This is a genomic window from Thiofilum flexile DSM 14609 (genome assembly GCF_000380185.1).
Classification (GTDB): Bacteria; Pseudomonadota; Gammaproteobacteria; order Thiotrichales; family Thiotrichaceae; genus Thiofilum; species Thiofilum flexile.
Map to the genome: position 1 here is coordinate 57,672 of NZ_KB904816.1, position 57,671 is coordinate 115,342.

At 43.5% G+C, this 57,671-nt stretch carries 53 protein-coding genes (2 of these 53 cut by a window edge); 27 read left to right on the forward strand and 26 right to left on the reverse strand.

Annotated elements, in window-relative coordinates; translation table 11 throughout:
* Positions 1-205, reverse strand: the start of a protein-coding gene (purH, locus tag A3IK_RS0116995) for a bifunctional phosphoribosylaminoimidazolecarboxamide formyltransferase/IMP cyclohydrolase (RefSeq protein ID WP_020561173.1). It extends 1,379 nt beyond the left edge of the window; only the first 205 of its 1,584 coding nucleotides appear in the window; the start codon lies at positions 203-205; the stop codon falls past the left edge of the window.
* Between the two features lie 224 nt (positions 206-429).
* On the opposite strand from purH, the gene A3IK_RS0117000 reads away from it, so the two are divergent.
* Complete coding sequence (locus A3IK_RS0117000) at positions 430-1,206, forward strand: META domain-containing protein (RefSeq protein ID WP_083915768.1); 777 nt, start codon at positions 430-432, stop codon at positions 1,204-1,206.
* A 113-nt stretch (positions 1,207-1,319) separates the two neighbouring features.
* Here A3IK_RS0117000 and A3IK_RS19895 read toward each other — a convergent pair whose 3' ends face one another.
* Positions 1,320-1,601 (reverse strand): hypothetical protein, encoded by a 282-nt coding sequence (locus A3IK_RS19895; protein ID WP_020561175.1) that lies wholly within the window; start codon positions 1,599-1,601, stop codon positions 1,320-1,322.
* A gap of 40 nt (positions 1,602-1,641) precedes the next feature.
* Here A3IK_RS19895 and A3IK_RS0117010 point away from each other — a divergent pair, with 40 nt between their 5' ends.
* The 4 genes from A3IK_RS0117010 to A3IK_RS0117025 are packed head-to-tail and all read left to right on the forward strand — an operon-like array spanning position 1,642 to position 7,174.
* On the forward strand, positions 1,642-2,889 hold the full coding sequence (locus A3IK_RS0117010; RefSeq protein WP_020561176.1) for a lipoprotein-releasing ABC transporter permease subunit: 1,248 nt from the start codon (positions 1,642-1,644) through the stop codon (positions 2,887-2,889).
* Positions 2,882-4,147 carry a lipoprotein-releasing ABC transporter permease subunit gene (locus A3IK_RS0117015; protein ID WP_020561177.1) on the forward strand — a complete coding sequence of 422 codons (1,266 nt, stop codon included), beginning with the start codon at positions 2,882-2,884 and terminating at the stop codon, positions 4,145-4,147. The genes A3IK_RS0117010 and A3IK_RS0117015 overlap by 8 nt, the downstream gene beginning before the upstream one ends.
* A complete protein-coding gene (lolD, locus tag A3IK_RS0117020; protein WP_020561178.1) occupies positions 4,140-4,826 on the forward strand; it encodes a lipoprotein-releasing ABC transporter ATP-binding protein LolD in 687 nt (228 codons plus the stop codon). The genes A3IK_RS0117015 and lolD overlap by 8 nt, the downstream gene beginning before the upstream one ends.
* Before the next feature lie 14 nt (positions 4,827-4,840).
* Positions 4,841-7,174: a DNA internalization-related competence protein ComEC/Rec2 gene (locus tag A3IK_RS0117025; protein WP_020561179.1), complete on the forward strand. Its 2,334-nt coding sequence runs from the start codon at positions 4,841-4,843 to the stop codon at positions 7,172-7,174.
* A 7-nt stretch (positions 7,175-7,181) separates the two neighbouring features.
* Here A3IK_RS0117025 and A3IK_RS0117030 read toward each other — a convergent pair whose 3' ends face one another.
* Entirely contained in the window at positions 7,182-8,555 is a 1,374-nt protein-coding gene (locus A3IK_RS0117030) for a Fic family protein (RefSeq protein ID WP_020561180.1), read from the reverse strand.
* 142 nt (positions 8,556-8,697) lie between these two features.
* Between A3IK_RS0117030 and A3IK_RS0117035 the strand changes: the two genes are divergently transcribed.
* From A3IK_RS0117035 to A3IK_RS0117045, 3 genes are all read left to right on the forward strand, one after another.
* Entirely contained in the window at positions 8,698-9,051 is a 354-nt protein-coding gene (locus A3IK_RS0117035; protein WP_020561181.1) for a hypothetical protein, read from the forward strand.
* A 93-nt stretch (positions 9,052-9,144) separates the two neighbouring features.
* A complete protein-coding gene (gene miaB / locus A3IK_RS19900) occupies positions 9,145-10,512 on the forward strand; it encodes a tRNA (N6-isopentenyl adenosine(37)-C2)-methylthiotransferase MiaB (RefSeq protein ID WP_040849527.1) in 1,368 nt (455 codons plus the stop codon).
* Complete coding sequence (locus A3IK_RS0117045; protein WP_020561183.1) at positions 10,509-11,585, forward strand: FAD-dependent oxidoreductase; 1,077 nt, start codon at positions 10,509-10,511, stop codon at positions 11,583-11,585. Before miaB ends, A3IK_RS0117045 begins: the two co-directional genes overlap by 4 nt.
* A 23-nt stretch (positions 11,586-11,608) precedes the next feature.
* Here the strand turns inward: A3IK_RS0117045 and A3IK_RS0117050 are convergent, their stop codons facing one another.
* The gene (locus A3IK_RS0117050) at positions 11,609-11,995 is read right to left on the reverse strand and encodes a YchJ family protein (RefSeq protein ID WP_026221039.1); all 387 of its coding nucleotides are present in this window, start codon (positions 11,993-11,995) and stop codon (positions 11,609-11,611) included.
* A 319-nt stretch (positions 11,996-12,314) separates the two neighbouring features.
* Between A3IK_RS0117050 and A3IK_RS20590 the strand changes: the two genes are divergently transcribed.
* A complete protein-coding gene (locus tag A3IK_RS20590) occupies positions 12,315-13,346 on the forward strand; it encodes a transglycosylase SLT domain-containing protein (protein ID WP_020561185.1) in 1,032 nt (343 codons plus the stop codon).
* 80 nt (positions 13,347-13,426) lie between these two features.
* Here the strand turns inward: A3IK_RS20590 and A3IK_RS0117060 are convergent, their stop codons facing one another.
* A complete protein-coding gene (locus A3IK_RS0117060) occupies positions 13,427-14,026 on the reverse strand; it encodes an NAD(P)H-dependent oxidoreductase (protein ID WP_020561186.1) in 600 nt (199 codons plus the stop codon).
* Positions 14,027-14,182: 156 nt separating this feature from the next.
* Here A3IK_RS0117060 and A3IK_RS0117065 point away from each other — a divergent pair, with 156 nt between their 5' ends.
* The 4 genes from A3IK_RS0117065 to A3IK_RS0117080 all read left to right on the forward strand — a co-directional run bounded on the left by A3IK_RS0117065 (position 14,183) and on the right by A3IK_RS0117080 (position 21,688).
* Positions 14,183-16,477: a YgiQ family radical SAM protein gene (locus A3IK_RS0117065; protein ID WP_051081585.1), complete on the forward strand. Its 2,295-nt coding sequence runs from the start codon at positions 14,183-14,185 to the stop codon at positions 16,475-16,477.
* Between the two features lie 104 nt (positions 16,478-16,581).
* A complete protein-coding gene (locus tag A3IK_RS0117070; protein WP_020561188.1) occupies positions 16,582-18,258 on the forward strand; it encodes a site-specific DNA-methyltransferase in 1,677 nt (558 codons plus the stop codon).
* Complete coding sequence (locus tag A3IK_RS19910) at positions 18,255-18,995, forward strand: DUF1016 N-terminal domain-containing protein (protein WP_020561189.1); 741 nt, start codon at positions 18,255-18,257, stop codon at positions 18,993-18,995. Before A3IK_RS0117070 ends, A3IK_RS19910 begins: the two co-directional genes overlap by 4 nt.
* Positions 18,992-21,688: a DEAD/DEAH box helicase family protein gene (locus A3IK_RS0117080; RefSeq protein WP_020561190.1), complete on the forward strand. Its 2,697-nt coding sequence runs from the start codon at positions 18,992-18,994 to the stop codon at positions 21,686-21,688. The genes A3IK_RS19910 and A3IK_RS0117080 overlap by 4 nt, the downstream gene beginning before the upstream one ends.
* A 22-nt stretch (positions 21,689-21,710) precedes the next feature.
* Here A3IK_RS0117080 and A3IK_RS0117085 read toward each other — a convergent pair whose 3' ends face one another.
* The 6 genes from A3IK_RS0117085 to A3IK_RS20600 form a co-directional block, all read right to left on the reverse strand.
* Complete coding sequence (locus tag A3IK_RS0117085; protein WP_020561191.1) at positions 21,711-22,085, reverse strand: response regulator; 375 nt, start codon at positions 22,083-22,085, stop codon at positions 21,711-21,713.
* Positions 22,082-22,447: an Hpt domain-containing protein gene (locus A3IK_RS0117090; RefSeq protein ID WP_020561192.1), complete on the reverse strand. Its 366-nt coding sequence runs from the start codon at positions 22,445-22,447 to the stop codon at positions 22,082-22,084. Before A3IK_RS0117090 ends, A3IK_RS0117085 begins: the two co-directional genes overlap by 4 nt.
* Positions 22,448-22,458: 11 nt before the next feature.
* The gene (locus tag A3IK_RS0117095; protein ID WP_020561193.1) at positions 22,459-24,636 is read right to left on the reverse strand and encodes an EAL domain-containing response regulator; all 2,178 of its coding nucleotides are present in this window, start codon (positions 24,634-24,636) and stop codon (positions 22,459-22,461) included.
* Positions 24,637-24,744: 108 nt separating this feature from the next.
* Positions 24,745-25,686: a hypothetical protein gene (locus A3IK_RS20595; protein ID WP_020561194.1), complete on the reverse strand. Its 942-nt coding sequence runs from the start codon at positions 25,684-25,686 to the stop codon at positions 24,745-24,747.
* Positions 25,676-26,626, reverse strand: coding sequence for a type 2 periplasmic-binding domain-containing protein (locus tag A3IK_RS0117105; RefSeq protein WP_020561195.1), 951 nt, complete (start codon positions 26,624-26,626; stop codon positions 25,676-25,678). The genes A3IK_RS20595 and A3IK_RS0117105 overlap by 11 nt, the downstream gene beginning before the upstream one ends.
* A 49-nt stretch (positions 26,627-26,675) precedes the next feature.
* Complete coding sequence (locus A3IK_RS20600) at positions 26,676-28,565, reverse strand: ATP-binding protein (protein ID WP_020561196.1); 1,890 nt, start codon at positions 28,563-28,565, stop codon at positions 26,676-26,678.
* Positions 28,566-28,901: 336 nt separating this feature from the next.
* Between A3IK_RS20600 and A3IK_RS0117115 the strand changes: the two genes are divergently transcribed.
* The 3 genes from A3IK_RS0117115 to A3IK_RS20605 all read left to right on the forward strand — a co-directional run bounded on the left by A3IK_RS0117115 (position 28,902) and on the right by A3IK_RS20605 (position 31,467).
* Positions 28,902-29,981 (forward strand): calcium:cation antiporter, encoded by a 1,080-nt coding sequence (locus A3IK_RS0117115; RefSeq protein ID WP_020561197.1) that lies wholly within the window; start codon positions 28,902-28,904, stop codon positions 29,979-29,981.
* A gap of 72 nt (positions 29,982-30,053) precedes the next feature.
* On the forward strand, positions 30,054-30,806 hold the full coding sequence (locus A3IK_RS0117120) for a hypothetical protein (RefSeq protein WP_020561198.1): 753 nt from the start codon (positions 30,054-30,056) through the stop codon (positions 30,804-30,806).
* 106 nt (positions 30,807-30,912) lie between these two features.
* The gene (locus A3IK_RS20605; protein WP_020561199.1) at positions 30,913-31,467 is read left to right on the forward strand and encodes a hemerythrin domain-containing protein; all 555 of its coding nucleotides are present in this window, start codon (positions 30,913-30,915) and stop codon (positions 31,465-31,467) included.
* 61 nt (positions 31,468-31,528) lie between these two features.
* Here A3IK_RS20605 and A3IK_RS0117130 read toward each other — a convergent pair whose 3' ends face one another.
* The 4 genes from A3IK_RS0117130 to A3IK_RS21430 all read right to left on the reverse strand — a co-directional run bounded on the left by A3IK_RS0117130 (position 31,529) and on the right by A3IK_RS21430 (position 33,978).
* Positions 31,529-32,056 (reverse strand): DUF4360 domain-containing protein, encoded by a 528-nt coding sequence (locus A3IK_RS0117130; protein ID WP_020561200.1) that lies wholly within the window; start codon positions 32,054-32,056, stop codon positions 31,529-31,531.
* A 120-nt stretch (positions 32,057-32,176) separates the two neighbouring features.
* A complete protein-coding gene (locus A3IK_RS0117135; RefSeq protein ID WP_020561201.1) occupies positions 32,177-32,743 on the reverse strand; it encodes a hypothetical protein in 567 nt (188 codons plus the stop codon).
* Positions 32,744-33,022: 279 nt separating this feature from the next.
* The gene (locus A3IK_RS0117140; RefSeq protein ID WP_020561202.1) at positions 33,023-33,727 is read right to left on the reverse strand and encodes a hypothetical protein; all 705 of its coding nucleotides are present in this window, start codon (positions 33,725-33,727) and stop codon (positions 33,023-33,025) included.
* An 83-nt stretch (positions 33,728-33,810) separates the two neighbouring features.
* Positions 33,811-33,978, reverse strand: coding sequence for a hypothetical protein (locus A3IK_RS21430; RefSeq protein WP_020561203.1), 168 nt, complete (start codon positions 33,976-33,978; stop codon positions 33,811-33,813).
* Positions 33,979-34,281: 303 nt separating this feature from the next.
* On the opposite strand from A3IK_RS21430, the gene A3IK_RS19930 reads away from it, so the two are divergent.
* Both A3IK_RS19930 and A3IK_RS0117155 read left to right on the forward strand, forming a co-directional pair.
* Positions 34,282-36,102: an endonuclease gene (locus A3IK_RS19930; RefSeq protein WP_020561204.1), complete on the forward strand. Its 1,821-nt coding sequence runs from the start codon at positions 34,282-34,284 to the stop codon at positions 36,100-36,102.
* 1 nt (position 36,103) lies between these two features.
* Positions 36,104-36,826 (forward strand): glycerophosphodiester phosphodiesterase family protein, encoded by a 723-nt coding sequence (locus A3IK_RS0117155; protein ID WP_020561205.1) that lies wholly within the window; start codon positions 36,104-36,106, stop codon positions 36,824-36,826.
* Positions 36,827-36,959: 133 nt separating this feature from the next.
* Here A3IK_RS0117155 and A3IK_RS0117160 read toward each other — a convergent pair whose 3' ends face one another.
* Positions 36,960-37,919, reverse strand: a complete 960-nt coding sequence (locus tag A3IK_RS0117160; RefSeq protein ID WP_020561206.1) for a DMT family transporter — start codon at positions 37,917-37,919, stop codon at positions 36,960-36,962.
* Between the two features lie 189 nt (positions 37,920-38,108).
* Between A3IK_RS0117160 and A3IK_RS0117165 the strand changes: the two genes are divergently transcribed.
* The 3 genes from A3IK_RS0117165 to A3IK_RS0117175 all read left to right on the forward strand — a co-directional run bounded on the left by A3IK_RS0117165 (position 38,109) and on the right by A3IK_RS0117175 (position 41,274).
* The gene (locus A3IK_RS0117165; RefSeq protein WP_020561207.1) at positions 38,109-39,557 is read left to right on the forward strand and encodes a TrkH family potassium uptake protein; all 1,449 of its coding nucleotides are present in this window, start codon (positions 38,109-38,111) and stop codon (positions 39,555-39,557) included.
* Positions 39,558-39,658: 101 nt separating this feature from the next.
* Complete coding sequence (locus A3IK_RS0117170) at positions 39,659-40,135, forward strand: peroxiredoxin (RefSeq protein ID WP_020561208.1); 477 nt, start codon at positions 39,659-39,661, stop codon at positions 40,133-40,135.
* A 128-nt stretch (positions 40,136-40,263) separates the two neighbouring features.
* Positions 40,264-41,274, forward strand: coding sequence for a ribonuclease Z (locus A3IK_RS0117175; protein ID WP_020561209.1), 1,011 nt, complete (start codon positions 40,264-40,266; stop codon positions 41,272-41,274).
* Between the two features lie 16 nt (positions 41,275-41,290).
* Here the strand turns inward: A3IK_RS0117175 and A3IK_RS0117180 are convergent, their stop codons facing one another.
* The 8 genes from A3IK_RS0117180 to A3IK_RS0117215 all read right to left on the reverse strand — a co-directional run bounded on the left by A3IK_RS0117180 (position 41,291) and on the right by A3IK_RS0117215 (position 48,819).
* Positions 41,291-42,157, reverse strand: a complete 867-nt coding sequence (locus tag A3IK_RS0117180) for an AEC family transporter (protein ID WP_020561210.1) — start codon at positions 42,155-42,157, stop codon at positions 41,291-41,293.
* A gap of 230 nt (positions 42,158-42,387) precedes the next feature.
* Positions 42,388-43,341, reverse strand: coding sequence for a DMT family transporter (locus A3IK_RS19935; RefSeq protein WP_020561211.1), 954 nt, complete (start codon positions 43,339-43,341; stop codon positions 42,388-42,390).
* A 60-nt stretch (positions 43,342-43,401) separates the two neighbouring features.
* Complete coding sequence (locus tag A3IK_RS0117190) at positions 43,402-44,037, reverse strand: glutathione S-transferase (RefSeq protein ID WP_020561212.1); 636 nt, start codon at positions 44,035-44,037, stop codon at positions 43,402-43,404.
* 23 nt (positions 44,038-44,060) lie between these two features.
* Positions 44,061-44,660 carry an aminotransferase class III-fold pyridoxal phosphate-dependent enzyme gene (locus tag A3IK_RS19940; protein WP_020561213.1) on the reverse strand — a complete coding sequence of 200 codons (600 nt, stop codon included), beginning with the start codon at positions 44,658-44,660 and terminating at the stop codon, positions 44,061-44,063.
* Between the two features lie 78 nt (positions 44,661-44,738).
* Entirely contained in the window at positions 44,739-45,161 is a 423-nt protein-coding gene (locus A3IK_RS0117200; RefSeq protein ID WP_020561214.1) for a MarR family winged helix-turn-helix transcriptional regulator, read from the reverse strand.
* Between the two features lie 346 nt (positions 45,162-45,507).
* Positions 45,508-46,278 (reverse strand): inositol monophosphatase family protein, encoded by a 771-nt coding sequence (locus A3IK_RS0117205; protein WP_020561215.1) that lies wholly within the window; start codon positions 46,276-46,278, stop codon positions 45,508-45,510.
* Between the two features lie 87 nt (positions 46,279-46,365).
* Positions 46,366-48,048, reverse strand: coding sequence for an SWIM zinc finger family protein (locus A3IK_RS0117210; protein WP_020561216.1), 1,683 nt, complete (start codon positions 48,046-48,048; stop codon positions 46,366-46,368).
* A gap of 141 nt (positions 48,049-48,189) precedes the next feature.
* Entirely contained in the window at positions 48,190-48,819 is a 630-nt protein-coding gene (locus A3IK_RS0117215; RefSeq protein ID WP_020561217.1) for a uracil-DNA glycosylase family protein, read from the reverse strand.
* 153 nt (positions 48,820-48,972) lie between these two features.
* Between A3IK_RS0117215 and A3IK_RS0117220 the strand changes: the two genes are divergently transcribed.
* The 5 genes from A3IK_RS0117220 (at position 48,973) to xylB (ending at position 55,404) form a co-directional block, all read left to right on the forward strand.
* Complete coding sequence (locus A3IK_RS0117220; RefSeq protein ID WP_020561218.1) at positions 48,973-50,637, forward strand: CTP synthase; 1,665 nt, start codon at positions 48,973-48,975, stop codon at positions 50,635-50,637.
* A 269-nt stretch (positions 50,638-50,906) separates the two neighbouring features.
* Positions 50,907-51,740 carry a 3-deoxy-8-phosphooctulonate synthase gene (kdsA, locus tag A3IK_RS0117225; RefSeq protein ID WP_026221042.1) on the forward strand — a complete coding sequence of 278 codons (834 nt, stop codon included), beginning with the start codon at positions 50,907-50,909 and terminating at the stop codon, positions 51,738-51,740.
* 63 nt (positions 51,741-51,803) lie between these two features.
* Positions 51,804-53,084 (forward strand): phosphopyruvate hydratase, encoded by a 1,281-nt coding sequence (gene eno / locus A3IK_RS0117230; RefSeq protein ID WP_020561220.1) that lies wholly within the window; start codon positions 51,804-51,806, stop codon positions 53,082-53,084.
* A gap of 83 nt (positions 53,085-53,167) precedes the next feature.
* Entirely contained in the window at positions 53,168-53,842 is a 675-nt protein-coding gene (locus A3IK_RS0117235) for a hypothetical protein (RefSeq protein WP_020561221.1), read from the forward strand.
* 110 nt (positions 53,843-53,952) lie between these two features.
* On the forward strand, positions 53,953-55,404 hold the full coding sequence (gene xylB, locus A3IK_RS0117240; protein WP_020561222.1) for a xylulokinase: 1,452 nt from the start codon (positions 53,953-53,955) through the stop codon (positions 55,402-55,404).
* Between the two features lie 130 nt (positions 55,405-55,534).
* Here xylB and A3IK_RS0117245 read toward each other — a convergent pair whose 3' ends face one another.
* Positions 55,535-56,422 (reverse strand): DMT family transporter, encoded by an 888-nt coding sequence (locus A3IK_RS0117245; RefSeq protein ID WP_020561223.1) that lies wholly within the window; start codon positions 56,420-56,422, stop codon positions 55,535-55,537.
* 94 nt (positions 56,423-56,516) lie between these two features.
* Here A3IK_RS0117245 and A3IK_RS0117250 point away from each other — a divergent pair, with 94 nt between their 5' ends.
* Positions 56,517-57,212: a thermonuclease family protein gene (locus A3IK_RS0117250; protein WP_020561224.1), complete on the forward strand. Its 696-nt coding sequence runs from the start codon at positions 56,517-56,519 to the stop codon at positions 57,210-57,212.
* A gap of 70 nt (positions 57,213-57,282) precedes the next feature.
* Here the strand turns inward: A3IK_RS0117250 and A3IK_RS0117255 are convergent, their stop codons facing one another.
* Positions 57,283-57,671, reverse strand: partial view of a YadA C-terminal domain-containing protein gene (locus tag A3IK_RS0117255; RefSeq protein WP_020561225.1) — the final stretch only. 433 nt of this gene lie beyond the right edge of the window; the window shows 389 of its 822 coding nt (coding positions 434-822); the start codon falls outside the window, past its right edge — the gene reads right to left on this strand; its stop codon occupies positions 57,283-57,285.

Below are 57,671 nucleotides of genomic sequence, written 5' to 3' on the forward strand. Positions count from 1 at the left end.
GACCATCCATCATTTCAGGAAAGCCGGTATAGTTTGAAACTTCAATGACGGGGAGCTTATGTTCAGCCAATAATTTTGCTGTACCCCCCGTGGAGAGTATTTCAACGCCCCGCGCATGGAGTTGTTGCGCGAGTTCTAACACACCCGATTTATCTGAGACACTAATAAGCGCTCGTGTCACCTTGCAAGCACTAACAGAGGACATGCTAACTCTATTCCCAAAAACGCGGAATTTTAGCCGGTTTATGGTTGGGATGGTAGGGTTACTTTTGCTCAGGTGCTGATATTGCATTTGTCACGCGGATAAGGTGAATTTGTTACAAATGATATTGCCTAGCGTGGCGTACTATGATCGGTATTGCAGCTTGGCTTATTAAGTAAGCACAACGCTGCCACTAGATTTGAATTAAATACATACCATGAGGGTTAATGATGAAAGTTGGATTATTGGCTGCAGCACTAGTAGCTGCTTTAAGTAGTGCCGTAGTGAGTGCTAATAGCGTCACCTTAAATGCTGCACCTAGAATGGTCGCACCAACACCACAGAATAGTGTCACGCTAAATAAAGCAAATTTTACCACCATGACGTGGCAATTAGTTTCTATTCAAGCACCTAAACAAAAGGCCTCTACCACGCTCACTAGTGGTGTGCCTGCCAAAACCTATACGCTCACACTAGATAAAAATGGATCTTTAGGGACTAAGGGCTGTAACTCGTTATCCTTTAATTATCAAGTTCTGGGTGCTTCACAGCTTAAGATAAACTCCGGCGTGAGTACTTTAATGGGCTGTCAGGGTAAACTCGGTAAGGCCGATCAAGAAATGCAGGGTTATTTAAAAGGGGTATTAAATTATCAGTTTGTGAATAAAAAAACCTTGCAACTTGTAACACCAAATAAAGTAGTGATGACGCTGAAAGGCACGCCAACACCCGAAGCTAAATACCAAGGCGAGGGTAAAATTAAATTTATTGAAGTCGAACCCAATGGCAAGTCTTATAAATGGCGCGAAGTGACCTTTGATAAGGATTTTGTGAAAAAAACTTATGGTGCGTGGAGTAACACTTTCCCCGGTATTGAGGGTTATACCCCAAAGCCTACGATTAAAAATCTGGTACGGGTGAAAGAGTTTGTCAGCACGAAAAATAAAAACAAAGTGTGGGTGCTGGATATGGTGACCTCTAGTGAACAGCTAAATATCAAGTAGTTTTATTAAGTACTTATAGTTTACAACCGATTAGGCGCTAGGGCTTGAGCGCCTAATCGAGGTGAGGGTATGGGGTAAAATGAGTGTTGAATGGGAGGCTTTTTAAGCGTTCTTTAACGAATTACGGTATGTAATACGGTTTTTCGCTCGAAAAATACTGCAAATGTGCCATAATCCCACACGGTTATTTTAGGCCATTGGGGTTTGACTGCACCTTCTGAGTACCAAATCGAAGGGGGCTTGCCATAATGAGCTTTGACCCACTGCATACTTTTGCCCGCCAATTGGGTTGAGTGAAGCGGGATCGTGGGCTTAGTAGCCGAGTGAGCTTGTACACTCAGTAGACTAAGACTTGTAACAATAAGAGCATAAAAAAATCGCTGTAACACCAACATGATTAATCTCCTCAGTACTCGATAGTGAGTCTTGCCATCCATGTTTAAACCATTAGAACTCTTCATCGGTCAGCGTTATACCCATTCTAGGCGGCGTAACCGTTTTATTTCATTCATCTCGTTTGCGTCTATGCTCGGTATTATGCTGGGTGTGATGGTATTAATTACTATCCTGTCAGTGATGAACGGCTTTGAAAAGGAGCTGCGTGATCGTATCCTCGGCGTTGTCGCGCATGTGACGGTATCAGGTGCTGATAATCAGCTCAGCCCGTGGTCGGATACCCTAAAAACCCTTAAGGCAAATCCCGAAGTGCTAGGCGCTGCCCCCTATACCCAAAAACAAGTGATGCTGATTAATGGTAATCGCCTACGTGGTGTCATTATTCAGGGCATTGATCCTGCTCTTCAGCCCGAAGTCAGTGAAGTGAATTTTCGCCTTTTAGAGGGCAGTATGGAGGCACTCGTACCACGTGAATATGGCATTGTGCTAGGGGTGGAGGTTGCCAATAATCTAGGCGTGGGGCTAGGGGATAAAGTGACCGCTATTGTGCCACAAGTCCAAGTCACACCTGCTGGCATTATGCCACGCGTACGCCGTTTTACCGTAGTCGGGGTGCATCGTGTCGGAATGCAGGAATACGATGGTTTAACCGCCTTTATTCATCTCGATGACTCTCAACGCCTGTTTCGTATGCCGGATAGTGTCAGTGGTATTCGTTTAAAATTAAATGATTTATTTGAAGCACCTGCGCTCACAAAACAATTACAGGCTCAATTAGGTAAAGATTATAAAGTAAGCGATTGGTCAAAAGAGCATGGCAATATTTTCCGTGCTGTCAAAACCGAACGTATTGCTATGACGGTGATTTTATCCTTAGTGGTCGGGGTCGCGCTCTTTAACCTCATTGCCTCGCTTATGATGGCGGTGAATGATAAACAAGCCGATATTGCTATCTTACGTACCTTAGGCATGCCGCCGGGTCAAGTCATGCGCATTTTTATGGTACAGGGCAGCATTATAGGCATTATAGGCACTATTTTCGGGGTCATTTTAGGGGTCTTATTCGCCTTAAATGTGGGCAGTATTGTGCCTTTTATTGAAAACACCTTTGGCTTTAAAATTTTCCCGCCTAATTTATTTTATGTTAGTGAAGTACCTTCGCAAATGTATGTTTCCGATGTGGTTAAAATCGCTATTTTAGCGTTAATTTGCTCGGTATTAGTGACCATTTACCCGGCATGGCGTGCGGCTAAGATTCAACCTGCGGAGTCCTTACGTTATGAGTAATTTATTCCAGCCCTTGGTTGCATCCATTGGCCTGCGCTATACCCAATCACGGCGTAAGAGTCATTTTATCTCCTTTATTTCACTCGCCTCCATTATCGGTATTGCTATTGGGGTATTAGTGCTGATCACAGTTCTCTCGGTCATGAATGGCTTTGAGACCGCCATGCGTGATCGTATTTTAGGGATGCTCGCGCATGTGACCGTGTCAGAAAATGATGCGCTGGTGGATGATTGGAAACCGATGTTAGAGGATGTCAAACGCTTTCAACATGTCAAAGCCGCCGCTCCTTTTATTGAAAAACCTGTGATGCTCAATCATGGCGATGAAGCGCGTGGGGTGATGCTACAGGGCGTATTACCTGACTATGAGTCGCAAGTCGCCGATGTGTTTAAGCATATTAAAAAAGGCGATGCTAATACGCTTAAAGCCGGTAGCCACCATATTATAATTGGCTCGAAATTAGCAGAAGACTTAAAAGTCGATGTGGGCGATAAAGTCACATTGATTAGCCCCTCTGGAGATGCCTTAGAAAATGGTGAGTTACCTAGTTTAGAGCGCTTTACTATAGGGGCTATTTTTCGCATTGATATGCAAAACTATGACTCTGCGTTTGTCTATGTCCACCAAGCCGATGCCCAAGAAATATTTGATATGGGTAGCCGTGTGACGGGGGTGCGTTTAAAACTCGATGATGTTTATCAAGCTCCGACCGTCGATACGGAGATTATGAATCGTATGGGGCTGAATTATCCTGATCTTTGGGTCAATAACTGGACGCGGCAGAATGAAAACTTCTTTAAAGCCATACAAATGCAAAAGTCAGTGATGTTTATTATTTTATTGCTGATTGTGGCAGTGGCGGCGTTTAATTTAGTTTCTACTTTAGTGATGGTCGTGACGGATAAAGAATCGGATATTGCCATTTTACGTACCTTAGGCATGTCTCCGGCGAAAGTGATGCAAGTGTTTATGGTACAAGGCACACTCATTGGCATTATTGGTACGGTCATTGGGGTCGGTTTAGGGATTTTATTGGCTATGAATGTAGGGACATTAGTCGGTTGGTTAGAAGTATTATTTGATACACATTTTATTTCGGGAGATGTGTATTTTATTAGTGAATTAGAATCTAAAGTCAATCCGCGCGATGTCATTTTAATTATTAGTGCATCCATTATCTTATCATTAATTGCCACGATTTATCCGGCGTGGCGTGCATCTAAAGTTCAACCCGCTGAGGCGTTACGTTATGAATAATAATCCCGTGGTGATTCGCTGTAGCCAACTCACGAAATCCTTTGCGGATGGGCGTTTAAATGTGGATGTATTGCGCTCAGTCGATCTCGAGGTTCACGCTGGGGAGCGGGTGGCGATTGTGGGTAGTTCCGGTAGTGGTAAGAGTACCTTACTGCATATTTTGGGCGGTTTAGATTTACCCAGCTCCGGTCATGTCGAGGTATTGGGCAAACGTTTAGACCAACTCTCCGATGTGGCACGGGGTAATCTACGCAATGAAAGCTTAGGGTTTATCTATCAGTTTCACCATCTTTTGCCGGAGTTTACCGCGCTAGAAAATGTATCTATGCCGCTGTTAATTCGTGGGATGGATGTGAAAAGCGCCAGTCATACCGCCAGTTCCTTACTCAAACATGTCGGTTTAGGCGAGCGCTTGGATCATAAGCCCGCCCAACTCTCCGGGGGTGAGCGTCAGCGGGCTGCAATTGCTCGTGCCTTGGTGACACGCCCTAAAGCGGTACTAGCCGATGAGCCAACGGGTAATCTAGATCAGCAAACGGCTGAGCAAGTCTTTGAGCTCATGCAGGGCTTAAATCAGCAATTACAAACTGCATTTGTGATTGTGACCCATGATATGAAATTAGCGAGTCGTATGGATACGATGTATCGCCTCATGGATGGGGAATTAAAGCGCATTTAGATCATGTTTAAATCATGCGGCGCTTAGCATTTGGCTTATTATTAGGATGCCTAAGCGCCTTATTGTTGCCGACTCTGCCTCTCAAGGGGTGGAGTATTGTCTGTGTAGTCCTAGGCTGTTTAGGTGTTATCTACAGCCTAATACTGTCACGCTTTCAACCTCTATTCCTCATACTGAGTACGGCCTGTATCGGCTGGGGCTATAGTACTGTCAGTGCTCATCACCTACTCGAACAACGGATTCCTAATAGTTGGGAGGGACAGGATATTACCGTGACGGGGCAGGTGATTGATCTACCGAGTTTTGACGGACAGAATACGCGCTTTACCTTTGCGGTGCAGAGTGCCAAACCCATAGACCCTAAGCTTCCTGCTCACGATTTGGGACGGATTAAACTTACCTGGTATCAGACTAAAGCGCTGGCTGTGCAAGCAGGCGAGGTATGGCAATTACGTATTCGTGCTAAACGTCCGACGGGGTTTATCAACCAGCATGGCTTTGACTATGAGCGTTGGCTAGTGACTGAGCGTATTAGTGCCACGGGCTATGTACGTGACAGTGATTTTAATCAACGTTTAACGGCTCCTAGTCTTGTCAATATTGATGCACTACGGGCGCGGATTAAAGCAGCCCTCGCACAGGTTTTACCGGACTCCAAGGTGTTGGGTTTACTACAAGGTTTAGCCATTGCCGATCAAGACGCGATTAGCACCGCGCAGTGGGATCTATTGCGTAATACCGGAACCATTCACCTGCTTGCGATTTCAGGGTTACATATTGCGATGGTGGCAGGGTTAGGTTGGGTTTTGGTGTGGCTGATCGGCTGGGTTTACCCTAAGCTTTGGGAGCGTATTCCAGCACAAATAGTGGCGAGCTTAGTCGGAGCCGTGTTTGCTACCGGCTATAGTTTATTAGCAGGGTTTAATATTCCCACCCAGCGCACTTTGATTATGATTGTCGTGGTGGTGTGGTTATTAACAAGGCGCACCCGTTGGCCTTGGTCAATGATGTTAGCGGCGGCTTTAATGGCGGTCTTGCTGTTTGACCCGCTAGCACCCTTGACGGTGGGGTTTTGGCTGTCATTTGGGGCGGTGACTTTATTAGTGTTACTAGCCCAGCGTGAATCGAGCCGCCCTGAGCTGAAAGAGCATTGGATTATAGTGTGGCTTAAGCTGCAATTAGGTATTGCGCTGTGCATGCTGCCTTTAACCGCAGGCTTTTTTGGTATGGTGTCGTGGGTGTCGCCACTAGCTAATTTAATTGCGGTGCCCGTGGTGACGATGTTAGTCGTCCCCCTACTATTGCTGGGCTTACTCATAAATCCGCTGTGGTCGGATGCGAGTGTTTATCTGTGGCTGATGGCAGAGGTGGCCTTACAGTACCTCATGCAGGGTTTGGAATATCTAAGCACTTTGCCCTATGCAGTACAGTTTTTAGCGGTAGTACCTTGGTATGGGTTAGCAAGTGCAGGCGCAGGCGTATTATTGCTCATTATGCCGCGAGGCATGGTGGGGCGCTGGTTAGGTGTTATTTTATTACTGCCACTATTTACTTATCAGCCTGAGCGTCCGGCTTGGGGAGAGGTACGTTTAAGTGTATTAGATGTGGGGCAGGGGGCGGCTCAGGTCATTCAAACCCAATCGCATACTATGGTAGTGGATGCAGGGGCGCGACTGGATGAGTTTGATTTAGGTAAAGTAGTCGTGTTGCCGTGGTTACAAGCACAGGGTATTCAGTACTTAGATAAACTATTGATAACACACGCTGATAATGATCATAGCGGTGGAGCCGCAGCGCTATTGACGGCCTATCCTGAAACGCTGGTACAAACCAATGCCGCTGAATTATTCCCTCGTCGCGTGTTGGAGTCTTGTTTTATGGGGCATAGTTGGCAGTGGGACGGGGTGAAGTTTGAGGTGCTGTCGCCCGCTGCTCAGGATACGGCTGCAAAGGATAATGACTTATCCTGTGTGCTCAGAATATCGAATGAGTACCATAGTATTCTGCTAGCCGCCGATGCAGAAAAGGCGGCTGAGCAGCATCTGCTGGAGCGCTTCGGAGCGACCTTAAACAGTGAGATCTTAGTGCTGGGGCATCATGGGAGTAAGTCATCCACGAGTGCTGAATTTCTAACAGCGGTACAGCCTCAAATAGCCTTGATTAGTAGTGGCTATCGTAATCGTTATCAGCATCCACACCCCTCTGTATTAATGCGTTTGAAGGAGCGCGGCATCCCCTATTTTAATACCGCTAGCGGAGGTGAGTTGCATTTAAGTTTGCCGAATAGGGAGTCTAGGGTGCGAGTGATTCAGGAGCGTGAAGAGCAAAAGGCGTGGTGGCGGCGTTAATAAGTACTTACCTAAACTGAGTTTTCCAAGCCTGATACTCCGAAGGTCGTAGCCGATACCGTGCAATATTTCCTTCATGTAAGCTCATTAACTCAATTTCCACTACCTCGATAAAACGGCGTTGCTCTCCATTACTCAACTGTGTTCGAGCTACTGTTTGTACATAGTTAGTAGATTTTATTTTGTCCCATTGTTCCATTACAATGTGCCGAACCGTTTGCTTAATCAAATCTCGATATTTCATTTGAAAGGGATCAGGCTCACCTAAACTTTGCCTGACTGCTGCATAGCGAGCACTAGAGCGTTGATAAGCCCATACAAATACATCACGTAATAGTTCCCAATGATTTAATTCATATACTGCCAATATCGCATCAATATAGGCTCGCTCTGGTACATCAATAAATGATAATGGTGCTAAGTTACATCGAATTAAAGGAATATTAGCTGCTAAACGTGAAACTCGCTTATTAACATCCTCAAAAGGCTGTAAATAAGGCAAATGTACCATAACAAAAAAAGATTGCTCAAAGGGATCTTTAATAGCGGCTGCCGTATCCAGAATCTGATCAAAACACTCTTCAATTAATTGAGGTACTTCTAAAGGAAGGTAGGTCGTCTGTCCTATGCCGACTGGAATAAATCGTAAACGCCCGCAGGCTAAAGGATCAGCCAATAAGCCCTCAGATAGCAAGCCATGTAAATTTAAAATGGTATAACGATTAAATCCTAAGTCTGTATGACTATCTAATAAGAATTCAATAGCCGCTTTGTGATTCAAAATCATTTGTGTTTCAAATAAGGTTTTGCCCTCCGTACTTTGACCCAGTTGTAATAAACGCTCTGTTTCTAATAGTGAATAAGTATTGCCCTCTAAACGACTGGAGTTCCATGATAAATCAACTAATAAGCGATTGAATACTTGCCGCGCATACGTGCCTGCGGGTTGTTCTAGTACTTGAGTTTGTCCGATTTGCTTTAAGTAGTGCCGAGTATTATCTGGTAAGTAAAACGTTTCATTAGGACGATATTGATCTAGAAAATGCCGTTGATAGCCTATGGGTTGACGCAAGGTTTGGGGTTGACGCATGGCTTGCTTCAACCTTTCTCCTTCCTTAGAGAGGGGTAATAGGTAATCATCTGTTACTGTATCCTTAGCGTGAGATACAGGGACCATGGTTTGATAGTGTCGAGTACGCTTATTACCAATGCTCTGAATAGCGCCTATAGCCTCTAGGTTTTCTAGGCGGCGTTGTAGTGTACGAGTGTGCAGGGTAAAGGGTAGCTGCTGTTGGATTTGCGTCAGTGTTAGGCTGGTGGTATTAGCTTTTAATAATTCTAAAATGAGCTTATTTTGTGCGGCAATATCTATTTGAGTCATCTTCGTAAAGAAAAGTGTCGTAATGAGGCCATTATAGCTCAATTACGACACTTTTTGTCGTGATTGTGTCGTAACCATATGCAAAAATGAAGTTCTACTTGAACTTTGCATAGAATATTAAGCTATATTTAAAGGACAGTTTATGGCGCAAGAAAAGCCAACAGAGATAGCAACCGATGCACTAGAAAAGATAGATACTGCAACACTTATTCAATTGGTTTTGGCGGAGCATCGCACTGCATTAGCCACTTTGCGCACAGGGATTGCAATTTTAGTCTTGCCTATGAGTGTGGTGAGCTTTTTAATTGCGACTTCGCGTTATTACACCAGTGCGAATGAGCTGCACCTATTACTCCCCCTATTATTGTTGAGTGTAGCGATTATGTTATTAGGCTGTTATTTGGTGCTGAGGTCGGTGAAGCGCATGCATCAACATGAAAAACTGATTGCTAAGATTAAGTGTGAGCATCCTGCGATACAGCGCTATTTGGATTAGGGCGCTATTCAATCCCTGATTGTAAGGCAAGTTGAATCCTTGCTTTGCAGCCCGCATACTATGCGCCCTAATGAAACGCGACGGTGCAGTGCAATGGCAGGCAAGATTTATATTGAAACCCACGGATGCCAAATGAATGAGTACGACTCCGCCAAGATGCACGATGTACTCAAACAAGCAGACGGCATGGAATTAACCAATGATCCGACTCAAGCAGATGTATTATTGCTCAATACCTGCTCAATCCGTGAAAAAGCTCAAGAAAAAGTATTTTCTCAAGTCGGACGTTGGCGTTCGATTAAAGAGGCTAACCCTAATGTCATTATTGGCGTAGGCGGCTGTGTCGCTAGCCAAGAGGGTGAGGCTTTGCGTCAACGTGCACCTTTAGTGGATGTGGTATTTGGCCCGCAAACGCTCCATCGTTTGCCGGAGCTGATTAAGCAAGTGCGCACTACCCATAAGCCCGTGGTCGATATCTCTTTCCCCGAAATTGAAAAATTTGACCACCTACCAGAGCCACGCGCTGAAGGGCCTACGGCTTTCGTATCCATCATGGAAGGGTGCAGCAAATACTGTACTTTCTGCGTAGTGCCCTATACCCGTGGTGAAGAGATTTCCCGCCCCTTTGATGATGTGATTAGCGAAATTGTGCAACTTGCCGCGCAAGGGGTACGTGAGGTAAATCTCTTGGGGCAAAACGTGAATGCCTATCGTGGGCGTATGCACGATGGTGAGATTGCCGATTTAGCCCTTCTTATTCACTATGTAGCCGCGATTGATGGCATTGAACGCATTCGCTATACCACCTCGCATCCGAATGAATTTTCCGAGAGCTTAATTCAAGCCTATGCCGATGTGCCGCAATTAGTGAATCATTTACACTTGCCAGTGCAATCCGGTTCGGATCGCATTTTAGCGGCCATGAAGCGTAACCATATGGCGCTAGAATACAAATCTAAAATCCGTAAATTACGCCAAATTCGCCCCACTATCAGCCTCTCCTCAGACTTCATTATTGGTTTTCCGGGGGAAACTGAGGCTGATTTTGAGCAAACCATGAAGCTGATTGAGGATATTGGTTTTGACCATAGTTTCAGCTTTATCTATAGCGCTCGTCCGGGTACACCGGCTGCGAGTTTGCCCGATGATGTTTCGCAAGAGACTAAAAAAGCTCGTTTACAGCGCTTACAAAGTCGTATTTTAGAGCAAGCTCATGCAATTAGCGCGGCTATGGTCGGTACAACACAGCGGATTCTGATTGAGCGCACCTCGCGTAAAGATGAGCAACAAATCGCTGGGCGTACCGAAAATAATCGCGTGGTCAATGTCGATGGCCCCGCGCGTTTAATTGGGCGCTTTGTGGACGTGATTATTACCGAAGCCTTACCGAACTCATTACGGGGGCGTATTGTGGCGGTGGAGACAGACGAATTGAATATGCAAATGATGCCGGTGGCATGAGACGTGTATCTCGTTTAGTCTTAGTAGGAGCAGGGCACGGACACCTCAGTGTGTTGCGTGCTTTGTCCGAAATAACCCTCTCGCCTGCCACGGAAGTGGTGTTAATCAATCCCGATTTATATCAAACCTATTCCGGTATGCTGCCGGGCTGGATGATGGGGTATTATACCCTAGAGCAATGCCAGATTCGCTTAGAGCCTTGGATAAAACGTGCAAAGCTCTATTTTATTCAAGATCAGGTCATAGGCTTGGATGCTAATCATCAAATACTGAAATTAAAAAACCACTCTGACCTAGATTACGACTGGCTATCGATTAATACAGGTAGTCAAACCCAATTAGGGAGCTGGGCTAATGATTCAGTGATACCGATTCGCCCACTCAATGATTTTATTCACGCTTGGCAAGCCATACGTGAAAAACAACCTCCAGTTTTAACCATTATTGGTGGGGGGGCTGCGGGCATTGAATTAGCATTTGCAGCAAGAGAAGCCTTACCTGAGACGCGTATTTGTTTGGTGGCGAGCCATTTATTAACTGGGCACTCAGAGGGTGTGATTAATAAAACTAAATCCCTTTTAGAACAGCTTAATATTCAATGGTATCAGAGTAAGGTCGAGCGTTTAGTGGGTAATCGTGTAGAGCTAGAGAATCAAACCCAGTGGAATAGTGATGCCACTATTGCCGCGACAGGTGCTAAAGCGCCGGACTGGTTGCAGAACACAGGCTTGGCATTAGCACCCGATGGTTTTATTCAAGTTAATGCCTATCAGCAAAGCGTTTCTCATCCTACGGTGTGGGCAGTGGGGGATATTAGTTCAAGACCTGATACTCAGCGCTCTGGGGTGCATGCAGTAAAAGGTGGGGAGGTATTAGCCCATAACCTAGTGCAATTGCTCACTCGATACCCCGCCCGTTTCCAGCCCTATCGACCGCGTAAGCGCTCTTTATATTTATTAGCCTGCGGTCAACATAAAGCCATTTTATCATGGGGGCGTTTTTGCCTACAGGGACATTGGGTATGGCGCTGGAAAAATAAGATTGATACGGGGTTTATGCGGACTTGGTTGTAGTCTTTAATATCCGCTACTTTGGCTTAAGTACTGAGTGAATAATCCCCATTTAAGTAAAACCACTTACCCTTTTCTCGAATAAAGTGACTAGTCTCCTGTAATTGCTGAATTTTACCTTGCTGAGCAAATTTAGCGATAAACTCTACTAATCCCTGTTCATCCTGTTCCTTACCCAGTTCGGTACGAATAATGTCTAAACCTAGCCACTCAACTGCATCAAATGAGCGTAATTGTTTGAGAGTAGGGCGAGTACTGTTATGCCAAGTTTTGTGTAAATAATCAGCATTTTGTTGGACGTAAGCACTATAGCGTGAGCGCATTAATTGTTCAGCCGTTGTGGCTATTTTTCCATCATGAAAGGGGCGGCAACAGAGATTATAACTAAGACCGGACTGGCAAAAGCATTGCATATTTTTTCATCAATCTAAAAAATAATTAATTGAGTGTAGCGCTAGAGTGGTGATTTGCCTAGAGGTCTAGAAGCGAGTGCTAGCAAGGCTTTGGTGGGCATTAAAGTTTAATCCCTATAGTTTTTAATCAATAAAAATAATAGAGGATTAATAAATTTAGTTTGAATAAAGTTGCAAGCCTAACTAAAAGGCAAGCTTGAAAGTCAATGACTTACATAAAATTTAGTAGCGATGCGTTAAGCCAAAATGTTTGTAATTTAACCCATCCATCTATACGTAGGTCATATTTGTCAACCACAATGGAAGAAGTCTCAGTCTTATGGACAGGATTAATGTTTGGGCGCTAGCCTCCGTGCTAGCTGTTGCTATTACTTTTATTCCGGTACTTAGTACACCTACGCAGGCAGCTAGTAAAAAAAATGCTCAGCGTACAAACCATCAAGTAGCTAAAGTTCATAAAAAATCTCGATACACGAAACGGGTAAAAAACAAAAAAAGAACACAAAGAAGAGCACAAGGGGGCGGCGGAGGCGGCTGTCAAACACTAAACCATGCTACCTTACGTAATAAGGCAGAGAATTATTCTAGCAGTATTGCTAGTGCCTCGCGTAAGTATGGCGTCAATCCTAATTTAATTGGTGCCGTGATCACGATTGAAAGTTGTTTTAATAGCCGTGCGGTAGGCACCTCTGGTGAAAAAGGGTTAATGCAATTAATGCCGGCTACGGCGCGACGGTTTAATGTCACGAATGGCTTTAATGTTTGGCAAAATGTCCACGGCGGCACCAAATATTTAGGCTATTTATTAGATCGTTATGATGGACGTACACCGCGTGCAGTCGCCGCTTATAATGCGGGTGAGGGCAATGTGAAACACCATGGCCCGATTCGTAACCAAGCCTATGTTAATAAGGTCATGACGGCGTATAACAAATTCGCCGGGAGTGGTTTTGCATCCAATCTACGCGGTGTAAATCATTTGGCTAAAGAAGAGGATACCCCTAATAGAGCCACTAAGGGCATGCAAAAAGCCACCTTATTGGCAGATTTAGGGGTGCGTGCTAGACGTACAGGGCGAGGAAGCCGTTTAGTGCGTCAACGGTCTTCAGCGCTGCAAGCTCGCAATAATACCGCTTTACCTTGGGCAGATATGGAAGAGGTAAGGGATAGAGCGCGGGGTAATCGTCGGGCGTTTCGTGGTGCAACACAGGGTACTCATGCTGTAAAAGAAGGCGATACCGCCTACAGCATTGCACGAGCTAATGGTTTATCTGTATTGCAATTAGCGCGTTTAAATGGTTTACGTGATCCGCATGAAATTATGCATGGACAGGTATTGCGTTTACGCTAAGCGCTTTGTTTTAGTTCGCTGAGTTTTTATTGTATTCTCATTCATAATGGATGGGAGTACTTTCGAGTTTAGTAGATAATTTAAATCTCAAGCCATTTAGTAAGCGCTTTTTGAATACGTTTACGAAATAGATCAACCTTTTCAGTAGACAGCCGTTCAGCTTTGTAAAGTGATAGCATCTTAAATCGACAGGTTGGTGCGCAAGTATGCAAAAGTGCTATTTTCAAAACTCGGTATACAGGTTTTCGTAATACCAGATAGTCTACCCACCAAGGCGATCCTAAAGATGTGATGGCCAGTGTATATCGCAGGTTATAAAGTTTAGGCTTTATTGCACCTAAATCCCTTGCATGATCATAGGCGATGCTAGGGGCCCATACACGGTCAAACCATCCCTTTAAAATAGCAGGGAAGCCAAACCACCATGTAGGAAAGACTAAAACCAGTACTTGTGCTGAGAGTAGACGCTCTATCTGAGCCTGAAGCTGTGAAGCATCAAATACTGGGGCATAGTAAGTTTGGCGTTCCGTAATGGTAAGCTCAGACGAAAACCCATGCTGATAAAGATCTTCAACCTCAACCTCATGACCTGCATCTATCAAGCTTTGAATAGCAGATTGTGCTAAGGAGTGGCATAGGCTATCGGTATTGGGGTGAGCGATTACAACTAAACATTTCATATGATAGGTGATCTCTTAGTTATATGCTTATGCTGGTTAATAGGCTGCTGGTATTGTGACGTAGGTTGGCATGATTCACCAGCAGAAACTAAGCCTTAAACCACTTCTCTTAAAATCTGCTACAATGCGCCACCTTTTTAGCTTTGTACTCACGCCATGTCTGCCTTAAGCCTTACTACTATCCAGCCACCGATTGCTAAACCTTTGTTTGAATTCCCAAAATATTGGGCAGAGTGCTATGGCACCGCAGAATACTTGCCCATGTCGCGCAAGGAAATGGACAAGCTCGGTTGGGACTCCTGCGACATTATTATAGTCACGGGTGATGCGTATGTGGATCATCCCTCCTTTGGGATGGCGGTGATTGGGCGCGTCTTAGAGGCACAAGGCTTTCGCGTCGGTATTATTGCCCAACCCGATTGGCAATCTAAGGATGCCTTCATGGCACTGGGTAAGCCGAATCTATTTTTTGGTGTCGCGGCGGGTAATATGGACTCCATGATCAACCGCTACACCGCTGACCGTAAAATTCGCTCCGATGATGCCTATACACCGGGCAATATAGGCGGCAAACGCCCTGATCGTGCCTCGATTGTTTATTCCCAACGCTGTAAAGAAGCTTATCCGGATGTACCGATTATTCTAGGCGGTATTGAGGCCTCATTGCGCCGGATCGCTCACTTTGACTACTGGCAAGAACAAGTGCGCCGCTCGATTTTAATCGATTCTGCGGCTGATTTATTGCTTTATGGTAATGCCGAGCGAGCGGTAGTCGAGGTAGCCCATCGCTTAGCTGCGGGTGAGTCGATGGAAGTGATTACGGATGTGCGGGGTACCGCGTTTATACGCCGTGGATCGCCAGAGGGCTGGATGGAAATTGACTCCACCCGTGTCGATCAGCCGGGGAAAATTGATCGCATTATCAATCCTTATCTCAATACTACTGAGATGGATGAGTGCGAAATTGAAAAGCGTAATGTGCAATGGTTTGAGTACCAAGACCCGCGCTCTAAACGTCCGGATGAGCATAAACTCACCTTCCATCCGCGTGCGCGTCTAGATCGGGCTAAAACCGTGATTCGTTTGCCCTCGTTTGAAAAGGTCAGCAAAGATAAAATTCTCTATGCCCATGCTAATCGAGTGTTGCATCTCGAAACCAATCCGGGCAATGCCAGAGCCTTGGTGCAAAAGCATGGTAATCAAGATGTGTGGATGAATCCGCCACCGATACCGCTTACTACACCCGAAATGGATCATGTGTTTGGGCTGCCGTATGCGCGTTTACCGCATCCTGACTATAAAGGTGAGCGGATTCCTGCCTATGAAATGATCCGTTTTTCCGTGAATATTATGCGTGGTTGTTTTGGGGGCTGTACCTTCTGTTCGATTACCGAGCACGAAGGGCGCATTATTCAAAATCGTTCGCGCGAGTCGATTTTGCGTGAGGTAGAGGAGATCCGCGATAAAGTACCGGGCTTTACTGGCGTGATTTCAGATTTAGGGGGGCCGACGGCGAATATGTATCGCTTGGCCTGCAAAGACCCGAAAATCGAAGCCTCCTGCCGTAAACCGAGCTGTGTCTATCCGGGGATTTGCCACAATCTCAATACCGATCATGCCGAGCTAAAAGCCTTATACCGCGAGGCTCGTACCTTACCCGGTATTAAGAAAGTGCTGATTGGTTCGGGGTTACGTTATGACCTAGCTGTTAAAGACCCTGAGTATGTCAAAGAACTAGTCACGCATCACGTCGGTGGCTACCTCAAAATTGCCCCTGAGCACACCGAAGAAGCGCCCCTGTCTAAAATGATGAAGCCGGGGATTGGTGCTTATGATGATTTTAAGCGTCTGTTTGAAAAGTACTCCAAAGAGGCAGGGAAAGAGCAATATTTAATCCCTTACTTTATCGCCGCACATCCGGGCACGACCGATGAGGATATGCTCAATCTCGCATTGTGGCTAAAGAAAAATGGTTTTCGTGCCGATCAAGTCCAAGCCTTTTACCCCTCGCCGATGGCCTCAGCGACCACGATGTATTACACAGATAAAAATCCATTGCATCAGGTCACTTACAAAAGCGAAAAAGTCCATACCGCCAAATCCCCCGAACAACGCAAATTGCATAAAGCCTTTTTACGTTGGCATGACCCGAAAAATTGGCCTTTATTGCGTAAAGCGATTGCCGATATGGGGCGGCAGGAATTAATTGGTGACGGTGAAAATCAATTAATCCCCCACTATAAAAAAGGTGAGGAGGATTTAGAGTATGTATCACACCGCCGCAAGAATAGTGATAAAGCCCATCAAAAACGGGTAGAGGCAAGAGAGCAGAGTAAGCAAGCCGCAAAAGGGAATAATGCCAAAGGTAAACAACCTCAAAAAGGAACACTGTTGACTCAGCATACGGGGTTGCCGCCTAGGCCAAATAGTAAAAAAAATAGAGTGAGCTAGTACAGTGGGTGCTGGTCTGAAGCTGGTAAAAATAGGTTTTTTTCATAGGCATTACTGCTTAGACTAGTGCCGTCCTTTTGTTTGTTAGCAGAATATAAAACCCCATGACCCAAAAACTCGAACTCACTTGGATTGGCAAAGATAAACGTCCTCGTTTGGAGCCGCGTATCCTGTTGGAAGACCCTACGAAGTCCTATCACGCTGCTGCTCGTGTGAGTGAGGCGGATCAGTTTGATAATCGTTTGATTTTTGGGGATAATTTATTGGCGCTGCGGGCGTTGGAGAGTGAGTTTACGGGTAAGATCAAATGTGTGTTTATTGACCCGCCCTATAATACGGGTAGTGCGTTTACGCATTATGATGATGGGCTGGAGCATTCTATTTGGTTAGGGTTGATGCGGGATCGGCTGGAGATTATCCGGCGGTTGCTGTCTGATGATGGATCATTGTGGATTACTATTGATGATAATGAATGCCATTATTTGAAGGTGATGTGTGATGAGATTTTTGGTCGGCAGAACTTTATTTCATCGTTAACTTGGATGAAACGTGTTTCTCCTGCTAATGATGCTAAGTATTTTAGTTCAGATCATGATTACATTCTTGTTTACGTAAAAACAAAAGAGTTATGGGGCTTGAATCGCTTGGAAAGAACAGAGCAACATAATTCTTCTTATAAAAATCCTGACAATGACTTAAGAGGGGCATGGAACTCTGTTACATATACAGGTAATAAAAACAGAACAGAGCGTCCAAACTTATATTATGCGATTAAAAACCCAAATACAGGGGAAAATATCTATCCACCTGATACTTTAACCTGGAGATATGGTTATGAGACTCATATTAAAAATGAGAAAGAGAACCTCCTCTATTGGGGGAAAGATGGGAGGTCAAAAACCCCACGATTAAAAAAATTTTTAGATGATGCTGATGCAGTTGTTCCAAGAAGTATATGGCCTTACTCTGAAGTGGGTAGTACTCAGAGTGCTATGACTGAGCAAAAGGTTATGTTTCAGAGTCCATTTGCAACCCCAAAACCAGAGCAATTACTAGAGCGAATTATTCATATTGCGACGAATGAAGGCGATTGGGTACTAGATTCCTTTGCAGGCAGCGGTACAACCGGCGCAGTAGCCCACAAAATGGGTCGCAAATGGATCATGGTCGAACTAGGCGAACACTGCCACACCCACATCATCCCGCGCCTGCAAAAAGTCATCGACGGCACCGATCAGGGCGGCATTAGCCAAACAGTAGACTGGCAAGGCGGCGGTGGCTTTCGCTATTACAAACTCGCACCCTCCCTACTAGAGCGCGACCGCTGGGGCAATCTCACCATTAACCTCGCCTATAACGCCGCCATGCTTAGCGAAGCCCTATGCAAACAACACGGCTACACCTATGCCCCCTCCGAAACCCTATTCTGGCAACAAGGCTATGCCAATGAGCGCAGCTTCCTCTATGCCACCACACAAAATCTATCCTTAGAACAATTACAGATACTAGCCGAAGAAGTCGGCGAACAACGCTCCTTATTGATCATCGCTGCTGCTTGGCGTGGCATCAGTGGCGAAGAAGCCAGCCGTCGCTGGCCTAACCTCACCCTGAAAAAAATCCCCAACAGCATCCTCAACCTCTGCGAATGGGGCAAAGACGACTACAGCCTCAACGTTGCTAACTTGCCGATGGCACAACCTGAGCCAAAACCATCGACCACAAAACCCACCACGAAGGCAGCCAATCCGCAGCAAACTAGCTTGTTTGGGGGGGATGTATGAGTGATTTGACCAATGCTGAGCTGATTATCCGTATTCGCGATATTTGGGAGGCATCACGCCAACAAGTGATACGCTCAGTTAATTCTGCTCATGTCTGTGCGAATTGGCTAATTGGTAGACAGATTGTAGAAGCTGAGCAAAACGGCGAGCAACGCGCTGAATATGGCAAAAACTTATTAAAAACACTTTCAAAACAACTCAGTACCGAATACGGAAATGGCTTCTCAGTAAGTGCTTTGCAATATATGAGAGCATTTTTTTTGGCCTATCCTGCTCTACTGCCAATTCAACACGCAGTGCGTGTTATTTCTCTTGAATCAGCACCAACCGATGCGACTTGGCAGCCCGGCAAGCTTCATGTGGGTTTATCATGGACGCACTACCGCACCTTGTTAAAAGTTGAGCGGCAAGAGGCGCGTGATTTTTACGAGATTGAAACCATCCGCAATGGCTGGTCGGCTCGACAGCTAGAGCGGCAAATTGCCTCATTATTGTTTGACCGTTTGCTGAAAAGCCGTGATAAGGCTGGGGTGATGGCACTAGCTAATCAGGGCTTACAACCAACTCGCCCACTAGATGTGATCAAAGACCCTTATGTATTAGAGTTTCTGAATCTACCCGAAGCTACTCAATGGCATGAAAGCGAGTTAGAGCAAGCATTACTGGCTCAATTACAAGCTGAGTTACAACGTGAATTAAACCAATTTGCGGCGTTGCCGAAAGAAGAAACACTATGACACGCCAACAAACCTTACATGACATTAAAACCAGCCTATCCCTACGCTCACCCCAAGCCGAATCCCTGCAAAAACTGGCTACTGCACTAGATGTTGCTCCTGCGTTACTACAAACAGGCGAGCGCGACCTTAGCGCTATCCTCTCTAGTTTGAAACAGCAATTTCCCACCTTGGAAGATTTCGAGCGTGAATTTCCCTCGCTGTGTTTTGCATTGGCAACTGGGGTGGGTAAGACGCGCTTAATGGGAGCCTTCATCACCTATTTGCATCTAGCTTATGGCCTCAATAACTTCTTTGTACTCGCGCCTAATCTAACGGTCTATAACAAACTGATTGCCGATTTTACCCCTAATACACCCAAATACGTGTTTAAGGGGATTCACCATTTCGTATTCCAGCCCCCAGAAATCATTACCGGCGATAATTACGACTATCGTGCAGCACAAATACAGAGCAGTTTGCTTTCACCTGTCACTATTAATATTTTTAATATTGCCAAGATCAATTCAGAAGTGAGAGGGGGCAAGGAGCCACGCATCAAGCGCATGAAGGAAGTGCTGGGTGATAGCTATTTCAACTATCTCGCCAATCTACCCGATTTAGTCATGCTCATGGACGAATCGCACCGCTACCGGGCTAGTGCTGGGGTACGCTCTATTAATGAGCTTAAGCCCTTATTCGGCCTTGAACTCACCGCCACTCCATTCGTGGAAACCAGTCGTGGCACCAGCGCTTTCAAAAATGTGGTAATGGATTACCCACTAGCACGGGCTATGGTGGATGGTTTCGTCAAGGAGCCTGCAGTTGTCACTCAACGTGGTTTTACAGCTACTGATTATTCAGCCGATGAAATCGAGCATATCAAGCTGGAGGATGGTATTCGTCTACACGAAATCACCAAGGTAGAGTTGATGACCTACGCTCGTGAAAATAATGTACCTATTGTCAAACCCTTTATGTTGGTAATTGCACGGGATACTACCCATGCAGCGCAATTGCTTGCAAAGGTTCAGACCTTGTTTGATGGGCGTTATCAGGGTAAGGCCATTCAAGTGGATAGCAGTAGGTCAGGTGCGGAAGAGGAGGAAATGATTAACCGACTGCTAGCAGTGGAAAGTGTTGATGAACCAACTGAAATCGTCATTCACGTCAATATGCTTAAGGAAGGTTGGGATGTCACCAATCTCTACACCATTGTGCCATTGCGTGCTGCTAATGCTCGTACTCTAATTGAGCAGTCGATTGGACGCGGTCTACGCTTGCCCTATGGCAAACGTACGGGTAATGCCGCCGTTGACCGACTCAATATTGTTGCTCATGACCGCTTTCAAGAAATCCTTGATGAGGCTAACCGAGGTGATTCACCCATTCGCCTCCAGCGCGTGATTTTGGATGCGCCAACGCCAGACGATAAAAAAATAAGCATTGAAGTCCCATCCAATATTGGGGTTATGATTGATGATAGCATTTATTTCAAAATGCAACGGAGGGCTGAAACGGCTGCAACAATTCCGACCCCTGAACCCCTTTTCAAAACCGAAGCAGAGCGTGAAGCTGCCCGTGTTGTAGTCGATGTGGCGGCTGGCTATGCGGTTAAGCGGGAGCTTGTTCCTACTAGTCAAGCGCTGCTACAGCCCGAAATCCGCCACGCGATTCAAAAGGACGTTAGCGAGCGCCTGACCCCGCAACAAGGCGCATTATTCACGGCTGAGAATGCTCCCGATCTTGCCGCCATTGTTGCTAAAACTACAGCTATTATGGTACAGCAAAGCATCGATATTCCCCGTATTTTGGTTAATCCTACCGGCGAGGTGGAAACTGGCTTTCACCCGTTTAAACTGAATGTTAGCGGTCTGCACCTGCAACCTGGTGAGCGTGAGCTGGTCGGGCAGATGCTGCGTACCAACAAACAATTCTATCTCAAAGCCGATGCAGGCAAACAGGAGCAGCGGCTGGAGGATTATGTCGTATTTGCCCTGCTTGATTACGATGATATTGACTATTTTAGCCAGAAGGAAATCCTTTACGATCTTGCTGGGCAAATGGTGACGCATCTACGCTCCTATCTATCGGAAGAAGAAGCACATAACGTATTGAACAAGGATCGTCACCTGATTGCCCGTGAAATTCATGCTCAGATGCTCACTCATTTCTGGGAAAGGGCTAGTAGTTATGAGGTGCAGGTTAGTCGAGGTTTCACACCACTGAAAACATGTAATTTTACTACTTCCGCTAATCAGCCCTTATGCTTTTACCGAGAAACTGTACTAGAAACTAGCCGTATCAAACAGATGCTGTTTGGTGGTTTTGAGCGTTGTCTATATCCTGCCCAGAAATTTGACTCTGATACAGAGCGTCGTTTTGCTATTTTGCTAGAACGGGATGCACAAAAGTGGTTTAAGCCAGTGAAGGGGCAGTTCCAGATTTACTACAAGCAAGGAAGTGAGCAGCCAGAGTATGTACCTGATTTTGTCGCAGAAACTGATGATGCTATTTTAATGGTAGAAACCAAGGCTAGGACAGACATAGATTCTCAAGAGGTGCAAGCTAAGGCCGATGCAGCGCGTCGCTGGTGTCAGCAAGCATCCACTTATGCACAAGAGCAGGGAGGGAAAACGTGGTATTACCTGCTGATTCCACATGACGAAGTGAAGGAGGATAAGAGGCTAGTGGATTTCCTAAGATTTCAGTAATGAAATATAAGAGGTCATAAACCTAAAATGAAGATAGGGTGAGCAAGGCTATTTCTTCTAATAGCTGATTTAATGAAAAAGGTTTTTGTAGAAATATAATCTTATTTTTAGAAAAAAGATTATTGAGAGTTTCGGTTTTTTTCAAAAAACCAGTCATAAAAATAACAGCAATATCAGGCCATTGTTGGCGTACTGAGTTAATAAACTGCACGCCATCCCCATCGGGTAAATTCATATCCGTGATAATGACATCAAAATGCTGCTGTAATAGGTTTCGCGCTTCTGCCAAGCTATGAGCTTTTTGTACCTGATAATTATGATCTAATAAAAAAAGCTCTATTAATTGAGCATAAGTGGTTTCATCCTCAAGGAGTAAAATAGAGAGTGCTTGGCTCATGGTACAGCTCTACTTAAATATTGATTAAATAAATCCTCTAAACACTGTAATAAGTGATCAAGCTTTTTACTAATGATAGAGTTAGAACACTCCGTAGCCTGTGGTAAGGCTAATAAAAAAGTACAATCATTAGAAACTATCTCCACACCTAATAACTCAGCAACACCATAAAGCTGATGAAGAATTCTTTTAATCTGAATAGTATCACCTGCCTGATTAGCTAGAGTAATACGCTGATGGTAATCCTTACAAGAATTAAAGAAGCTACATAATAACTCTAAATAAACGCTCTCTGAATAGCCAATATTCTTCAAGCCTTTATCAATATTAATACCAGTAATCTGTTCTATGTTTTTTAGCATAAGTTCTCTTTTTAACGTGTCCGAGTAAAGTATTGAGCTAACTTATTTGCACTTAACGAGGGGCTAAAATAAAAACCCTGAACAAAATCACACTCATGTTCTTGTAAAAATAGTAGTTGTTCTTTAGTTTCTACACCTTCAGCAACAATTTTAATATTTAAGTTATAGGCCAATGAAATTAAAGATTTCAGAATTTGATTGTTTTTTTCACTGCTAAATATTTCTGCGACAAATAGCTTATCTATTTTTAATACATCAAACTGAAAGCTTTTTAATAATTTCATAGAGGAGAATCCTACTCCAAAATCATCAATAGCAAACTGAATGCCTAACTGATGCAATTCTTCCAAAGCTTTAAAACTGCCAGGTGAGACATTGATGAGTGAGTTTTCAGTAATTTCAAGAGTAATTTTATGAAAAGGGATATTGTATCTTATTAGAGGTGTAGTGATTTTGTGTAAAAAATCTTTTTGTATGATTTGTTCTGCACACACATTAACAGAAATACTCTTAAAGTCTAGGTCTTGTATCATCCACTGATGAATTTGCTCACAAACTTTATTCAGCACAAAATAAGAAATATCTTTAATAAAACCTATTTTTTTGGCACTTTCTAAAAAGTCATCTGCTTTTAGCTTCCCACTAACAGGATGATTCCAGCGTATTAAAGCCTCTGCTCCAATATACTCTTGTGTTTGAGTAGAAAATTGAGGCTGATATTCTACAAAAAAACTATTATTAGCCAATAAAGCAGGGAGTTTATGCTTAATTTCTAACTCTAGACCGTGTATTTTAGCTAGGTACTCATCGTATAGATAATAATTGCCTGCTCGGTTTTCCTTGGCTTTATATAATGCAAGATCAGTGCGACCTAAAATATCCTCAGTACTCAAGTGTTTATCATCACAAATACTAACACCGATACTAACCGTAATATTAAGCTGTAGTCCAGAATTAAATTGATAAGCAGCATTTAGTGATTCGGAAAGATTAGCGACTAACTGTAATAGTTCTGTTTTATCTTTAAAACCATTAATAATCAAACTAAACTCATCCCCACCGAGGCGAGCTATTTTTTCCTTGGCAATGCTAGAGGCTAATAAACGTTGAGCAAGCATAATCAGTAGCTCATCACCCGTAATATGCCCATAGCCATCATTAATTTGTTTAAAATAGTCAATATCCAGTAATAAAATAGCAAATAGTTGATTAGAAGATTGTAGCTGGATCAGTTCCTTTTTTAAGAGCATCATGAATAAGGCTCGATTAGAAAGGCCGGTCATTGAATCTTTATAGGCTAAGGCATAGAGTCGTGATTCAATTAGTTTACGTTGACTGATATCGCTAAAATTAATGAGAATATGAGATTTACCGCTCTTATCCATCATGGGTCTAGAGCGAAATTCTACTGGAAAGCCACGATGATCTTTGTCATACCATAGTGCGTCAGAGGAAAATATTTCTTTATGAATAGAAATAGGGTTTCCTAGAACATCTATAGTGCCTAGATCGTGATTCAGTGGATAAAGATTTAGGTTTTCACCTTCTAACTGTTCAGTATAGTGATAGCCTAATAAGCGTAATGCGGTATTATTAGCCTGTAAACAAACCCCCTGAGCATTAACAATAAGACTGCCTTCTTCTAAGCTACTGACTACACCACTCATATCACCTTTAACCAAAAAATGATTGGCTTCATCTAATGCTTGTTTTATTTTATGTAAGTTTTCTGTTTGTGTTACAACAGCATGCTCTAAGGTACATCTTAACCAATACATATTTCTATGCTTTTGTAAGCGAGCTAATAAGACCTCTGCCTCAAAAGGTTTAGTTATATAATCAACTCCGCCGGATTGAAACCCCGCTATTTTATCTTGATCTTCCCCTTTTATAGTAATAAAAATAATGGGTATGTTTTTTGTACTAGGCATGCTTTTGAGTCTTCTACATATCTCAAAACCATCCATTTCGGGCATCATAACGTCCAGTAAAATAATATCAGGACGTTCTTTTTCTATAATTTCGATGCTTTTTAAACTATCACTGCAGGTTATAACTTGATAGCCTGATTTTTTGAGTAAAATTTCCAAAAACCGTAAAATAGTTTTTTCATCATCAACGGCGAGTATCTTGGTCATACCGAGATCTGGCTTGCTAGGGATAGAGGTAAATATTGCGTTCATTTCCATAAATGAATCTAATCGTAAACGTTTCTATTAAGCTTTAGTTACTAAAACCAAGAAAAGTATTAAAGTTAATTTTAACAGCAAGCTATATCCTCATTTTGCCTAAAAGAGTTATGGAGCCTCTGCTGCTGCTTCAGTTAGCAATGTTTTTAGGTCAACAGAGTATTTTGCTAGTGCTGCTCGGGTTTCATCAGTGAGAAAAGGATTGTCAATTTTCAGTAGGCGTCGCTCCAGTAGGTGTAGGTTTTTAAGTACATCACGAGTTAGTGGATGAGTCATCAGCAGTTTATGATAGGAACCATCAGCTACTGCAATTTCTAGGCCATGATAGAGAGCATCGTGCAAAGCTTGATTATTCGGGGCTACAAAGAAGTAGATGGCTAAGGGATAGTAAAGCAGCAGTGATTGCTCCACCCCAATATCGGGGTATTGAGCAGGGTCTAGCTCTTGATTAATTTCCAAAATACTGCGCGGGTAATAATCGCCACGATTAGCCTCCAACATGGGCATTAAACTAGAGTATTTCCCCAGAATAACCGGTAGTTTATGTGCTTCTAAGATATTGACATCAGACCAGTTACTCCCTAATAAGGCTCTAAACCGGGAGAGATCCGCAATGCTTTTGATGGCTTGAAAGGCGGCTTGGCGTTCTTTTCTAATGAGAAATACACGATACCCCAATAGTCCCTGCAACAGTGGAATGCGCACAGGTAAGAGTTGCTCCTCAAACTCGCGGGAGGTGCCTTGCCATACGACATTCACAAACTCTGGACTGCTAACAATACGTGCAGCAACCGGCGGGAGAGAGGCGGGAGTGACTTCAATCGTATAAGGATAGCCACTTTTTTCTAGCGCTAGTTTTAATAGGGCAAAATAGAGAATTTTGTCTATATCGGTATTAGGGAGCTGGGTAATACGGACTACTAGCTTGTTTTTTGCAAGTGTAGTGGGTTCTGGTTCGGAGGCTATTCCCTGATGAGACCAGCTAATCCCTAGCAGTAGGCTAAATAGAGTCAGTAGAGTTAAGTACACGGCAGGGTATTTAGTGGACATAGTTCAGCTCCCGTATACTAGAAATACGCTGTGGATTGACTCCATAACGGGCTAAAGCGGCACGAGTATCATCTGTTAAAAAGGGATTGTCTATTTCTATAAGATGACGCTGAGGCAGATTTAACGTTTTAAATATATTCTGAGTCATGGGGTGAGTGGCGAGGAGTTCGTTATAAGAACCATCCGCCATGGCTCTTTCTAGGCCATTTTGTAATGCATCACGCAGTACGATTTGTCCGGGGGCTACAAAAAAATAAATAGCCAGTGGGTAGTGTAAGAGGAGGGATTGTTCGATTCCAACAGTAGGATATCGAGTCTCATCTAGCTGTTGATTAATTTCAAAAATACTTCGTGGATAATAATCGCCCCGACTCGACATGAGCATTGAGACTAGATTGGTATAAATACCCTCCACCACGGGTAGGTTTTTCGCTCGCATAATAGCCACATCGGACCAGCCTCGACCCAGCAGTGCTTTAAATTGAGCGAGATTGTCCAGTGTTTTGACTTCATTCCAGATAGGTTGATCCTCTTTGCGAATAAGGAACACTCTATAACCCACCATCCCCCGTAGTAAAGGAATACGCACCGGCAATAATTGCGCCTCAATTTCTTTTGAGGTGCCTATCCAGCCAATATTGACCAAGTCGGGATGGGTTATGATGCGATGAAAGTGGGTGGTGGCGGAGACTGGAGTAATCTTAATCTCATAAGGATGCCCGCTTTTTTGTAGTGCGAGTTCTAGTAAAGAGAAATAGATGTCCGTTTTGATGTCAATATTGGGTTGTTGTGAGAGTCGTATCTGGAGTTTAGTCTTAACATCGGGGGGCGGTGTGACTGCAGCGGTATCCACCATATCTGCCTTCGCTAATGGCGGGATTAGGCCAAAAAATAAGAGCAGGGTTATTATGAGAATAACAGGGCGGATAGATGGTTGCATATTTATTAAAGCCCTCATGCCTGGTTTAAAACCCCTACATTGTCGCGGTTTAGGTGGGGGTATTCAGTAAACGACTGAGTACACGAGCCAAATGTTTACGCGAAAACGGTTTTTGTAACAGTATTACACCTTCATCAAGGCGAGCATTATGAATGATAGCATTTTCTGTGTAACCTGACATAAAAGCCACTTTAAAATAAGGGCGCTCGGCCTCTAATAAACTCGCGAGGGCACGCCCATTTAATTTCCCCGGTAAGGTAATATCTAGTAAAGCCGCATCAATATGGGGATGACTATGAAACAGTGCGAGTGCAGTATCCGCTTCCGGTGCGGTAATGACCTGAATATTCATATCCATCAGTTGAGCTTTAACGACCTCTAATACTAGTGGATCATCCTCAACCACTAATAGGCAATATCCCGTAAAATTAGGCATGATAGCCGATACACGTTCTACAGCAGGTTTGGCAGTGAGTGCTTGGGTATAGCGTGGTAGATAGAGTTTAACCGTTGTCCCCTGAGCCTCCTCGCTATAGATTTTAATATGCCCCCCCGATTGTTTAGCAAACCCATAAGCCATAGAAAGACCTAGCCCCGATCCTTTTCCAATAGGCTTGGTAGTGAAATAAGGCTCAAAAGCCCGTGCCACGGTTTCCTTACTCATACCCATACCATTATCACTAATCGCAAAACACACATATTGCCCGGAGGTGACATCGCCTTCTTGTAGGCAATAATCAATATCTAGCCACGTATTCCTGACTTCAATGGTTAAATTACCACCATTCGGGAGCGCATCGCGAGCATTGAGTGCTAAATTTAATAACACGGTTTCTAATGCCTGCCGATCCGCAAAACAGTGCCACAGCCCACTACTGATCACGAATTCAAGTGCATATTGTTCACCTAAAGCACGCCTTAAGAGGTTTTCCATATTATGAAAGAGTTCACCGGCTAGAATAGGGGTGGGTTCAAGGGGTTGATTACGCGAATAAGCCAGTAATTGTGCAGTAAGCTTGCTACCCTTATCCGTCGCTCCATGCGCCATAGTGAGTAGTTTTTTCCCACGCTCACTGTGCTCCATACTTTCTAGTAATTCTAAGCTGCCCATAATAATTGCCAGAATATTATTAAAGTCATGAGCTACCCCACCGACTAATTGCCCGATGGCAGATAACCGCTCTGAGTGACGTAATTGTTGCGTCATTTTTTTAGTCAGTGCTTGTGCCTCGGATAGTTCCTGTAAATGGGCGCGGCTAGTATTCAAAATATGGTTAGCAGACAAGGCCATCGTGGTAATTTCATTATTAGCCTTCGCAATCCGCTTGGGCAAAGGAAAAGGCTCCGGTTGACGTGGGTCAACGGCTGTGAGGCATTGATTCAGGGCTTTGAGGGGAGTGGTGAGTCCCCAGTAAAATAAATACAGTAAGAGCGCTGTGAGTAATACATTTTTGAGAATACCGATGGCGACTACATTGAGAGAGCGGCGGTAAAAATCTTGTAAAATCGTATTATTATGCACTTCAATACTGAGCTTACCGACATAGATACGGGTTTTTGATTCTGTGAGTGGAATGTCATAGACCTTATAAGGCGCGGTGAAGAAGCGGGTCACATGATCAAAGAAAGGGAATTTAGGGGGGCGGGTCAGGTGGGCAATTCTGACATTCCGATCATCGGTGATAGTTACCGAGGTGATAAATTCATAGATCATCAAGGGTTGCGCCGCTTCTAGGGCAAGGCCTTTATCTAGTTGAAAAGCCGCTTGCATGGCTGCTGCTGAGGCAACTGCTAGAATATTTTGGATAAAATGCGTATTGCGTGGGGATTCATCTGTAAAATCTTGAGTGATTTGAATAGCACTCGTAATAAGTCCTAGCGATACTGCAATAGCCAATCCATAGCGGGTAAGAGTGAGTGCAATGGTACGTTTTTTCATGGGTCAAGCCAGACTGCATCGTCAGTTTTGGCAAGGCAGTAAAATATTACAGGTATTATTCTATCGACTCTCTGGACTGGTGTACAATTTCCACCGGAATCTAAGTACTTGAGCAAAAGTAATCTGATCTTTCCTCCGCAGCCGTTAATACATCCTTGTACATTACAAGGCAGCATTCTTGCTGCCTAGGCTGTCCTAGGAAGATAGGGGGATCGGCTTACTTTTGAGTGCCTACTTATAAATATTAAACCATACTATTTTCTTTACTTTTTTCAGACTATCTATCTTGCATCAGAATCATCATTTCGCTTGGCTTATTCAACAAGGGAGGTTTATATGCCAAAAATAGGGTTAGGTTTACCGTGGTGGACTATAGCAATGCCAGTGTTGGCGTGGATAGCCCTAGGTAGCCTAGTGATGTTTCCAGGCGTATTTGCCACAATTTTTAGCATTATGGGGTTGTTTGGTGGGGTGCTGGCGGCGGTTTACCATGCTGAAATCATTGCGCATCGGGTTGGGGAGCCTTTAGGTACTTTAGTGTTAGCCATTGCAGTCACCATCATTGAGGTGGCCTTGATTGTGGCCTTAATGTTTAGTGCCGATGCTCCGGTGTCAGCCTTACCGCGTGATACCGTGTTTGCCTCGGTAATGATTATTCTCAATGGTCTGATTGGCTTATGTTTACTCATGGGGGGGAGTCGTTTCGGGGAGCAATATTTTGGCTCGTATGGCGTGCTGGCGGCATTAGTAACCTTAGTAGCCATTGTAGTGCTCACGTTAATTTTACCTAATTACACCACCTCGCAATATGGGCCGGTTTATAATGAGCAGCAGTTAATATTTGTCGCCTTAGTATCCTTAATTCTCTATGGCATTTTTATCTTTGTGCAAACCGTGCGCCATCGTAATTATTTCATTTATCAGTCAGATGAAAAGACCGAGCAGCATTCTAAACCGACTAATCAGGCGGCACTACTGAGCTTAGGATTATTATTAGTGTGTTTAGGAGCCGTGGTATTATTAGGGTCAAACTTGTCGCCTACCATTGAGTCACTGATTAATGCTTGGGGCGCACCTAAGGCATTGGTGGGGGTGATTATTGCTATGGTGGTCTTATTGCCAGAAAGCATTGCTGCCCTCCAAGCGGCTCGCGCGAATCGGCTACAGACTAGTCTGAATCTCGCGCTAGGGTCAGCACTAGCGACCATTGGCTTAACTATTCCTACCGTGGCGATTATTTCAATTGCTAATGGCTGGACTTTAATGCTAGGGATTGATGCTAAATCAACGGTCTTATTAATCTTAACTCTGTTTATTGTTTCCTTATCTTTAGGCACAGGACGTACTACCATTATGCAGGGGGTGGTGCATTTAGTGATTTTTGCGGTGTATTTATTTATGACTATTGTACCTTGAATACTCACGAATACTGGTCTCTGCATGGGAGCAGGTTATAATGCCACCCCGTTTGGTTCAAGGTAGTAGATTATGAAAATTTATCCGGCAAGTACTCAATCGCTCTTAGATCGAGCCACTGAGGTCAGTGGGTTCGGCTTTGATATTATTTACGACGCTCAGTTAGCGGTCAGTTCCAGCGTTAAAATGGCGGGTAAAGAAGGGCGCGAGCGGCATGAGATTGTCCTGCGCCAACCGGGGTTAGATGAAAATAATTATCTCATTGCTTGGCAAGCTGCTTTTGTGCTGCATCAATACCAAATGCCCGAAACTGAGCGTGCCAATTTAGCACCTAATCGCCCGGTACTCGCTCAAGTCAAAGGTGAACTATTAGCCTTACATCCGGGTATTCCTTTAGCTCAGCGCGAGCCTTTTGCTGAGCATGTGATTGGGGGGATTTTGTCACAATTGCGCTCGGTTCCGATTGGTTTGCTGATTGATATTGAATTACAACGTAACTACCCCGAACTGCATCAGCTTCAGCAAGCGGCCTTAATTCAGCAAGTAGTAGAGCATATTGCTTGCCTGCAAATGACTAAAGCCATGTTTCCCGAAAAGCTACTGCGTGCCAATCAAGTGATGAATGCCGCCCAAGCATTAATGGTCGCAACACTGTTTGAAATACCCGATATTTTTGCCCCTTATCGGACGGTAGGTATGGAGGCGGCGGCAGCTTTACTCCTAGAAAGCTGTCTGCATCAAGTGTTTGATGAAACCCAAGATCAAGCACTCATTGATTTCTGGGCACGGGCTTTAGATATAGAAGACTGGTATCGCTGGGGCTAGATTTATGGCATGCTACGACTATTAACCCTACAGGTTTTAGGCGTAAAACTTGCATGGGAATTCAATGATTGTTCGTTTTTGAATCTTTCATGGAAGGAGTTGCATTATGCACAAAATTCTAGCTGGTCTACACCAAGATCATATCAATCTCGCTCATTTATTGGGTCTATTGGAGGAGCAGGTAAAGCATTTAGCTGCTGGAGATGATGCAAATCTTAGTTTAATTTTGGATATTGCTGATTATATTGGGCGCTATTCTGATTATGTGCATCATCCCAAAGAAGATAAGGTGTACGAGGTATTAACCCAATGCACGGCTGAGGGCGCAGACACGGTTACGACCCTACTGACCCAACATCATCAACTTCCACAAGATACCCTAAGCTTCCAAGCCTTGATTCAAGGGGTCTTATATGATGATGCGATTGTGTTGCGCGATGATTTGGTGAGTAAAATCAATACCTTTATTAGAGCGCAAAAGCAGCATATGGATTTAGAAGAGGGTATTGTGTTTCCTTTGATTAATGCCAATCTTAAACCTAAGCAGTGGTCAGCACTGGAAGATATCATTTTAAATGATGACGATCCCCTATTTGGTGCAAAGGTATTAGAGCGCTACGAGCAGTTATACGCGGTTTTAAACGCTAGAGTCAGTGCTTGATTTTCACCTCAATAGCAACCTGAGCGGCTTGATCGCGATCAGGTTGCAGGTGGGGAGAGTATTAGCGGCAGGAACGAGTAGGCAGCTTGCTTAAGGTAATGCTATTAATGCGCCCTGTGCCATAGTCGGTCATGAGGGCAGCATTGAGGCGAATGTTGACGTCTTCACCACAACCACTCCAGCCGATAGTTTGGTCCACTTTGGTGAAAGTATTGCGTACATTGATCTTTTTGGCGGTGCTTAGGTCGCCGGCAAAAAATACTTCCGAGGTTAAGAGTGCCGGGGTGCTGCTACCTTTATAGGTGACAGTGGGTAGTCCCACTTGTACGCCACGGGGTACTTTAACCGGAATGCTAATGGCGCAATTGCTGCGGTCATTGCCTCTGGTGCGCCAGCTAGTAAAGGCCATGATAATCTCACTATTACCACTGCTTTTTACCGAAGCAGCCGCGCATTCACTGCCCGCAAAATCAATGGATTTGGTTTGAATGTAATTAGCCGCTTGTGCTGGAGGAACTAGGGCTAGGGCGAATGAGCTAAAGCCTAGAGAGGCGATGAGGGTGGCCCAGGAAAAAAGTGACGATTTCATACCATATACTCCTTGTAATGTGATTACCGTGTCGATGTATTCACTATCCCATATTCAAAGCACCTATGCTGTAATAAAAATCACGCTCGTGCTGTGATAGTAATCACAAGGTGGGGGAAACTATCGAGATCTGAATTGGATTAACTTTGTTTGATAATAGGCTGCTTCATCACATCGCTTGAGCAAATCTAGTATGCGGTTATATTGATCACCAAATATTGTTGGCTGTTGCTGATACAGGGAAGCAAAGATAGCAAATGCATTTTTTAGATAAAGTCCAGCAGCCAGAGGCTGCCATTTAAGTAAACTTTGACTAAACACGACATAGCACACACCTAGATTAGATAAGTTTAAATTTGAGTTAGGTGAGTCCGCTGATAGCTGCTTATATAAGGTAATAGATTTTTGAAAGAGTACTTTAGCTAGGATACGCTGTGAAATACTAGTACTCCTCTCACTCAATAAGAGTGCTAAATTCTTGAGTGTATGGGCAAGGCAACGTTGATAGGTCTGAGGTTGGTGCTCTGAAAGCTCCTGATAAAGTTTTGAAGCCTTTTGATGGAGTAAGTCAGCTTTCTCTGTCTGATATAAGTTTTTTTCTTGTAAAGAATTGGCATACTCAAGTAATTGCTCTGGTATTTGTCCAGACTGTAATTCTTTTTCGAGTGTCTCACAGATTTTGGGCATACGCTCCGCATCTAATTCAAAATTAATTTTAGTGCTCCTTATTTTTTAACATAACTTTTATATTTACTAAAGAATATACCAAGAAGGTATCTAATACCCTCATAGGTAGTATTAACAGTACCATTGACAAAACAAGTTGTAATTAATGTTATAGGGTCAAGTGGCAAGTTCGGACGCAGGGGGACTCCAAATGGGAAAAACAGCATTAATCAGTATAGAATAGGTTGATATAAACCTCAAGTTAATCATAAGAGTTTTCTCGCGCCTGGCATTGATCCGCTACCATTTTTTGGTGGGTACTTTCTGATACAAGCCCTCTACCACCTTAGGCGGCTTTTGCATTAAACGCTCAGGCTGACTCCACGTTTTGCCGCCGTCTTGTGTGTAATAGGCAAACCAAAGGGTCTGTCTTTGTCCCGGATCATCTGCATAATCAATATCGGCTTCGGTATAAAGAATACCCTTACCTAGCTCGTTGATATTAAAGCTATAAGGGGTGCTGAATTCCATTTTCCAGCCGCCACGATTCAGATCTTCTGGGGTCGCTAGCGTGATACAGTGCATACTCGGATTAGCGCTACTTTGATCTAACAGCAATAACTCTAAGGGGCCAGGGCCTTCGGAGGTAATCATATAAAATAAGGCGGAGTGCTTTAAATTGGGGGTGGTATAGATGTCTAAAATACTTGATCCACCGCCTAATACATAACCATTCGTAGGCGCTGAGGTAAACAGAATCAGGCCACCCCCTGCGACCGAGCTAGAGCCTATCGTAAAGGGCAGGGGTTTCTGGTTGAGGGCATACGTTTCAATACGTTTAAGCTGTTGATAACGCTGATAAGCCTGTGCAGCTTGGGGAATCGGTGTCCCACAGCCCACCCCATAATTGGTAAACTCTTGAGCCAATTGCTCTGCTAAATCTTCATCATTCGCCCCTGCCAACATAGGTAAGGCTAAGCTCAGTGCTAATAGTAAGTGTTTCATAGTGAGTCCTTTCCTCTAGTATTTCGAGTTTAGACGCCAGAAGGCTTAAAATATTCGCACTGAGCCAATAAATAATGCACAGCTTAATAACGCTGTTTAGTAAATAAAGTGTTTAGGCGTTGTTGCCAATGTACTTCACGCTGCTGTCGCTGTGTGGGATAGGGGCGATGAATAATACGCAGCGCTAGCAAAGGGGGGATGTGAGAGTGCAAAGCGGTAGATTGTGGGATAGTAGTGGGTAAAGTGAGCATAGTCGTTTTCCTTGTTATTGTGTTAAGTCATTACTGAGTGATTAAGTACTTGAGCCAAAGTAATCGAGTATTTCTTCCGCAGTCGCTGTGAATACATCCCTGTACGCTACAAGGCGGCATCCTTGCCGCCAAGACTGCTCCAGAAATACCCGCTTACTTGGGTATACCAACTTGGTTAAGAGGTCTGAGTTAAGCACTCTAAGGTGGGAATGTGCAGGTGGGATGCGATTGATTTGGATAATTTGTGCAGATTACCGAATCAATGGTATTTTGCGTTATCGCTTTTATTGCAGTAGCACACGCATGAAATTTGCCACTTTTAATCTCTATCAATTTTTGAAACCGCCCTTTTTCTGGTACGAGCGCCTAGCGGCTAATACCTATACAGCAGAGGAATGGGAGCAAAAACGCCACTGGGTATTACAGCGTTTGCGTCAAATGGATGCGGATGTGGTGGGATTTCAAGAGGTTTTTAGTGTTCCCGAATTAAAAGCATTAGCAGAACAAGCGGGCTATACCACCTTTATTCATGTAGACGAGCCAGCAGCGCTTGCCGAGGATGCCGAGGTTTATATTAAACCTGTGGTCGCACTCGCCGCTAAATTCCCTATTCAGGGTTTACAAACCGTGAGTATTCCGGCGGCAGTCTTGAGTGATTTGCGCTTAACGTCCGATTTTCATTTTAGTCGTCAACCGATTTGCGTGACCTTCGATGCACCGGATTTAGGCGTCGTGCAAGCCTATGTGGTGCATCTCAAATCTAAACGCCCTATCTTACCGCCTACCGAACCCTATCCAGATGACATGCCGTGGCTAGATCGTATCCAGCACACTATGCAGCAATTATCCCGTGGCAATATTGCCGCGTTGCTTCAACGAGGGGCAGAAGCCACTATTCTTTATCATCATATCAGTGAGGCGTTGCTGAATCAGGAGCGCTTATCCGTAGTCGTGATGGGGGACTTAAATGATGAAGAACAATCGATTCCAGTCGCGGCTTTGACCATGAGTGATCGGGTGTATGAGGCCGGAGGGGTGGACTATACACATTGGCCTGAGGAGGCTAAGGGGTATCTGCATCGCTTTAGGTTGCAGGATACTTTTAACCTAGCCCTCAATATGCGGAATCGTAAGCGCCCCTATACCCATATTTTTCGCGGGGATGGCACCGTATTAGATTATATTTTAGTCTCGAATAATCTCAGCAGTCATAATCCTAATGCCTGTGCTGAAGTCGCTCACTATCAAGTATTACACGACCACCTCGATAATGATGGTATTCCCAACCGTCTGCAGTCGGATCATGGTCAAGTAAAGGTTGATATTCGCTCAGTAGTCGATTACAGCAATCTGCCAGAGGTGAAACGTACTATTCGTTTGCCGACTAGCCTCGATACGACGGCAGTTATGACCCGTCAAGATTTTATTGATTTAGCGGGGGGGATTTTTCAGTCTGCTAAGCATTTTAGTCAATGGGATGCGAAGGATAAATGGGAGCACTTTTGGTCGTTCTTTTTTGATACCGAGCACGGTTGGGTACCCGCCATTTATGGCATCACTCCCGTTGATGAGTTGTATCAAAAACAGCGCCATAGTATTGAGCATATTATCCCACGTACATTCCTCGATCAGTATTTTGCGACTAAGCCGGATGTACCGCGTAATGTGCGTAATGGGGCTAGTGTGAATCCCTTTAACTTTGCTCCCTCAGAGCGAGGTTTAAATGCTAAACGCTCTAGTTTTGCTTTTGATATGGACGGGGATCGGGTTATACGTCCTTTTAACCTTACCTTGCACCCGGATAGTTTCGCCAATACTGGCTTTGATGCGGATCATGAATGGGTGATTCCTTCACGTAATCGCGGTGATGTTGCACGGGCGATTTTATATATGGTGCTGGTGTATGGTATTGATGAGCTGTATGACCGCCACCTGCAAACCTTAATCCATTGGGCTAAGATCGATAGCCCTAGTGCTTGGGAGCTGGCTTATAATGATTGGGTGTATGAAAAATATAGTATTCGCAATCCCTTTATTGATCAGCCTGCTAAGGTATTACCCCTATTAAATAATTCTCTATTACTCCATTGTGCTGTGTGTGAAGTTAAGGAAGAGGTACAGTAATATGGTTATGATTCCACCATTGATTGCCCATCGAGGCGCTTCTCATGATGCTCCAGAAAATACCTTAGCCGCTTTTCGCCTAGCTTGGGAGCAGGGGGCGGATGGGATTGAAGGGGATTTTCACCTGACCCATGATGGGCAGATTATCTGTGTACACGACGAGGTGCTAGAGAGCCATGGGCAGCATTATGAAGTAGCACAGACGACCTTGGCTGATTTGCAGGCGGCGTTTCCGAATCTACCCACGTTAGCGCAGGTATTGGCTTTAGTACCCGCTGCTAAACGCATGGTGATCGAAGTGAAGTGTGGGGTAGAGATTATCCCTACCTTACTCACCGCGCTGCAGAATAGCGGTTTAACGCCTGAGCAAGTGATGCTGATTGCCTTTGATGCGGCGGTGATTGCGGAATTAAAACAGCAAGCGCCTGAATGGACAGCTTGTTGGCTGACGGAATTAACGCTCAATCAGCATGGGGAGCTAATGCCTAGTAATGCGGAGATACTCAGCACTTTACAGGCCATAAAAGCCAAAGGTGTGAGCACCTTTGCCCACCCTGCTATTGATCCGGCATGGGTTGAGCCACTGTTAAACCAAGGCTTTGAGTGGCATGTCTGGACAGTCGATGAGATCGCACTAGCACAACATTTAATCGCTTGTGGCGTACAATCGATTACCACCAACCGCCCCAAAATGTTGCGACAGGCTTTAGGGGGATGGGAGTAACATAACAGCCATGGCGTGTTTCTTCCGCAGCCGCTGTGAATACATCCTTGTACGCTACAAGGCGGCATCCTTGCCGCCAAGACTGCTCCAGAAACACGCCATGGCTGTTACTAATATTCAGTGATTCGTCTATTTAAGGGGTAGTATGTGCATTAACAGAATTGGTTTCATCACTCATGACAATACGTGGGTTTGGTGTGCTTAAGGTGGGCTGCGTTTTAGAAGCCACCGTTTCGCGCCAAACAATAATCATACCCGACGTTATTGTAATTAAAGAACCAATCACGACCCATTTATCAATCGACTCATCGAAAAATAATACACCAAATAATACGGCCCAAATGAGTTGACTATATTGCATAGGGGCTACAAAAGCAGCGGGTGATAACCGATAGGAGTTTAATACTAATAATTGACCTAATAATCCTAATACACCTACTGAAAACATAGCAACCAAATCATTAAAAGGCATAGGCTTATAAACGAAATAAAGCATACTGCCAGTGACTAAGACATTTAGGGTAAGAGGAAAAAGAATTAACGTAGCAGAGCTTTCTAAATTGCCAATTTTACGTGAAATAATAGCAGCACTCGCGCCACAAAATGCAGAAACAAGACCAAATACATGCCCCCATTCTAATGAATCAGGGGTAGGGCGTAATACTATAATGACACCTATTAATCCTAAGATAATGGCTGCCCAACGTGGGAGGTAAATTCTTTCTCCCAAAAAAGGAATGGCTAATAAGGAAATAATAACAGGTGTGGTAAATAGTAAAACATAAACTTGCACCATGGGTAAAATAGAAAAAGCAATAAAAGCAAAACACATGGAGGCCACAGTGAGAATCGAACGCAAAATAACCAGCATCGGATTATTCGGGCGTAAGGTAGTGAGGCGTTTATCGGTAATGCGGGCTAATGAAAAAGGTACATAACCAAATAACATCGCAAAGAAAATGGTTTGCAATACCGAATAATCGTCGAGTGATTTAACAATGGCGTCATGGGTTGAAAAGACTAAATACCCTAAGAGCGCAATCATAGGGCCTCGCAGTATAGAAGCTGAGGTGGTGTTCGTGGTGGTAGACATAGGCAACCTTATGATGATAAAGGATGGTGTTGCTTAAATACGACAGCTAGAGCGGACAAACGGCGCGAATTAGCATAGACTGCCGCCAATGTTTGTGCAACTACCTGTGTACAGATTTTTTCTATGAGTATGTTTTAACAAGCTAAGTCTTTATCTGACGACTAACGGTGATAGGAGTTATCGATTTACATGAGCTTTCTGATGATTCAGCGCATTATTGGCATTTTGTTAATGATATTTAGCTTTTGTATGCTGCCTCCCATTGCTATCGGTTGGCTAATGGATGATGTGGAGTTGTCGCCCTTTTGGAGTGGCTTTATTATTGTTTTTTTAACCGGTCTTTGCTTATGGCTGCCCGTTTATAGAGTGAGGCAGGACCTACGCTTGCGTGATGGCTTTTTGATTGCCGTATTGTTTTGGACCATTCTCAGTGCAGCTGCAACCATACCGTTATTATTATCCAATGCCTTAGATTTGAATTTAGCCAGTGCTGTATTTGAAACCGTATCGGGCTTTACCACTTCCGGTGGGACGGTGATTATGGGCTTGGATGGATTGCCCAAGTCTATTTTATTTTATCGCGTTGAGTTGCATTGGTTAGGTGGTATGGGGGTATTAGTGTTAGCGGTGGCAATTTTACCCATGTTAGGTATAGGTGGGATGCAGCTTTATAAGGCAGAGGCTCCGGGTCCAGTTAAAGACGAAAAACTGACTCCGCGAATTACCGAGACGGCTAAGTTATTATGGTATATCTATTTAATCATGACTGTTATTGCCACCATTTGTTATAAATTAGCCGGTATGGATTGGTTTGATGCGGTATGCCATGCCTTTTCAGCGATTGCAACGGGTGGGTTTACCAATCATGATTCAGGTATGGGGTTTTATAATAATCCGGTTATTGATTATTTAACTACATTTTTTATATTAATGGCGGGTGTTAACTTTAGTCTTTATTTTATCTTCTGGAGAAATAAAAATTTAAAAACATTTTTTTCTGACTCAGAGTTTAGAACCTATTTTTCGGTATATCTCTTATTTACCTTGGCAGCCGTCATTTTTTTGTGGAAAGCAAATACCTATACCACACTAGAAGAAACGGTACGTTATGCTTTACTGCATATGGCTTCTTTTATGACCTCCTCCGGGTTTATTAGTGCAGATTTATCAACCTGGCCTGTGGTTGTGCCTATCTTGATGATTTTTTCCAGTGTGATTGGTGCCTGTGCGGGTTCTACGGGTGGGGGAATGAAAGTAATACGGGTGCTATTATTGATGAAGCAGGGGGCACGTGAGATTAATCAATTGGCGCATCCTAAAGCACAATTATTGATTAAGGTTAATCACCGTCCGGTGCCAGAGGCGGTGATTAAAGCGGTATGGGGTTTTGCGGCGATGTATGTTGCTCTTTATGCCATTTTTATGATTGGTATGATGGCGGCTGGCTATGATCAAATCACCGCCTTTTCAGCCGTGGCGGCTTGTCTGAATAATATGGGGGCAGGGATTGGCGGCATTATCTCTAATTTTGCCGGTTTAAGTGATTTTGCTAAATGGTGGTTGTCGCTAGCGATGATTATGGGGCGCTTGGAGCTGTTTACGGTATTGGCCTTGTTTAGCCCGATGTTTTGGCGCTAAGGCCTTATTCCCGCTGGAATGATGGGGTAATCAGCATTGAGCAGAGACTATGTTAGCATGCTCAGCTATTCAATGATAAGCACTGCATAGGAGTGATAAAGATGATTAAAGTAGGCGATAAAATTCCAGATGTGAAAGTAACCGTAGCGGCGGCTGATGGACACAAAACCGTGAGTACAGGTGAACTATTTGCCGGTAAAAAAGCGATCTTATTCGCTCTTCCGGGTGCCTTTACCCCGACGTGTTCTGCCGCACATTTGCCCGGTTATGTCGTTGCTTTTGATGATTTCAAGAGCAAAGGTGTTGATCTAGTGGCGTGCCTATCGGTCAATGATGCCTTTGTTATGGATGCATGGGGCAAAAGCCAAAATGCTGAATATATCACCATGATCGCAGATGGTGGTGCAGCCTTTACTAAAGCAGCAGGGTTAGTATTACCCACAGGTGAGTTTGGCGGTGATCGTTCACAACGCTACGCTATGCTATTGGATAATGGTGTGGTGAAAGTGCTGAATGTGGAAGAAGGTGGCAAGTTTGAAGTGAGTAACGCTGAGACTATGCTGAAAGCATTAGACTAATCAGAAGAACCCCCCTCTCCAATCTCCCCCTTCTCAGGGGGAGAGGTAAGAGTAGCTCCCTCACCCTGCTAAGGGGAGGGTTGGGGTGGGGTTCTCCCATCTTCTATCTAATTAAAACGCTAAGATTTATGTACCTTTCTTTTTTAGGCACCTCCTCAGGAACACCCACCAAACAACGCAATGTCACCGGCATCACCTTACAACGTGTTAAACATAAGCGTTGGTATTTGATTGATTGTGGCGAGGGGACGCAGCATCAGTTATTACATACCTCGTTATCCCTACGCCAATTACAAGCCATTTTGATTACCCACGTGCATGGTGATCATTGCTATGGATTACCCGGCTTATTAGCCAGTGCTACTCTACAAGGGCGTACTAAGCCTTTATTAATCATTGCACCGGCGGCGATTCAGGAGTGGCTACATAGCACCTTAACACTCAGTCAGACACGTTTAAGTTATACCATTGAGTACATTGCGCTAGAGTCCGTCACCGAGGCGATTCAGTTAGCAGATTTTCAGGTGCAGCCTATTGCTTTGTCGCATCGGGTGCTGTCTTATGCGTTTCGCTTTGAAGAATATCCTTCTCAACCGACGACTAAACTTGATCAGGACAAACTAAAAGCCGCAAACATTCCGCCGAGTACGGTGTGGGGGAGATTGCAAAGCGGCGAGACGGTGGTACTAGAGGATGGGCGGGTGTTAAAGGCAGAGGATTATTTGCTGCATGTGCCAGCCTCTACTCCTAAGGCAATGATTATTGGTGGGGATAATGATAAACCAGAGTTACTCGCGCCTTATTTAGAGCAAGTATCTGTGGTGGTGCATGAGGCGACTTATGTGCAAGCCGTTGCCGATAAGGTAGGGCCTACGCCACAACATAGTACTGCTAAGCAAGTGGCTGAATTTGCCGAGCGCTATCAAGTCCCTAATCTAGTGTTGACCCATTTTAGCCCGCGCTACAGTATTGATATTTCGCCCATTGTGGAAGAAGCTACCGCGTATTATCACGGACGTTTATTTTTAGCGGCTGATTTTCAGACCTATCAGCTTAATGCTCAGGGCATACTTAGACTAGTTGAGGAGAAGGTCGAGCTATCTCCCGCTCAAGAGCTGGATGTTATGGCAACGGATTAACAGGCTCTTCTCCCTATCATAAAAATACTCCAATATACAGACCGATGGCAATAATGCTAAGGCATGTACCGCTGGCTATGAGACTGGCTGAGCGTCCACTTTTCAAATAATGGGTTTCAAGCACAATAATATTTGCCGCCGGTGGTAATAGCGCAATTAGGTATAGCGTTGGTTTGTTTTCGATGACTAGGGTAATGCCATAATATTGACAGATCACAATAAAAAGACTGATGAGTATAGATACGGTCAATACTCGTAGAACAAAAGGCTGTAAGGCTGTTTTAAAGTCAGACCATTTCAATGGTGTTTCAGAGAGCCAAATACCCAATATTGCCATACCAAGAAAGCTCATCACGAATTTTAATACTTCATACACCGGCTTAGTATAGTGCTCAATCTGGCTCGCAAAAGGAATACAAGCAAGCCCAACCATTAAAGCCCAAACAGGGGGTGCTTTCAGTGTTTGAATTAAACGGGTCTTTAGATCTTGACCATGTGCCATGAGACCTACACCCACCGAGTTACCAAACAATGAGCTTCCTACATAAGCTGCAATGATGACCATCGCCGCACTATCCCCAAATAAAGTACTCGCTACCGGCAATCCCAACCAACCAATATTCAAATAGCAAAAGCATAGATTCTGTACTGGATCACGGGTAAAAATACGACTTAACCCTAGCATAATGCCCATCATCACTATCATGCCGAGCATTATTACAAATACACCAGAGCGGTGAGTGGCGATATTATAAATAATGACTAAGGGTATAACCCATTTAGTTAGTAATGCCGAGGCTCTTCCTTTGATTTCAAAAGGTGTATGCCCTAAGCCAAATCCGATGAGGAGATAGAGTAGGGGGGCGAATAGAGAGAGGGACATATTAGCATACTCTATTATTAAAAAGAATTTACTGTTAATTGTAAATTCTTTTTTTAGTAATTGGAATGATTTTCGAGCTAGGTATGTTACAGATATTCGTTCAATTAGTTCTATATCCAGACTTCCCATCTTTGATGAGACAGGTTAAGATATTTTTTGGTGTTGATATCCTATATAAAGAAATGACCAGATAAAAGTAAAAATTATTTATTTTGATCTGGTCCAATTAATCAAATTTGGCTACGAGTTATATTAAAGAATCTCTCTTTTAGTTCACTGATTTTTATGCCTATAAAGCTCTTTTTATGTGGAGCTTCATCCTTTTTTTCAACGCCATATTGAGAGCCTATATAAACTGCAAGTAATGTCAAAAAGCAACCTATAATAGAGATTAAACTTAAATTATGTGAAATAAATAATACATCAACTATATAAGCAAGAATAGGTTCAAGTAAAAGAATTAGCCCTACTAAAGAGGCTTTTATATGTGGTACAGCATACGCTACCATGAGCCAAGCAATAGCCTGCACCAGTATTCCATTAGTTAATAATGCTAGAAAATTTCTAGTATCTGTAATATATAAACTTTCAGAATGGATCATGCTTGTTATTAATAAAAATATAGCTGCACTAGCACTTAAATATACCATTCTTGCGATAGGATCTAATGGCTTTTCAAGCTTGTCCGATTCTTTCAGAAAAATAACGCATACCGCATACGCGACGGCTGACCCTAATCCTAACCATACACCATATTGATATTCTGCAGAGAGGCTCCAATCTTTATAAACAATTAAAGATATTCCAATAAAAGCAGTAAAAATACTGAGATAGTATTGCCACTTTAGCTTTTCCTTAAAGAGCACGACACCAAATAAGGCTAGTGCAAAAACTTGGCAGTTAGTCAATATGGCACTTAGTCCTGGCCCAACTAGTCTAATTCCATGATGCCACAGATAAATATCTAGGGCTAAAAAGACTCCTGCTAAGCCAGCATAAATAATAGGTTTCCAGCCAGCGAAAAAAACTTTTCTTTGATAGAGCGCGACAGTAAAGAGAATTAATGCACCAAAAAGCATTCTATAAAACCCTATAGCACTAGGGCCCATTGTGCTATAGGCGACCACTAAACCAGATAGAGAGAATAACGCTCCACCTACTATTAAAAACAGGGTATTTTTCAAGATCAATCCTTTGGATTATTTAAGTAAAGCCTAGTGTAATCTAGGCTTTTATTATTTATATCATAAAACCCATTTATTGCTTTCTGAAAGAGCTGCAGAGGTCCATTCTTGCATAGCGGGTAAGTCTAACATAGCTTTACACCAGTTATTAAAATCCTCAGATACATGTAGATTATTGTTAATAACTCGCCACATTACTGGAGCGAACATTGCGTCTACATTGGAAAAATGACCACATAGAAACTTCCCACCAGATTTTTTATACCTTGAAAAGTTATTCCATAATTGAGCTAAGCGTAGTAAATCAAGTTTTACATCTTCATTAGGAATGCTATTAGTCTTTTTTCTAATATCCATAGAAAAATTGCTTCTCAGTGCAATAAAGCTGCTATGCATCTCAGCGGAGGCCGATCTTGCCATTGACCTTAATGTGGTATCAGAAGGCCATAGGTTTTTACTTGGGTATTTTTCGGCGATATACTCAAGAATAGATAAACTATCCCAAATAGTATTATTATCATCGATAAGAAAAGGAACTTTCGTAGGGATCTTATATTCTTTGCTTAACTCTAATAAAGAATTATCATGCTGAAAAGGAATAATAGTTTCTTCAAATTCAATCTGAGAAACTTTTAAAGCTAACCAAGGTCTAAGAGACCAAGAAGAGTAGTTTTTATATCCGATAAATAAATGCATTTTTAATTCCTCAAGATAAAATATTAAACAGTTTTTAGGGCATTTTCAATAATTGAAATACCTGAAGCAAGGTCAACATCATCTATATTTATGGGTGGTAAAAATTTTAAAACATTGCTATCAGGGCCACATACTTCGATAATTAGTCCATTTCTAAAGCAAAAATTTTGCACTGCTTTTGTTGTTTTTTCATCTTTAAAAACTAATCCAGCAAATAGCCCCAATGCTCTATAGCTTAAAATCTTAGTGTGATAGCCTTGTGTTAGATTGAGGAGAGCCTTATGGAAAAAATTAATCTTATTTATCAACCCCTTCTCAAATCTATTATCAGACCAGTATACCTTTAGGGCTTCAGCTCCAGTAATAAATCCATAGTTAGTACCGCGAAAGGTACCATTATGTTCACCAGGCTCCCATTTATCTATTGATTGTTTCATTAAAAGCATGCTCATAGGAATACCAAAACCACTAAGTGACTTTGAAAGGCAAACTATATCAGGAGTAATACCAAAATGTTCAAAGCTAAAGAATTTACCTGTCCTTCCACATCCAGATTGAATCTCATCTACAATAAAGAGTGCTGCCTGCATTTCTCTAATAACACTTTCACGTATGCTTCCCATAAAACAAAGCCTTTTTATAAAGTTGTAATATTTACCAGACGATTCTTCCTTGAATCAATTTATCTCTATATCAATAGATCAGTTTGTGGTTAACTTGCTAGTAATATCCTTTAATATACTAATTTCCTGCCCTGTCATATCTCTATTAATTCTCTCAGTTAGCTCTAGGTATTTTTCCCTGAGTTGAGCACGAAACCGTACTCCGTCTGCTGTTAATTGAACAAATACCTGACGGCGATCTTCTAAATCATGAGTACGAAATACCAAGCCCGCCTTTTCCATTCGGGCGATCATGGTTGAAATAGCAGAACTATCTAAACCAATTTTTCTAGCTACCTCCCACACCGTTATTTTTTCTTCGGGGTCGCAAGTTTCCAATACGTAAACCTTTTGGGGGCTAACATCATTTCCTAAAACCTCTTTATAGATAGAAACGATTTGCTTCCATCCTATATAAAAGTTAAAGCATACTAAATTATTCAGAACTAAATTTTCGGACATTATTTTTATTCCTCGCTACTAGTTATTGAGATTGTGTTTATAGATCAATAGCTTTTACCTAAAAAAAGCAAACTGATCCATGACACAGAGTTACATAACATTGTAACATGCTAGGGAATAATGTCTCTAACATTTATATTGCATGCAACTATAGTGTAGTGATTAATATTTATCAAGCATTAAGTTTGTAATATTTTTGAGGCTAAAATGATAGTAATTAAATAGATAAATATAGGTATATGAATAAATTATTATAGATAGAGCTTATAGACTGAGGCGGATCATTCAGACGATGGGGCTGCTATTCATAACTACTTAAGCAAACCCCCATTGAAATAATTAGAGTTTAAGCCAATTGCGCCAACACATATTCATGCAATTCAGGACTTGCGGCGGCTAAAACACTCGTAGTATCTAAGGTTAAATCCTGTCCCTCTAAATCGGTAAAGACGCCACCCGCTTCACGCACAATCACAGATAGGGCTGCAATATCTAAAATATTAACATCTGACTCTAGCACTAGATCGATTTTACCGGAGGCTAGTAGGTGATAATGATAAAAATCGCCATAACCCCGAATGCGTTGTACCTGCTGAATCATTTGCCCTAAGGCATTCCAGTGTTTAGGGTTTTGGGTCAAGGTTTTAATATTGCCAGTGGAGAGAGCAGCTTGTTGAATATCGGTATAGCCACTGACCTGAATACGCTCCCCATTGAGATAGGCCCCTTGCCCTAACTCCGCATACGCGAGTTGCCCTGAGCCAAAGGTGGGCGCATTCGATACCCCTAGAATTAATTGATTACCGCGCATCAGGGCGATTTGAGTGGAGAAAAACGGATAACGGCGCACAAAGCTTTTAGTACCGTCAATAGGATCAATCAGCCAAGTATATTCCGCATCAGGATTGGTTTTGCCAGACTCCTCGCCAAAAAAACCGTGGTCGGGGAACGCAGTTAAAATGATGTTTTTAATGGTTTGTTCGGTTTCAATATCCGCAATCGTGACCGGGGATTGATCGGCTTTGATCTGTATTTCAAAGTGACCGTTATAGTATTTTTCAATGATAGCTTGGCCTGCTTTAGCCGCCTGAAGTGCTACTTGCAGAAAGGGACTCATACTCACAGTCAAAGATTCCACTATTAAAAAGCACACCATCCAACAGGAAAGGTGCGGGGGTGTCAAGAGGCTAGTTCAGTTTTTTAGTCATAAATTAGCATTTAAAGTCTTAAATAGCGTGAGCATGAGCGGGCGATTTTTATATTGAGTATTAAATTGCCCAATCAATTGTTTAGCTAATAGCCTCCCTTCTGGAAGTAAACTTAATTCTTGTAGATCTTTTACCGCTTGTTCATAAATATCACGCCCCGTATTTTTTAAGCTAGCTGTGATCAGATCGGCATATTTTTGCTTAATTTCATTAGGATAGATAGTAGATAATGGCTGAGCATAGCTCTTTACAATGCTTGAGTTATTTGATTGCATGACTAATTCATATAAAGCAGGAATATTGTTTTCGGCTTTTAAAATTTCCGCTCGCTGTAAGGTATAATTAGTAGGGACGCTAGTGTAAATACTATTTTTGATAGCATCCCATTGTGCCGTGTCATAGGTGGATTTAAGTACTAGATAGTTTTGTAATTTATAACCCGTTTCTTGAAAAATATTGAGTAATTCAGTTCTTAATAACTCAGTATTATTAGTATCTTTGGCAATGGCAATTAAGTAATTACGCCATTGAGTGGTGGTATGATACTGCTTGTTGGCTAAGGCTAATTGAATGCCTTCATTTAATAAGACTGTAGCTTCGGAATAGTTTTTTTGTTCTAATAGCTCTTTAACCTTACGCTCTCTAAAATTAGGTATTGCAATCAATGTTTCGGTTAGTTCTTGTGCTTCAGTTTCTCGTCCCCAATCCAGCAGTAGATTTTCGAGTTTTTGAGCATCAGATTGGACGTAGTGACTATTGTTAGGCGTTGTAACCTTCTTCTTGAGTTCATCCAGCATATAATTTTGTAAATGCGGACGATCAGTCGCAAGGTTTTTTAATAACGCATTAAAACTACCGCCTAAACCAAAATCTAAGTTCTGGTTTAACTCATAAAGTTGTTGGTGTAGGGTAGTAATAGATTCTTCTGTGAGATAGGCACTTAATAACTCTAAGGCTTGCGCGATAGTATGGAGTAAGTCCTCTAGTTCGCTATTACCATTCTCTGTATATTCAGCTATCTCCCCAATGACTTCGATAGTATTAATATAAATATCTATTTTAGCTAAAGGATTTAATTTGGCTTGGCTTAAGGATTTTAGTAGTATCTCGGCTTCATCCGCAAAATTACTAGTATTAATATAGTCCATATAGTAATCATCAGTATGATCCTTGGCTAAGCGTCGAAAGCTAGCTATAAAATCTTTTTTGACTTTTTTAGTATCTTTATGCTCTTCAAAGCGTAATAAAAATTGCTCTTTTAGATCGCGATGATCGTTAAAAAGATTGATTAAATACTGAGTGAGCTGTTCTTTACTCAACTGTGCTAATAAAATCTGCACACGCTCTTGTTGAGTGATGTATTTCGCTTGTGGCTGAGCATGGCGCGGAGTGAATACCGCATTGTCAATGGAGTCTCGGCTGAGGGTATTACGGATATTAAATAAAGTAGCGACGACATGCTTGCAGATAGAGCCTAGATCATAGGGGCAGCTACACGACCAATGGCTAATGGTACTATTTTGTAGTTCTATTTCAATATCATAGGTATAAGTTCCTCTGACCTCAGCCTGCCAAAAACTAGGCTCTGTTTCCTCTAATCGATGTACCTGAGTGATATAGTCTTTACCACGCCGTAGGATAATGGGGTCAATGTATGCTTCAAAGTTTGATAAATTCATAAGCTTAGGTTCTGTTGATAGATCTAGTTAATTTTGTAAAGCATTGCTATTGATTGGGGTGCAATGGTTTGCGCTTTACGAGTGACTCCAACACTAGCACGTGTTTACATAATTCCGAATACCGTCGTTTAGTCATCCCTATCACAAGGTACGCAACATCATTTGCCAGGTGGGATGTTCCCGTAGCGCTTGCAAGGCAGCTTGTAACAATGTTTTACCCATATCACTATGTACCCAAGTGGATAAGCCTGAAGGATGAGGGAGAGGTAATAAATCGACTTCACGCCCCTGAATCACTTGGCGGTGAATAACGCCGACGGCTTCTTCTAAGCGTTTGATCGGTAAGTACTGCATAATCGCTAATTTGCCCACCAAAATAATTAGTTCCGGTTTGAGTATTTCCAGCTCGGCTTGCAGCCAATGGGAGCAATTCATTATTTCCTCTTGGTTGGGAACACGATCACCACCCTTAGGATTTTTACCCGGAAAACAGCGGCATACGGCAGCCATATAAACCCGCTCACGAAAGGGTTCTTCGGTTATCCCACACTCCTTAAACCATTTGAATAGCGTTTTTCCGGCTGTCCAAGCAAAGGGACGCTGAAAATCACCCTCCCGAATACCTGGTGCTTGACCTATCATCAGAATAGGCGTGAGGACAGGGTTACAGCTAATCACGGGTGGGATCATGCGGGGGCATTGGCGGCAAGCACGCAGAGCGGCTTGATGCTCAATGAGTGGCGGATAGGGGTAAATGATGCTCTGGGTCATAGTGGTCTAAAACGCTAGGGAAGGAGTGATTATAGGCATAATCAGTGGTGGTCAAAACTAAAAAGACTTGAGACTTGATTGCTACTTTAGCAAGCCGTTGGTCTGTGCTAGTATCCGCCCACATTGCATCATCAATAGGCGCATTGTTTTTCTATGGCACGTTATATCTTTATTACTGGCGGTGTCGTTTCCTCATTGGGAAAGGGTATTGCCGCAGCTTCACTGGGCGCAATCCTCGAAGCCCGTGGTCTCAAAATCACCATGATGAAACTCGACCCCTACATCAATGTCGATCCGGGTACTATGAGTCCTTTTCAACATGGTGAAGTATTCGTCACCGAAGACGGCGCAGAAACCGATCTTGATCTCGGACACTATGAGCGTTTTGTTGGCTTTAAGGCCACCCAAAAAAACAACTTCACCTCGGGTCGCATTTATGAAAATGTGATTCAAAAAGAGCGGCGCGGTGAGTACCTCGGTGCCACTGTGCAAGTCATTCCTCATATTACGGATGAAATTAAGCGCTCAGTTCGTGCCGGAGCAGAAGGTTACGATATCGCTCTGGTAGAGGTCGGGGGTACGGTGGGCGATATTGAATCACTCCCTTTTATGGAAGCGATTCGTCAAATGGGGGTGGAAGAGGGCAGAAATAATGCACTTTATATTCACCTAACCCTATTGCCCTATGTCGCGGCGGCGGGTGAGTTAAAAACCAAACCTACGCAACATTCTGTCAAAGAGTTACGCTCTATCGGTATTCAGCCCGACATTTTATTATGTCGTAGCGAAAAGCTCATGCCGGAAAATGAAAAGCGTAAAATCGCCCTGTTTACCAATGTTGAGGAGCGGGCGGTTATTTCCGTGATGGACTTAGATAATATCTACAAAGTCCCGCTATGGTTACATGCCCAAAAGCTCGACCGTATTGTCACGGAAAAATTTAATTTAACCGATTTACCTGAAGCAGATTTAACCGACTGGAAAAATGTGGTTAGTGCCATGGAGTTTCCAGAGGCAGAAGTCAATATCGCTATGGTAGGTAAATACGTTGATTTAACCGAATCCTATAAGTCGTTAAACGAAGCGCTAAAACATGCGGGTATTCAAACCCAGACACGGGTGAATATTACCTATATTGATTCGGAAAAATTAGAATCGGAGGAAAATATTGCTCACGTATTGAGTCAATATGACGCGATTTTAGTACCGGGGGGATTTGGTAAGCGCGGTGTGGAGGGTAAAATCCGAGCGGTACAATATGCGCGGGAAAACCAAGTTCCTTATTTAGGTATTTGTTTAGGTATGCAGGTTGCTGTGATTGAGTATGCCCGTCATGTAGCGAATTTACCGAAAGCGTTTAGTACCGAGTTTGTGAATAATATTGCTGAAATTGATCCGGTCATTGGTCTCATTACCGAATGGCAAGATGAGGATGGCAATGTTGAAACCCGTACTGAGAGTTCCGATTTAGGCGGTACTATGCGTTTAGGGGGACAAAAATGTCTGCTAGCAGAGAATTCTCTTGCGCAAAAAACCTATGGTGCTAATGAAATCGTTGAACGTCATCGCCATCGCTATGAGTTTAATAATCACTATCGTGCGGTACTCGAAAAAGCGGGCTTAGTGTTTTCGGGGATGTCGGCGGATAATTCATTGGTTGAAATGATTGAGCTACCGGATCATCCGTGGTTTTTAGCTTGCCAATTCCACCCTGAATTTACTTCGCGTCCGCGCCAAGGTCATCGTTTGTTTAGCGGATTTATTCAGGCAGCTCGCACTTATCATGAGCTACAGGCTGCACGCAAACAAAGTTTATAAATAAATAGACCTTTTGCTAAAATCGAAAACAACCCCACCCCAACCCTCCCCTTGGCATGGGAGGGAGCCGATCTTACTCCTCCTCCTGACAGGGGGGAGGTTGGGAGGGGGGCTTTGACGACCTTTGTAAGAGATCTAATAAGTAAGTAAGCAGTGGTCATGAGGGATTAGGACGGTCTTTAGCAGTAATACCGACTTGACCCCATGACCACAATATTAGTTAATAGATCATTCGTATGAAACTAGGGGGAAAATGAATGTCCGATACAATGCCGTTATGTGGTTTTCAGGTAGGTTTAAAGCAACCCTTTTTCCTCATTAGTGGTCCTTGCTCGATTGAAACCGAGAAATTAGCCTTAGAAACCGCCGCTACTTTAAAAGAGATTACTCAACGCTTGGGTATTCCTTTTATTTATAAATCCTCGTTTGATAAAGCCAATCGCTCTTCTCATACCAGTAAACGCGGGGTAGGGCTAGAAACAGGCTTGCGCATTTTGGAGCGGGTTAAAACAGAAATCGGCGTTCCGGTTTTAACCGATGTACACGAAGATACTCCACTCGATGAGGTAGCTAGTGTAGTCGATGTGCTGCAAACGCCCGCCTTTTTATGCCGCCAAACTAATTTTATTCAAAGTGTAGCCCGTACTCAAAAGCCCGTTAATATTAAAAAAGGCCAGTTTTTAGCGCCTTGGGATATGGGTAATGTCGTTGAAAAAGCACGAGCCGTAGGCAATCAGCAGATTATGGTCTGTGAGCGTGGTGCTACCTTTGGTTACAATAATTTAGTCTCCGATATGCGTAGCCTCGCGATTATGCGCTCGACCCAATGCCCCGTCGTTTTTGATGCCACGCACTCGGTACAACTCCCCGGTGGACAAGGTAATGTATCCGGTGGGCAACGTGAGTTTGTCCCTGTGCTGGCTCGTGCAGCGGTTGCAGTAGGGATAGCGGGGTTATTTATGGAATCCCACCCGAACCCCGCCGAAGCATGGAGTGATGGGCCTAACTCTTGGCCTTTGCACCTCATGGAGCCTTTATTAGAGTCGCTAGTCGCACTCGATCGTGTTATAAAAAATCAGCCTTTGATTGAGGAGGCTTTATAAAACACTCATCACCCCAACCACAGTGTTAACCCTTTCTAATCGAACTTTTAGGATGATGTGATTATGTCTGAAATTACCCGTATCAATGCGCGTGAAATTATTGATTCACGCGGCAATCCTACCGTTGAAGCCGATGTGTTTTTAGCCAGTGGTGCGATGGGACGTGCAGCTGTACCCTCCGGTGCGTCTACTGGCTCACGCGAGGCGATTGAATTACGTGATGGTGGCTCACGCTATTTAGGTAAAGGCGTACAAAATGCCGTAGCTAATGTGAATGGCGAAATTGCCAGCGCTTTAATCGGTCATGAAGTCACTGATCAAGCCGGTATTGATCAAATCATGATTGATTTAGACAATACGGATAATAAGGCTCGTTTAGGTGCGAATGCTTTATTAGCCGTTTCCATGGCGGTAGCTCATGCCGGAGCACGTCAACAAGACTTACCGCTATATCAATACCTGACACAAGCCGATACCTATAAACTGCCCGTGCCTATGATGAATATTATCAATGGTGGCGCACATGCGGATAATAGTGTTGATTTACAAGAGTTTATGATTCTACCGGTGACTGCTCCGAGTATGGCAGAAGCGGTACGTTATGGGGCGGAAGTATTCCATAGCCTGAAATCAGTACTGAAAAAACGCGGCTTAAATACGGCTGTGGGTGATGAAGGTGGTTTTGCCCCTGATTTATCCTCAAATGAGCAAGCGATTGAGGTGATTTTAGAAGCGATTAATAAAGCAGGCTTTAAAGTCGGTGAGGATATTTGGCTAGGTTTAGACGTAGCAAGTTCTGAGTTTTATAAAGACGGTAAATACGTTTTAGAATCTGAAAATCGCAGCTTTACCGCCGAAGGTTTTACCGAGTATTTACATAATTGGGTACGTCAATATCCGATTTTAAGTATTGAAGATGGTATGGCAGAGGGGGATTGGGCGGGTTGGAAACATTTAACTGACGTATTAGGTAGTAAAGTTCAAATTGTCGGTGATGATTTATTCGTAACCAATACTAAAATCCTGAAAGAAGGGATTGAGAAAGGGATTGCGAATTCTATTCTGATTAAAGTGAATCAAATCGGCACTCTGACTGAAACGCTAGCGGCGATTCAAATGGCACATAATGCCGGTTATACCGCTGTAGTCTCTCATCGCTCCGGTGAAACAGAAGATTCAACCATTGCCGATATTGCGGTAGCAACAGGTGCAGGCCAAATTAAAACGGGTTCATTATCACGTTCTGATCGTATTGCTAAATACAATCAATTATTACGTATTGCCGGTGAATTAGGTAGCCGTGGCGTTTACGCTGGAAAATCAGCATTTAATCAATTTAAGTAATTAATTATCTTAAAGCACCTACGAAAGTGGGTGCTTTTTGAATGATCTGTTAGTCGTTTAATCTTATAAATTAAAGGCAAGTTATGCCGACGCTGACTCCCCATGATGCCTTATTAGATAAATGGCGTGCCTCATCAGGTCAATTAATTAATTTTGTTAAAGATGGGATAATTGATGAAGGCCGATGGGTTAAGACTAATACGAAGGTATTGTTACTGCTTAAAGAGGCCTATAGTAATAAAGTTACAACCGGATTTGATCAACGTGCGGTTATTCGGGATTATTATAAAGGAGTAAAGAAAGATAATAATATCACGTGGATCAATGGTGCATTATGGTGTTACGCAGTACAAACACGATCGCCTACCATGCCTGCTGCCAAGAAGAGTAAAATATTAGATGACGCTCTTTTACAGGCAGCGGTTATTAATGTCAAAAAAAGTGATGGAAAAAAAACATCAGACATGAAGGAAATTAAGGCTATTGCTAAAAGAGATGGCGCATTTATTCAGGAGCAGATAGCTATAATTAACCCTGATATAGTGATTTGTGGAAACACATGGACGTCAGTTGAGCATTTATATTCAGACCGTACTAGAATATTCCCGCGTGTTTGGTTTGCTGATAGTAGATATTTTATAAATTTTTGGCATCCGGCTTATTTCGGACATACAAGAAGGTTTTACTATGAGAAGCTATTGGAGTTTCTTGGAGAAATAGATGCTCATCGGACTCGGACAGCTATCACGACCATCTGAACCAGAGCTGTGAGTTAGGTATCGTTAGTCATTGTTATTTTGGTATCAGTACTGTCTAATTTATACCTTCATGCTTTGCTAATTTAGATTGTTAGGCTTAGGAGGTCATAATGTACTTAGGTATTGATATGGGGACATCGAGCGTCAAAGTGGTGCTGATGAATGATGCACAGCATATTCTAGGCAGTAGCTCGCAACCCTTAACCGTTTCGCGTCCACATACAGGTTGGTCGGAGCAAAACCCCGCCGATTGGATTACTGCCACTACTCAGGCATTAGATGAATTAAAACAACAATATCCTACTGAGCTTGCAGCGGTGAAGGGCATAGGTTTATCTGGACATATGCACGGAGCCACCCTTTTAGATCAGCAGCATCAAGTATTGCGCCCGTGTATGTTATGGAATGATACCCGTAGTTATAAGGAAGCGGCTGAGTTAGATGCTAATCCCCAGTTTCGCGCACTATCGGGTAATATTGTGTTTCCGGGCTTTACCGCGCCAAAAGTGGTGTGGGTACAGCGTCATGAACCCGAAATCTTTGCTAAGGTTGCTAAGGTATTATTACCAAAAGATTATTTACGCTGGTGGCTCACGGGAGAATATGCCTCCGATTGCTCAGATGCAGCAGGGACGGCATGGATGGATGTGGGTAAGCGGCAGTGGTCAACAGAACTATTAAACGCCTGCGATTTAACCGAGGAACAAATGCCGCGCTTAGTCGAGGGGACGGATGTCAGTGGCTATGTGCGCCCTGAACTAGCTGAGCGTTGGGGTATGGGTAAACAGGTCGTAGTCGCCGGGGGAGCGGGGGATAATGCCGCTTCAGCCTGTGGTATGGGAGTGGTGACTAAGGGTTCAGCCTTTGTGTCTTTAGGGACTTCTGGGGTACTGTTTGCCGCAACCGAGCGTTATTTGCCCAATCCCGCCAGTGCCGTACATACCTTTTGCCATGCTGTTCCGAATACATGGCATCAAATGGGTGTCATTTTATCCGCCACCGATGCTCTTAATTGGTGGTCGCATATTGCTGAGCAATCAGCCGCTGAGTTAACGCAAAAATTAGGTACGGAGCTACATAAGCCTGCGCGGGTATTATTTTTACCTTACCTCGCTGGAGAACGTACCCCCCATAATGATGCCGCAATACGGGGTGCCTTTCTTGGCCTAGCCCATGCCACTGAGCGAGAAATGATGACTCAGGCGGTATTAGAGGGGGTAGCGTTTGCTTTAAAAGATAATTTAAGAGCATTGGAACAAGCCGGTAGCAAATTAGAGCGCGTGATTGCAGTGGGGGGCGGTTCTCGCTCGGTGTATTGGCTGAAATTATTAGCGACTGTCTTAAATCTGCCGATTGATTTACCAGAGGATAATGAAGTGGGGGCGGCATTAGGCGCTGCTCGTTTGGGTATGATTGCGGCCTTGCAAGTTGATCCTTTACAAGTTTTAACGGCTCCTGTGATTGAGCAAACCTTTGAGCCAGAAATCGCACTATTGAGTGATTACGCCCATGCTTATGAGCGTTATCGGTTGGCATATCCGGCGATAAAAAGCTTAAGCTAGACTGTGGTAAACCGTAGGGGGATGTTTCTTCCGCAGTCGCTGTGAATACATCCTTGTACGCTACAAGGCGGCATCCATGCCGCCAAGACTGCTCCAGAAACATCCCCCTACGGTTAGGTTAGTAAGTGAACTAGACATCTGCCCGTTTTAGCTTGGGCATGGGTAATTGTGAAATCAACATACCTGTCAGCATTAAGCCGCAGCCTAATAATGCTCGCTGATCTAAATATTCATTTAAAAACAATACTCCACCAAGTGCAGCAAATACGGCTTCTAAGCTTAAAATAATCGCTGCATGAGAGGGATGTGCATAACGCTGCCCGACGACTTGTAGGGTATAGGCTAAGCCCACCGACATTAGACCTGAATAAAGCAAGGCCGCCCAACTGGCTTGTATACCAGCTAAGGTAGGCTGCTCAGTAGCAAAAGCGACGGTAAAGCTTAATAAACTACAAACAAAAAATTGTAAACTCGCTAATTGTATGGGATTAACTCGATGCGAATAATGGTCGATGGTGAGTAAGTGAATAGCCCAAAATAAAGCACCTATGAGTTGTAATAAATCGCCATAGCCAATAGAAAAATTAGCCTTAATACTTAAAAAATATAAGCCTACTAGGGTCAATATTGCGCCAATCCAAGTATTGAGTCCGGTTTTATGTTTAATGATTAAGCCGAGAATAGGCACTAGGATTAAATAAAATCCTGTGATAAATCCAGCGTTTGCCACGGTGGTATATTGTAACCCTACCTGCTGTAGGGAGGCGGCAATAAATAGCAAACTGCCTGTGGCTATTCCCCCTATGAGTAAAGGCAAGGATAATTCTAGACCGCTTTTACGGCTGAACCACCAAATCAGCGGTAATAAGGATAAAGCCCCTAAAATAAAGCGTAAACCATTAAAGGTGTAAGGACCTAGATGCTCCATGCCCAAGCGTTGAGCCACAAAGCCAAAGCCCCAGATAATAGCGGCACCTAATAATAGCCCATTGGCTAAGGGAGTATGATGTTTGTCCATAGTGATTTTGCTATCCAACAGCTAAGCGGCTCGTCATGCTAAAGCGCTCTAGAATAGCTTACAATTACGCCTTTTTGAACGTGGATAGAGAATAATGATAAAACGTTTTAAGGGCTGGCCTCTATGGTTTTGGCTCGTATTTTGGGGCAGCTTTAGTGGTGGTTTGCACGCAGAGGGGACACTACTCGGATCTGTGGTAGGGGTGCATGATGGTGATACCATTACTCTACTCACCTTTAATTATCAGACAGTCAAAATACGCCTATCCCAAATCGATGCACCCGAAAAACGTCAAGCCTTTGGGGAAGTATCCAAACAAAGACTAGCTAAACGTTTAATGTATGAGACGGTAAAGATTGAAATAGAAACCACAGATAAATATGGGCGTATAACCGGAAAAGTCTTATTAAATGGTCGGGATATTAATCGCGAGCAAATTGAGCAGGGGATGGCATGGGTTTATACCCAATACGCGCATGATCAGGATTATGTTAGTGCTCAAGAGCGAGCACAACGCGCCAAATTAGGGCTATGGCAGGATAAAAAACCGACACCCCCGTGGGTTTATAGGCATAGTGATGCAAACAAACCCAAAGCAACCCCACATCCTGCAGAGCCTAAAAAATCATTTTGGTCGGGTTGGTGGGGGAGTGGTTGTGAGAAAAAGACCTGTGCTGAAATGAGTTCTTGTGCAGAAGCTAAACGCTATTTGCATGAATGTAAGCTCAAGCGCTTAGATGCGGATAAAAACGGTATTCCCTGCGAGAGTTTATGCCGAAGTCAGAAATAGGGATTGCTACAAAAACCATTGAGTATGACTCCCAATGGTTTTTGCTTGGTCTAGTTTAATAGGGCGGGCGTTACCAGCCGAAGCCCAGACCCATATTCACCGCACTGGTATTTCCTGCAACACCGCCGCCAAACGAAATAGCAGCATTCTTGCCAACTTGTGCTTGATAACGCGCACTTAGAGCTTGGGTATCACCGAAAGAGGCAACCCCAACCCCGAATTGATGGGGTTTATTAGGAATAGTCGGGATATTACTAGAGGCCATGCTAATAGCGATACCGCGTTCATGGGTATCAAGGCGTTTATCTAGACCATCAATGCGCTCAATTTGACTCCGTAAACTAGAGTTTAAATGATTCACACCAATGGAACCATCGGCAATATCAGAGCCGGTGATGGCGGTAGTTTGAAATAGAGCCGCAGTGGTTTTAGTACCTAGAATAATGGCTTGAGTGGCTT

Coding starts and splice junctions, on each gene's coding strand:
- A3IK_RS0117000 (WP_083915768.1), top strand. CDS start 430: ATGATGAAAGTTGGATTATTGGCTGCAGCACTAGTAGCTGCTTTAAGT.
- A3IK_RS19895 (WP_020561175.1), bottom strand. CDS start 1,601: ATGTTGGTGTTACAGCGATTTTTTTATGCTCTTATTGTTACAAGTCTT.
- A3IK_RS0117010 (WP_020561176.1), top strand. CDS start 1,642: ATGTTTAAACCATTAGAACTCTTCATCGGTCAGCGTTATACCCATTCT.
- A3IK_RS0117015 (WP_020561177.1), top strand. CDS start 2,882: ATGAGTAATTTATTCCAGCCCTTGGTTGCATCCATTGGCCTGCGCTAT.
- lolD (WP_020561178.1), top strand. CDS start 4,140: ATGAATAATAATCCCGTGGTGATTCGCTGTAGCCAACTCACGAAATCC.
- A3IK_RS0117025 (WP_020561179.1), top strand. CDS start 4,841: ATGCGGCGCTTAGCATTTGGCTTATTATTAGGATGCCTAAGCGCCTTA.
- A3IK_RS0117030 (WP_020561180.1), bottom strand. CDS start 8,555: ATGACTCAAATAGATATTGCCGCACAAAATAAGCTCATTTTAGAATTA.
- A3IK_RS0117035 (WP_020561181.1), top strand. CDS start 8,698: ATGGCGCAAGAAAAGCCAACAGAGATAGCAACCGATGCACTAGAAAAG.
- miaB (WP_040849527.1), top strand. CDS start 9,145: ATGGCAGGCAAGATTTATATTGAAACCCACGGATGCCAAATGAATGAG.
- A3IK_RS0117045 (WP_020561183.1), top strand. CDS start 10,509: ATGAGACGTGTATCTCGTTTAGTCTTAGTAGGAGCAGGGCACGGACAC.
- A3IK_RS0117050 (WP_026221039.1), bottom strand. CDS start 11,995: ATGCAATGCTTTTGCCAGTCCGGTCTTAGTTATAATCTCTGTTGCCGC.
- A3IK_RS20590 (WP_020561185.1), top strand. CDS start 12,315: ATGGACAGGATTAATGTTTGGGCGCTAGCCTCCGTGCTAGCTGTTGCT.
- A3IK_RS0117060 (WP_020561186.1), bottom strand. CDS start 14,026: ATGAAATGTTTAGTTGTAATCGCTCACCCCAATACCGATAGCCTATGC.
- A3IK_RS0117065 (WP_051081585.1), top strand. CDS start 14,183: ATGTCTGCCTTAAGCCTTACTACTATCCAGCCACCGATTGCTAAACCT.
- A3IK_RS0117070 (WP_020561188.1), top strand. CDS start 16,582: ATGACCCAAAAACTCGAACTCACTTGGATTGGCAAAGATAAACGTCCT.
- A3IK_RS19910 (WP_020561189.1), top strand. CDS start 18,255: ATGAGTGATTTGACCAATGCTGAGCTGATTATCCGTATTCGCGATATT.
- A3IK_RS0117080 (WP_020561190.1), top strand. CDS start 18,992: ATGACACGCCAACAAACCTTACATGACATTAAAACCAGCCTATCCCTA.
- A3IK_RS0117085 (WP_020561191.1), bottom strand. CDS start 22,085: ATGAGCCAAGCACTCTCTATTTTACTCCTTGAGGATGAAACCACTTAT.
- A3IK_RS0117090 (WP_020561192.1), bottom strand. CDS start 22,447: ATGCTAAAAAACATAGAACAGATTACTGGTATTAATATTGATAAAGGC.
- A3IK_RS0117095 (WP_020561193.1), bottom strand. CDS start 24,636: ATGGAAATGAACGCAATATTTACCTCTATCCCTAGCAAGCCAGATCTC.
- A3IK_RS20595 (WP_020561194.1), bottom strand. CDS start 25,686: ATGTCCACTAAATACCCTGCCGTGTACTTAACTCTACTGACTCTATTT.
- A3IK_RS0117105 (WP_020561195.1), bottom strand. CDS start 26,626: ATGCAACCATCTATCCGCCCTGTTATTCTCATAATAACCCTGCTCTTA.
- A3IK_RS20600 (WP_020561196.1), bottom strand. CDS start 28,565: ATGAAAAAACGTACCATTGCACTCACTCTTACCCGCTATGGATTGGCT.
- A3IK_RS0117115 (WP_020561197.1), top strand. CDS start 28,902: ATGCCAAAAATAGGGTTAGGTTTACCGTGGTGGACTATAGCAATGCCA.
- A3IK_RS0117120 (WP_020561198.1), top strand. CDS start 30,054: ATGAAAATTTATCCGGCAAGTACTCAATCGCTCTTAGATCGAGCCACT.
- A3IK_RS20605 (WP_020561199.1), top strand. CDS start 30,913: ATGCACAAAATTCTAGCTGGTCTACACCAAGATCATATCAATCTCGCT.
- A3IK_RS0117130 (WP_020561200.1), bottom strand. CDS start 32,056: ATGAAATCGTCACTTTTTTCCTGGGCCACCCTCATCGCCTCTCTAGGC.
- A3IK_RS0117135 (WP_020561201.1), bottom strand. CDS start 32,743: ATGCCCAAAATCTGTGAGACACTCGAAAAAGAATTACAGTCTGGACAA.
- A3IK_RS0117140 (WP_020561202.1), bottom strand. CDS start 33,727: ATGAAACACTTACTATTAGCACTGAGCTTAGCCTTACCTATGTTGGCA.
- A3IK_RS21430 (WP_020561203.1), bottom strand. CDS start 33,978: ATGCTCACTTTACCCACTACTATCCCACAATCTACCGCTTTGCACTCT.
- A3IK_RS19930 (WP_020561204.1), top strand. CDS start 34,282: ATGAAATTTGCCACTTTTAATCTCTATCAATTTTTGAAACCGCCCTTT.
- A3IK_RS0117155 (WP_020561205.1), top strand. CDS start 36,104: ATGGTTATGATTCCACCATTGATTGCCCATCGAGGCGCTTCTCATGAT.
- A3IK_RS0117160 (WP_020561206.1), bottom strand. CDS start 37,919: ATGTCTACCACCACGAACACCACCTCAGCTTCTATACTGCGAGGCCCT.
- A3IK_RS0117165 (WP_020561207.1), top strand. CDS start 38,109: ATGAGCTTTCTGATGATTCAGCGCATTATTGGCATTTTGTTAATGATA.
- A3IK_RS0117170 (WP_020561208.1), top strand. CDS start 39,659: ATGATTAAAGTAGGCGATAAAATTCCAGATGTGAAAGTAACCGTAGCG.
- A3IK_RS0117175 (WP_020561209.1), top strand. CDS start 40,264: ATGTACCTTTCTTTTTTAGGCACCTCCTCAGGAACACCCACCAAACAA.
- A3IK_RS0117180 (WP_020561210.1), bottom strand. CDS start 42,157: ATGTCCCTCTCTCTATTCGCCCCCCTACTCTATCTCCTCATCGGATTT.
- A3IK_RS0117190 (WP_020561212.1), bottom strand. CDS start 44,037: ATGCATTTATTTATCGGATATAAAAACTACTCTTCTTGGTCTCTTAGA.
- A3IK_RS19940 (WP_020561213.1), bottom strand. CDS start 44,660: ATGGGAAGCATACGTGAAAGTGTTATTAGAGAAATGCAGGCAGCACTC.
- A3IK_RS0117200 (WP_020561214.1), bottom strand. CDS start 45,161: ATGTCCGAAAATTTAGTTCTGAATAATTTAGTATGCTTTAACTTTTAT.
- A3IK_RS0117205 (WP_020561215.1), bottom strand. CDS start 46,278: ATGAGTCCCTTTCTGCAAGTAGCACTTCAGGCGGCTAAAGCAGGCCAA.
- A3IK_RS0117210 (WP_020561216.1), bottom strand. CDS start 48,048: ATGAATTTATCAAACTTTGAAGCATACATTGACCCCATTATCCTACGG.
- A3IK_RS0117215 (WP_020561217.1), bottom strand. CDS start 48,819: ATGACCCAGAGCATCATTTACCCCTATCCGCCACTCATTGAGCATCAA.
- A3IK_RS0117220 (WP_020561218.1), top strand. CDS start 48,973: ATGGCACGTTATATCTTTATTACTGGCGGTGTCGTTTCCTCATTGGGA.
- kdsA (WP_026221042.1), top strand. CDS start 50,907: ATGCCGTTATGTGGTTTTCAGGTAGGTTTAAAGCAACCCTTTTTCCTC.
- eno (WP_020561220.1), top strand. CDS start 51,804: ATGTCTGAAATTACCCGTATCAATGCGCGTGAAATTATTGATTCACGC.
- A3IK_RS0117235 (WP_020561221.1), top strand. CDS start 53,168: ATGCCGACGCTGACTCCCCATGATGCCTTATTAGATAAATGGCGTGCC.
- xylB (WP_020561222.1), top strand. CDS start 53,953: ATGTACTTAGGTATTGATATGGGGACATCGAGCGTCAAAGTGGTGCTG.
- A3IK_RS0117245 (WP_020561223.1), bottom strand. CDS start 56,422: ATGGACAAACATCATACTCCCTTAGCCAATGGGCTATTATTAGGTGCC.
- A3IK_RS0117250 (WP_020561224.1), top strand. CDS start 56,517: ATGATAAAACGTTTTAAGGGCTGGCCTCTATGGTTTTGGCTCGTATTT.